This window comes from Mixta hanseatica (genome assembly GCF_023517775.1).
GTDB classification, from domain to species: Bacteria; Pseudomonadota; Gammaproteobacteria; order Enterobacterales; family Enterobacteriaceae; genus Mixta; species Mixta hanseatica.
In genome coordinates, this window is record NZ_CP082904.1 from 4,237,765 (window position 1) to 4,295,435 (window position 57,671).

51 protein-coding genes and 1 pseudogene (2 of these 52 only partly in view) are annotated in these 57,671 nt (G+C 52.9%); 38 read left to right on the plus strand and 14 right to left on the minus strand.

What is annotated here, in order from left to right; translation table 11 throughout:
- The 9 genes from rbsR to budA form a co-directional block, all read right to left on the minus strand.
- Positions 1-594, minus strand: partial view of a ribose operon transcriptional repressor RbsR gene (gene rbsR / locus K6958_RS20055; RefSeq protein WP_434085179.1) — the 5' portion only. It extends 408 nt beyond the left edge of the window; only the first 594 of its 1,002 coding nucleotides appear in the window; its start codon is at positions 592-594; its stop codon lies beyond the left edge, outside the window.
- A 5-nt stretch (positions 595-599) separates the two neighbouring features.
- Positions 600-1,529, minus strand: a complete 930-nt coding sequence (rbsK, locus tag K6958_RS20060) for a ribokinase (protein ID WP_249892715.1) — start codon at positions 1,527-1,529, stop codon at positions 600-602.
- A 61-nt stretch (positions 1,530-1,590) separates the two neighbouring features.
- A complete protein-coding gene (gene rbsB, locus K6958_RS20065; RefSeq protein ID WP_434085180.1) occupies positions 1,591-2,472 on the minus strand; it encodes a ribose ABC transporter substrate-binding protein RbsB in 882 nt (293 codons plus the stop codon).
- A gap of 23 nt (positions 2,473-2,495) precedes the next feature.
- Positions 2,496-3,467, minus strand: coding sequence for a ribose ABC transporter permease (rbsC, locus tag K6958_RS20070; RefSeq protein ID WP_249892716.1), 972 nt, complete (start codon positions 3,465-3,467; stop codon positions 2,496-2,498).
- Complete coding sequence (gene rbsA, locus K6958_RS20075) at positions 3,464-4,975, minus strand: ribose ABC transporter ATP-binding protein RbsA (RefSeq protein WP_249892717.1); 1,512 nt, start codon at positions 4,973-4,975, stop codon at positions 3,464-3,466. Before rbsA ends, rbsC begins: the two co-directional genes overlap by 4 nt.
- A gap of 7 nt (positions 4,976-4,982) precedes the next feature.
- Positions 4,983-5,402, minus strand: coding sequence for a D-ribose pyranase (gene rbsD / locus K6958_RS20080; protein ID WP_249892718.1), 420 nt, complete (start codon positions 5,400-5,402; stop codon positions 4,983-4,985).
- A gap of 168 nt (positions 5,403-5,570) precedes the next feature.
- Positions 5,571-6,344 (minus strand): (S)-acetoin forming diacetyl reductase, encoded by a 774-nt coding sequence (locus K6958_RS20085; protein WP_249892719.1) that lies wholly within the window; start codon positions 6,342-6,344, stop codon positions 5,571-5,573.
- Between the two features lie 31 nt (positions 6,345-6,375).
- Positions 6,376-8,052, minus strand: a complete 1,677-nt coding sequence (alsS, locus tag K6958_RS20090) for an acetolactate synthase AlsS (protein WP_249892720.1) — start codon at positions 8,050-8,052, stop codon at positions 6,376-6,378.
- A gap of 20 nt (positions 8,053-8,072) precedes the next feature.
- Positions 8,073-8,855, minus strand: a complete 783-nt coding sequence (budA, locus tag K6958_RS20095) for an acetolactate decarboxylase (RefSeq protein WP_249892721.1) — start codon at positions 8,853-8,855, stop codon at positions 8,073-8,075.
- 105 nt (positions 8,856-8,960) lie between these two features.
- Between budA and K6958_RS20100 the strand changes: the two genes are divergently transcribed.
- Positions 8,961-9,857: a LysR family transcriptional regulator gene (locus K6958_RS20100; protein ID WP_249892722.1), complete on the plus strand. Its 897-nt coding sequence runs from the start codon at positions 8,961-8,963 to the stop codon at positions 9,855-9,857.
- Here the strand turns inward: K6958_RS20100 and K6958_RS20105 are convergent.
- A complete protein-coding gene (locus K6958_RS20105) occupies positions 9,854-10,255 on the minus strand; it encodes a YgiW/YdeI family stress tolerance OB fold protein (protein ID WP_249892723.1) in 402 nt (133 codons plus the stop codon). The genes K6958_RS20100 and K6958_RS20105 overlap by 4 nt on opposite strands.
- 189 nt (positions 10,256-10,444) lie before the next feature.
- Here K6958_RS20105 and qseB point away from each other — a divergent pair, with 189 nt between their 5' ends.
- Both qseB and qseC read left to right on the plus strand, forming a co-directional pair.
- Positions 10,445-11,107, plus strand: a complete 663-nt coding sequence (gene qseB / locus K6958_RS20110) for a quorum sensing response regulator transcription factor QseB (protein WP_249892724.1) — start codon at positions 10,445-10,447, stop codon at positions 11,105-11,107.
- Positions 11,104-12,453, plus strand: coding sequence for a quorum sensing histidine kinase QseC (qseC, locus tag K6958_RS20115; protein WP_249892725.1), 1,350 nt, complete (start codon positions 11,104-11,106; stop codon positions 12,451-12,453). The genes qseB and qseC overlap by 4 nt, the downstream gene beginning before the upstream one ends.
- A 212-nt stretch (positions 12,454-12,665) precedes the next feature.
- Here the strand turns inward: qseC and kup are convergent, their stop codons facing one another.
- Positions 12,666-14,534: a low affinity potassium transporter Kup gene (gene kup, locus K6958_RS20120; RefSeq protein ID WP_249892726.1), complete on the minus strand. Its 1,869-nt coding sequence runs from the start codon at positions 14,532-14,534 to the stop codon at positions 12,666-12,668.
- A 265-nt stretch (positions 14,535-14,799) separates the two neighbouring features.
- Between kup and ravA the strand changes: the two genes are divergently transcribed.
- The 24 genes from ravA (at position 14,800) to gbpA (ending at position 40,996) form a co-directional block, all read left to right on the plus strand.
- The gene (gene ravA, locus K6958_RS20125; protein WP_249892727.1) at positions 14,800-16,296 is read left to right on the plus strand and encodes an ATPase RavA; all 1,497 of its coding nucleotides are present in this window, start codon (positions 14,800-14,802) and stop codon (positions 16,294-16,296) included.
- Entirely contained in the window at positions 16,293-17,753 is a 1,461-nt protein-coding gene (gene viaA, locus K6958_RS20130) for an ATPase RavA stimulator ViaA (protein ID WP_249892728.1), read from the plus strand. The genes ravA and viaA overlap by 4 nt, the downstream gene beginning before the upstream one ends.
- A gap of 113 nt (positions 17,754-17,866) precedes the next feature.
- Positions 17,867-18,340 (plus strand): transcriptional regulator AsnC, encoded by a 474-nt coding sequence (gene asnC, locus K6958_RS20135; protein WP_434085181.1) that lies wholly within the window; start codon positions 17,867-17,869, stop codon positions 18,338-18,340.
- A 155-nt stretch (positions 18,341-18,495) separates the two neighbouring features.
- Entirely contained in the window at positions 18,496-18,936 is a 441-nt protein-coding gene (gene mioC / locus K6958_RS20140; protein WP_249892729.1) for an FMN-binding protein MioC, read from the plus strand.
- A 443-nt stretch (positions 18,937-19,379) separates the two neighbouring features.
- Positions 19,380-21,269 carry a tRNA uridine-5-carboxymethylaminomethyl(34) synthesis enzyme MnmG gene (gene mnmG / locus K6958_RS20145; protein ID WP_249892730.1) on the plus strand — a complete coding sequence of 630 codons (1,890 nt, stop codon included), beginning with the start codon at positions 19,380-19,382 and terminating at the stop codon, positions 21,267-21,269.
- Between the two features lie 101 nt (positions 21,270-21,370).
- Positions 21,371-21,988, plus strand: a complete 618-nt coding sequence (gene rsmG / locus K6958_RS20150; protein ID WP_249892731.1) for a 16S rRNA (guanine(527)-N(7))-methyltransferase RsmG — start codon at positions 21,371-21,373, stop codon at positions 21,986-21,988.
- A gap of 710 nt (positions 21,989-22,698) precedes the next feature.
- Positions 22,699-23,082 carry a F0F1 ATP synthase subunit I gene (gene atpI, locus K6958_RS20155; protein WP_103060315.1) on the plus strand — a complete coding sequence of 128 codons (384 nt, stop codon included), beginning with the start codon at positions 22,699-22,701 and terminating at the stop codon, positions 23,080-23,082.
- A gap of 8 nt (positions 23,083-23,090) precedes the next feature.
- Positions 23,091-23,909 carry a F0F1 ATP synthase subunit A gene (atpB, locus tag K6958_RS20160; RefSeq protein WP_249892732.1) on the plus strand — a complete coding sequence of 273 codons (819 nt, stop codon included), beginning with the start codon at positions 23,091-23,093 and terminating at the stop codon, positions 23,907-23,909.
- A gap of 49 nt (positions 23,910-23,958) precedes the next feature.
- Complete coding sequence (gene atpE / locus K6958_RS20165; RefSeq protein WP_038629267.1) at positions 23,959-24,201, plus strand: F0F1 ATP synthase subunit C; 243 nt, start codon at positions 23,959-23,961, stop codon at positions 24,199-24,201.
- A gap of 119 nt (positions 24,202-24,320) precedes the next feature.
- A complete protein-coding gene (gene atpF / locus K6958_RS20170; RefSeq protein ID WP_103060313.1) occupies positions 24,321-24,791 on the plus strand; it encodes a F0F1 ATP synthase subunit B in 471 nt (156 codons plus the stop codon).
- 14 nt (positions 24,792-24,805) lie between these two features.
- The gene (gene atpH / locus K6958_RS20175; RefSeq protein WP_249892733.1) at positions 24,806-25,339 is read left to right on the plus strand and encodes a F0F1 ATP synthase subunit delta; all 534 of its coding nucleotides are present in this window, start codon (positions 24,806-24,808) and stop codon (positions 25,337-25,339) included.
- A 14-nt stretch (positions 25,340-25,353) separates the two neighbouring features.
- Positions 25,354-26,895, plus strand: coding sequence for a F0F1 ATP synthase subunit alpha (gene atpA, locus K6958_RS20180; protein WP_085069180.1), 1,542 nt, complete (start codon positions 25,354-25,356; stop codon positions 26,893-26,895).
- Between the two features lie 52 nt (positions 26,896-26,947).
- Positions 26,948-27,814 carry a F0F1 ATP synthase subunit gamma gene (gene atpG, locus K6958_RS20185; protein WP_249892734.1) on the plus strand — a complete coding sequence of 289 codons (867 nt, stop codon included), beginning with the start codon at positions 26,948-26,950 and terminating at the stop codon, positions 27,812-27,814.
- A 122-nt stretch (positions 27,815-27,936) separates the two neighbouring features.
- A complete protein-coding gene (gene atpD, locus K6958_RS20190) occupies positions 27,937-29,334 on the plus strand; it encodes a F0F1 ATP synthase subunit beta (protein ID WP_249892735.1) in 1,398 nt (465 codons plus the stop codon).
- A gap of 124 nt (positions 29,335-29,458) precedes the next feature.
- The gene (locus tag K6958_RS20195) at positions 29,459-29,878 is read left to right on the plus strand and encodes a F0F1 ATP synthase subunit epsilon (RefSeq protein WP_085069175.1); all 420 of its coding nucleotides are present in this window, start codon (positions 29,459-29,461) and stop codon (positions 29,876-29,878) included.
- A gap of 260 nt (positions 29,879-30,138) precedes the next feature.
- Positions 30,139-31,509 carry a bifunctional UDP-N-acetylglucosamine diphosphorylase/glucosamine-1-phosphate N-acetyltransferase GlmU gene (glmU, locus tag K6958_RS20200; protein WP_249892736.1) on the plus strand — a complete coding sequence of 457 codons (1,371 nt, stop codon included), beginning with the start codon at positions 30,139-30,141 and terminating at the stop codon, positions 31,507-31,509.
- A gap of 108 nt (positions 31,510-31,617) precedes the next feature.
- Positions 31,618-33,447, plus strand: a complete 1,830-nt coding sequence (gene glmS / locus K6958_RS20205; RefSeq protein ID WP_249892737.1) for a glutamine--fructose-6-phosphate transaminase (isomerizing) — start codon at positions 31,618-31,620, stop codon at positions 33,445-33,447.
- 441 nt (positions 33,448-33,888) lie between these two features.
- Positions 33,889-34,101 carry a cold shock protein CspG gene (gene cspG / locus K6958_RS20210; RefSeq protein ID WP_249892738.1) on the plus strand — a complete coding sequence of 71 codons (213 nt, stop codon included), beginning with the start codon at positions 33,889-33,891 and terminating at the stop codon, positions 34,099-34,101.
- A 341-nt stretch (positions 34,102-34,442) separates the two neighbouring features.
- A complete protein-coding gene (gene pstS, locus K6958_RS20215) occupies positions 34,443-35,486 on the plus strand; it encodes a phosphate ABC transporter substrate-binding protein PstS (protein WP_249892739.1) in 1,044 nt (347 codons plus the stop codon).
- A 106-nt stretch (positions 35,487-35,592) separates the two neighbouring features.
- Complete coding sequence (pstC, locus tag K6958_RS20220; RefSeq protein WP_249892740.1) at positions 35,593-36,555, plus strand: phosphate ABC transporter permease PstC; 963 nt, start codon at positions 35,593-35,595, stop codon at positions 36,553-36,555.
- Positions 36,552-37,439: a phosphate ABC transporter permease PstA gene (pstA, locus tag K6958_RS20225; protein ID WP_249892741.1), complete on the plus strand. Its 888-nt coding sequence runs from the start codon at positions 36,552-36,554 to the stop codon at positions 37,437-37,439. The genes pstC and pstA overlap by 4 nt, the downstream gene beginning before the upstream one ends.
- A 46-nt stretch (positions 37,440-37,485) precedes the next feature.
- A complete protein-coding gene (pstB, locus tag K6958_RS20230; protein ID WP_249892742.1) occupies positions 37,486-38,253 on the plus strand; it encodes a phosphate ABC transporter ATP-binding protein PstB in 768 nt (255 codons plus the stop codon).
- Between the two features lie 12 nt (positions 38,254-38,265).
- The gene (gene phoU, locus K6958_RS20235) at positions 38,266-39,000 is read left to right on the plus strand and encodes a phosphate signaling complex protein PhoU (RefSeq protein ID WP_249892743.1); all 735 of its coding nucleotides are present in this window, start codon (positions 38,266-38,268) and stop codon (positions 38,998-39,000) included.
- 514 nt (positions 39,001-39,514) lie between these two features.
- A complete protein-coding gene (gene gbpA / locus K6958_RS20240) occupies positions 39,515-40,996 on the plus strand; it encodes an N-acetylglucosamine-binding protein GbpA (RefSeq protein WP_249892744.1) in 1,482 nt (493 codons plus the stop codon).
- A gap of 70 nt (positions 40,997-41,066) precedes the next feature.
- Here gbpA and yieH read toward each other — a convergent pair whose 3' ends face one another.
- On the minus strand, positions 41,067-41,729 hold the full coding sequence (gene yieH, locus K6958_RS20245) for a 6-phosphogluconate phosphatase (protein WP_249892745.1): 663 nt from the start codon (positions 41,727-41,729) through the stop codon (positions 41,067-41,069).
- A gap of 164 nt (positions 41,730-41,893) precedes the next feature.
- Between yieH and K6958_RS20250 the strand changes: the two genes are divergently transcribed.
- Positions 41,894-43,207 (plus strand): NCS2 family permease, encoded by a 1,314-nt coding sequence (locus tag K6958_RS20250; RefSeq protein WP_249892746.1) that lies wholly within the window; start codon positions 41,894-41,896, stop codon positions 43,205-43,207.
- Positions 43,208-43,268: 61 nt separating this feature from the next.
- Here the strand turns inward: K6958_RS20250 and K6958_RS20255 are convergent.
- Positions 43,269-44,000 (minus strand): annotated as a pseudogene (locus tag K6958_RS20255) (4'-phosphopantetheinyl transferase family protein); the annotation flags it as partial.
- Positions 44,001-44,162: 162 nt separating this feature from the next.
- A complete protein-coding gene (locus tag K6958_RS20260; RefSeq protein ID WP_249892747.1) occupies positions 44,163-44,753 on the minus strand; it encodes a malonic semialdehyde reductase in 591 nt (196 codons plus the stop codon).
- A gap of 339 nt (positions 44,754-45,092) precedes the next feature.
- On the opposite strand from K6958_RS20260, the gene K6958_RS20265 reads away from it, so the two are divergent.
- The 10 genes from K6958_RS20265 to K6958_RS20310 form a co-directional block, all read left to right on the plus strand.
- Positions 45,093-45,734 (plus strand): LuxR C-terminal-related transcriptional regulator, encoded by a 642-nt coding sequence (locus tag K6958_RS20265; protein WP_249892748.1) that lies wholly within the window; start codon positions 45,093-45,095, stop codon positions 45,732-45,734.
- 135 nt (positions 45,735-45,869) lie between these two features.
- The gene (locus tag K6958_RS20270) at positions 45,870-47,126 is read left to right on the plus strand and encodes a TolC family outer membrane protein (protein WP_249892749.1); all 1,257 of its coding nucleotides are present in this window, start codon (positions 45,870-45,872) and stop codon (positions 47,124-47,126) included.
- A gap of 17 nt (positions 47,127-47,143) precedes the next feature.
- The gene (locus K6958_RS20275; RefSeq protein WP_249892750.1) at positions 47,144-48,403 is read left to right on the plus strand and encodes an HlyD family secretion protein; all 1,260 of its coding nucleotides are present in this window, start codon (positions 47,144-47,146) and stop codon (positions 48,401-48,403) included.
- 41 nt (positions 48,404-48,444) lie between these two features.
- The gene (locus K6958_RS20280) at positions 48,445-50,595 is read left to right on the plus strand and encodes a peptidase domain-containing ABC transporter (RefSeq protein WP_249892751.1); all 2,151 of its coding nucleotides are present in this window, start codon (positions 48,445-48,447) and stop codon (positions 50,593-50,595) included.
- A 205-nt stretch (positions 50,596-50,800) separates the two neighbouring features.
- Complete coding sequence (locus K6958_RS20285; RefSeq protein WP_249892752.1) at positions 50,801-51,115, plus strand: hypothetical protein; 315 nt, start codon at positions 50,801-50,803, stop codon at positions 51,113-51,115.
- 358 nt (positions 51,116-51,473) lie between these two features.
- Positions 51,474-52,013 carry a fimbrial protein gene (locus K6958_RS20290; RefSeq protein WP_249892753.1) on the plus strand — a complete coding sequence of 180 codons (540 nt, stop codon included), beginning with the start codon at positions 51,474-51,476 and terminating at the stop codon, positions 52,011-52,013.
- An 88-nt stretch (positions 52,014-52,101) separates the two neighbouring features.
- The gene (locus K6958_RS20295; protein ID WP_249892754.1) at positions 52,102-52,824 is read left to right on the plus strand and encodes a fimbrial biogenesis chaperone; all 723 of its coding nucleotides are present in this window, start codon (positions 52,102-52,104) and stop codon (positions 52,822-52,824) included.
- 36 nt (positions 52,825-52,860) lie between these two features.
- Positions 52,861-55,428, plus strand: a complete 2,568-nt coding sequence (locus K6958_RS20300; protein ID WP_249892755.1) for a fimbria/pilus outer membrane usher protein — start codon at positions 52,861-52,863, stop codon at positions 55,426-55,428.
- 27 nt (positions 55,429-55,455) lie between these two features.
- Positions 55,456-56,502: a fimbrial protein gene (locus K6958_RS20305; protein WP_249892756.1), complete on the plus strand. Its 1,047-nt coding sequence runs from the start codon at positions 55,456-55,458 to the stop codon at positions 56,500-56,502.
- A 120-nt stretch (positions 56,503-56,622) separates the two neighbouring features.
- Positions 56,623-57,671, plus strand: partial view of an autotransporter family protein gene (locus K6958_RS20310; RefSeq protein WP_249892757.1) — the beginning only. Its footprint extends 2,062 nt past the window's final position; 1,049 of the gene's 3,111 nt are visible here — the first part of the coding sequence; its start codon is at positions 56,623-56,625; the stop codon falls past the right edge of the window.

Below are 57,671 nucleotides of genomic sequence, written 5' to 3' on the forward strand. Positions count from 1 at the left end.
CCCTTCCAGACGCAGCCGCGCCGGGGTTTTATCCAGCGGCCCGGCAATGCAGGCGATGCGCGTATAACCGCGCGCAATAAGATAGTTAGCCGCCAGCTCACCGCCAAGCAAAGAATTATCCTGAATAATATCGCTGCCGCCGTCAAAGGGCGCCCAGTCCATCATTACCGAAGGTATGCCGGGATAACGCGTCAGGATATCGGCAGAAGGCAGATGGCTTTCGGTACACATAATCAGCAGGCCATCAACGCGCTTTTGCAGCAAGGTTTCCAGGCTGCGATTCATACGTTCTTCATCCCCTTCGGTATTACACAATACCAGGCTATAGCCGCGCTCATAGCAGCTGTTTTCCACGCCACGCACCACTTCGGCATAGAAAGGGTTGCTGCTGGCGGTTAGCAACATGCCGATAGTATGGGTTTGGTTGATCTTCAAGCTGCGTGCCAGCGCGGAGGGCGCATAGTTTAATTCGTGAATTGCCGCTTCGATTTTTTCTTTAATCGGTTCACTCACAAAGCGGCTGTTATTAATGACGTGCGAGACCGTAGAGGTCGAGACGCCCGCTAAGCGGGCGACATCTTTCATGGTAGCCAATCCGCTTACCCCTGCTGCTGTAAAAAGCGGTCAATCTCTTCACGCCAGGGCACAGAAGGCTGCGCACCGGGCCGCGTTACGGCAATCGCCGCTGCCGCATGCGCAAAACGCACCGCCTGCGGCATTGGCTGCTGTTCCAGTAGCGCGGTAATCAATGCGCCGTTAAACGTATCGCCGGCGGCGATGGTATCCACCGCCTGAACGCGGAAGCCGGGAATACGCTGCCCTTTCCCTGCTTCGCTAAGCCAGACGCCACGGCTACCGAGCGTAATTAATACCTGGTCAATCCCTTTCCCATGCAGTACGGCAGCGGCGCGGGCCGCATCTTCATCGCTGTTTATCGCAATGCCGGTCAGCATTTCCGCTTCGGTTTCGTTAGGGGTAATCATATCCACCAGCCCTAACAGCTCGTCCGATAATGGTGCCGCCGGGGCAGGATTAAGAATCACCCGCGTTTGATGCTGCCGGGCAATCTTTGCAGCCGCCAGCACGCTCTCCTGCGGCGATTCCAGCTGCATCAGCAATGCGGAGGCTCCGGCAATCACCTGCTGATGCTGCGCAACCACGTCCGGCGTTAATGCCGCGTTGGCACCGGCATGAATCGCGATGCTGTTTTCGCCTTCGCGGTTAACGAAGATAAGCGCGACGCCGGTGTTGGCGCCATCAATAACAGAGACCGGGGTAGCGTCGATACGGTCAGCGGCTAACTGCTGCAGGATACGTTCGCCAATATCATCAGCGCCCACGCAGGCGATAAACGCGATATCTGCACCGCTGCGACCGGCGGCAACCGCCTGGTTTGCGCCTTTACCGCCAAAAGCGACCTGATACTGTTTCCCGATCACCGTTTCACCGGGCCGCGGAAACTGGGAAAGATTTAAAATATGATCGGCATTAATGCTGCCAAGGACAGCGAGTTTAGCGGTTTGCGTCATTCGGGGTTCATCCAGAAAAGTGCGCCACCTGAACGGTGGCGCGTTGCCCTGCTTTTCTTTGTTATTTGGTGACCAGCTTCAGATCGACCGGATTGATAGCCTGTACTTTCTCGCCTTTTAACGCTTTATCAGCGGTCTGTACGCCTACCTGACCAATTTTTTCCGGCATCTGCGCGACGGTCGCGGCCAGTTTACCGCCTTCCACGGCTTTAACCCCATCAGCGGTGCCGTCGAAGCCCACTACCACCACATCAGATTTGCCGGCAGTTTGCAATGCTCGTAACGCACCCAGCGCCATTTCATCGTTTTGCGCAAACACCGCCTGCACGTCCGGATGGGCCGTCAGCAGGTTCTGCATAACATTCAGACCCTTGGTACGATCGAAGTCGGCTGGCTGACTGGCCAGAATCTGAAACTTATGCGCATCGGCAGCCTGTTTGAAACCCTCGCCACGCTCACGCGCCGCGGAGGTACCGGCAATGCCCTGCAGCTCAATAATTTTTGCGCCTTCGCCCAATTTCTTAGCGATAAAGTCGCCGGCCATTTTTCCGCCGAAGCGGTTATCTGACGCCACGTGGCTGATAACTTTGCCCTGCGCCGCGACGCGGTCCAGTGTGATCACTGGAATATTCGCCTGGTTTGCCATTTTAACCGCATTCCCTACCGCATCCGAATCGGTGGGGTTGATCAGCAGCAATTTAGTGCCGCGTACGGTCAGATCCTGTACGTTCGCCAGCTCTTTCGCCGGGTTATTTTGTGAATCCAACACCACTAAATTGTATCCCAGCTTATCCGCTTCTTTTTGCGCGCCCTCTTTCAGAGAGACAAAGAAGGGGTTATTCAGCGTAGAGACCACCAGCGCGATAGTCTCTTTTGCCATTGCGTTGGCGCTGAGCGTGGCACCCAGTAATACCGCCAGTGCAGTCAGTTTTGTCATTTTCATCTTTATATCCTTAGAGGTAAGCGCTATTTACTGCTTTTGTTATCCACCAGTACCGCCAACAAAATCACCACTGCTTTGACGATCATCTGATAGTAGGAAGAGACGCCCAACAGGTTGAGGCCATTATTCAGGAAGCCGAGGATCAGCGCGCCAATCAGCGTGCCCATAATGCGTCCTTTACCACCCGCCAGGCTGGTTCCGCCCAGTACCACCGCTGCGATGGCGTCCAGCTCATAGCCGGTGCCGGCGGTGGGCTGCGCGGAAGAGAGGCGAGCCACCTCAATGGTGCCTGCCAGCGCCGCCAGCATGCCGCTCAGCGCATAAACGATAACTTTAACGCGGTTGACATTGATGCCGGAGAGACGCGTTGCCGCTTCATTGCCGCCCAGCGCGTAGATGTAACGGCCGAGGCGCGTATGGTGCAGCATGTACCAGGCGGCGAAGAACACCACCGCCATCAGCCATACCGGCGTTGGAATGCCCAGCGGGCGGCCGATGCCAAACCAGCCGAACAGATCGGCATTGTCATCAAAGCCGGTATTCACCGGGCTGCCGTCGGTATAGACCATCGTAACGCCGCGCAGCAACAGCATCATCACCAGCGTGGCGATAAAAGCCTGCACCTTTCCCCTGGCGACGATGGTGCCGGTAAGCGCGCCAATCGCGGCGCCCAATCCCAGCGCGGCGGCTACGGCCAGCAGCGCGTTAACTTCCAGCCCGACGATGGATGCTGCTACCGCGCCGGTTAGCGCCAGCAGCGAGCCCACAGAAAGATCAATGCCGGAGGTTAAAATAACCAGCGTCATGCCCACTGCCATAATGGCGTTTACCGAGGTCTGTTGCAGAATATTGAACAGGTTATTCACGGTGAAAAAGTTCGGGCTCTGGCTGGCCACCACCGCAATCAGCACAATCAGGGCAATCAGCGACTTTTGCTCCAGCAGCCAGGCCTTGCTGAACCAGCGGCGACGAGCGGGTAAGGTTTGGGTACTCATAAATGGGCTAACTCCTCGCTGTGTTGCTTGCCTACGGCGGCAGCCATCAGGACTTCCTGCGTGGCTTGTTCAGTGGAAAATTCGCCGCTCAGGCGGCCTTCATGCATAACCAGAATGCGATCGCTCATTCCCAGCACTTCCGGCATTTCAGAAGAGACCAGAATGATGCTCAGCCCTTCTTCTTTAAACTGATTGATCAGCTGATAAATCTCTTTCTTGGCGCCGACATCTACGCCGCGCGTCGGCTCGTCAAGGATCAGGACATTAGGTCGCGTCATCAGGCCACGGGCAATGGCGACTTTCTGCTGGTTACCGCCAGAAAGCAGGCCGATAATCTGATCCATGCCTGGCGTTTTGATATTAAACAGACGAATAAAGTCACTGACCGCCAACTGTTCGGCGCCGTGTTTGAGCCCGCCGCCGCCGTTGCTGAAATAGCTCAGCGCGGTTAGCGACATGTTCTCTTTCACCGACATCCCCAGCACCAGGCCATCACGTTTACGGTCTTCCGAGATATAAACAATGCCGTTAGCCAGGCCATCCTGCGGGGTGCGGATAGTTATCTCGCGCCCGTTCAGCAACACTTTGCCCGCGCGGCGCGGCAGCGCGCCGTACAATATTTTCATCAGCTCGGTGCGTCCGGCGCCCATCAATCCGGAGACGCCTAAAATCTCGCCTTTACGCAGCGTAAAGCTCACGTTATCAATACCCGGGCCGCTGAGGTTTTCTACCTGCAGGCGGATCTCGCCCGGCGCCTTATCCAGACGCGGATACTGATCTTCCAGCTTGCGTCCCACCATCATTTCAATCAGCGAAGCTTCCGTAAGCGTATCGACGCTGCGTTCGGCAATAAACTGTCCGTCACGGAAAACCGTTACGTCATCGCAAATTTCAAAAATTTCCTTCATGCGATGGGAGATATAAACAATGCCGCAGCCTTGCGCTTTCAGTTCGTTAATCACCCGAAACAGCGATACCGTTTCGGTATCGGTTAGCGCATCGGTAGGCTCATCCATCACAATTACTTTTGATTCAAAGCTCAGTACTTTGGCGATTTCCACCATCTGCTGATCGCCGATAGAGAGATCGCCCACCAGCCGATGGCTGGTAAAACGCAGGTTAAGCCGTTTGAGCAGCGCATCCGCTTCGGCATGCATCTTTTTCCAGTCGATACGGCCAAAACGATTAACGAATTCACGTCCCAGGAAAATATTCTCGGCGATGGAGAGCTGCGGGATCAGGTTCAGTTCCTGATGAATAATGCCGATGCCCGCCTCCTGTGAGGCTTTCGGCCCGCTGAAGTGCGTCTCTTCGCCCAGCCACTGCAACGACCCGGCATCACGTTTATAAATGCCGGTCAGCACTTTCATCATGGTGGACTTGCCCGCGCCGTTTTCCCCCACCAGCGCCATGACCCGACCGGGATAAACGGCAAGCGAAGCGCCATTCAACGCCTTGACGCCGGGAAAGGATTTTTCGATGCCTTTTAGTTGCAGTAGCGGTTGCATAGCAGCCTCAGAAGGTCACGCCGGCGGCCAGGATAATATTCGCGTAGGGCGTACATTCCCCGCTGCGAATCACCGCCTGGCTCCGTTGCGTTAAGGTTTTAAATTGTTCATGGGGAACATAGGTGATAGCGATGTTATTGCCCTGCTGCTGCTGCAGCACATTCAGCAGCGCGATCAGCTCGTCATGCAGCCCGGCATTATGCGTGCGGATCTCTTCCGCAATAATGGCGCTTTCCACCTGCATTTCATGCGTGACGGCCTGCGTCACCTGCAAAAAGCTGGGGATCCCGTGCGTTACCGCCAGATCGATACGCTGCGGACCGGCAGGAATCGGCAGCCCGGCATCGCCAATCGTCAGGCTGTCGGTATGGCCAAGACGCGCCACCAGGGTGGAAATATCCGCGTTAAGTAAGGTGCCTTTTTTCATGATGCGCTCCTGAGCGAAACGTTTCGCCAGACGCGAGTGTCAGAAAAAGCAGTGAAGTTGACAACAGGAAGGTGGCGAAACTGTGATCGCTATCGAAACGTTTCGCTGGCGTGCGGAGAAATTTGATTTAGGTGCAGAAACGGGCCGATGACGGCCCGTTTCCAGGGATTAACTAAAAACCATACCGCCGTCAATCAGCAGCGCCTGACCCGTCATGTAATCCGAATCCGGGCCAGCGAGGAAAGCGACGCAGGCAGCCACATCTTCCGGTTCGGAAAGGCGGCCCAGCGTGATGCGCTTAGCGAACTCAGCGGTGCCATATCCCACCGGCTGTCCGGCAGCGGCAGAAACCTGGCGGTCGATTTCATCCCACATCGGCGTTTTTACAATGCCCGGGCAATAAGCGTTGACGGTAATGCCCAACGGCGCCAGATCGCGGGCGGCGGTTTGCGTCAAACCACGCACGGCAAACTTACTGGAACTGTAAACAGCCAGTTCAGGATTGCCGACATGGCCCGCCTGCGAAGAAGCGTTGATGATTTTGCCACCGTGGCCCTGCGCCTTAAAGGCTTTTACAGCGGCCTGAATGCCCCAGATCACCCCTTTAACGTTGATATTGTACACTTTATCAACGATTTCCGGCGTGATGTCTTCAATCAGCGTGGTGGGCGCAACGCCTGCGTTATTAACGATAACATCAAAACCGCCCAGCTGCTGCTGCGCCTGTTCAACCGCCGCAAGCACCTGATCGCGATCGGAAACATCCGCCTGTAGGGCGATGGCTTTACCGCCTTGCTGCGTAATCTCTTCTGCGGCCTGGCGCGCCGTTTCAGCGTTGTAATCCACCACTGCGACGGCAAAACCATCCTTCGCCAGCCGCAGCGCGATTGCTTTACCGATGCCCTGACCGGAACCGGTCACTAATGCAACTTTGCTTTCCATAACTGCTCCTTGCTGAGTTGATAAACGGTTATTACAGGATCTGACTCAGATGCAGCTGCCCCATCAGTTTGGGGTTGTCGGCATAATCTACCGGCACCGCAACGACCGCAGGTCCCTGTACATCCATCGCCTGGCGCAGTATTGGCTCCAGCTGATCGGCGCTTTCCACCGCGAATCCCGCTGCGCCAAAGGCTTCTGCATAGGCTTTGAAATCGATCGGGCCGAACTCCACGCCGGAAACACGCTGGTATTTCTGCTCTTCCTGAATCGCCACCATGTTATAGCCGTTATCGACCCAGATAATGTGCAGCACGTTAGCACCGAGGCGTACCGCCGTTTCCAGTTCCATACTGGATTGCATAAATCCGCCGTCGCCGGAAACCGACACCACTTTGCGGCCTGGATCCACCAGCCAGGCGCCAATCGCCCACGGCAGCGCGACGCCCATGGTCTGCTGACCATTGGAAATCATGATTTGACGCGCGCGGAAGCTATACAGATAACGGGCGATCCAGATATGGAAGCTGCCCATATCCACGGTCAGCGTCACATCGCTGTTAATGATGTCCTGCATGGCGCGTACAATACGCAGCGGATGCAGAGCAAACTGGTTCAGTTGATGGCCGCGCATCGCCAACAGTTCACGCTGATGCTGGCGGTCTTTCAGAATTTCCGCCGATTCGCTGCTAAGGTGCAGCGGCGCTTCGATACGCGCGGCCAGTTTCTCCAGCGTGGCGGCGATATCGCCAATCAGCTCGGCATCCGGCTGATAACAGTTGTCGGTTTCCGCAGGCAGCACATCAATATGCACCAGCTCGGCATGACCGCTGTTCCATTTCGCCGGCTCATATTCCACCGGACTGTAGCCGATAGTGATAATCAAATCCGCCTGACGCAGCAGGCGATCGCCCGCCTGGTTATTAAACAGCCCGACACGCCCAGCGAAACGTGAGAAATGCGACTGGGAGACGGCGCCCGCTGCCTGATAGGTACTGGTGACCGGAATATGGCTGCGCTCCAGCAGACGATGTAACGCTTTCGCGTTCTGCGGCTGGCTGGCCATCAGGCCGAGCAGGATAATCGGGTTTTTCGCTTTAGCAATTTTATCCGCGACGACGTTGATGGCGCTGTCCGGCGCGGAACCCAGCAGCAGCTCGCTGGCTGGCGACAGCACGTTACCGCGCACCGGCCCATCGACGATATCCTGCGGCAGGCTGACAAACGCGCCGCCGGGACGTCCCAGTTCCGCGTAGCGGAAAGCGTTAGCGATGATTTCGCCCAGTGCATCCGGCGCGCCGACTTCCACCGCATATTTGGTGATCGGGCGGAACATCCCCACGGTATCCATGCTTTGATGGACCAGTTTGGCACTGTCCGCACGTTTCACCGCCCCGCCCAGCGCCACGACCGGATCGCCTTCCGACGTCGCCGTAGCCATGCCGGTGATCAGGTTGGAACAGCCGGGACCGGAGGTGACCAGCGCCACGCCCGCTTTACCGGTCAAACGGCCTACCGCTGCAGCCATAAAGGCTGCGTTAGCTTCGTGGCGAACCGGAATGGTTTGAATGGAAGAGTCCACCAGCGAGTCAAAAACTTTATCCACTTTGGCACCGGGGATACCAAACACCTGTTTAACACCCTGCGCCTCAAGCTGGGCGACAACCAAATCGGCGCCGTGCGCCCATTCTTTCTGCATATCGCTTTTCATTTCTTCTCCTGTGGCGGGAATTAGCTTTCTACGGCGCGAATGGCGCTGTCGAGGTCGTCCGGGCTGAGGTTAGCCTGCAGGAAATCACGATCTTCCGGCAGATCGACCACCAGCTTGCTAATGGCGCCGAAGGTCAGCACGCCGGACTCCAGGCTATAATCGAGTACGTGACCGCCACCCTGGCGATCGTCGGTAATGAAGTGTTCGTGATAGCCCGCTACGTTAATGCCCTGCATATACTGCGGCGTACGAAAGCCGATCAGCACGCCATCGCGCTGGTTAAAATGGAAGGTGGGTTGCTGCTCAATAGCCTCCATCATCGGTTTATAAGGACGATGTTGGCAGGGAACGGTACGTGTCTGCACCTGCTGAAAATGGCCATCAATGCGCAACGCGCAGAACTGGTTGTCGGATGCGATTTGCTGATTAATGATTTCATGCACCGCATCACGGTCGGCAACGCCATCAAAACGATGCTGATACTGTGGGCAGAAAAAAGTCATTACGGCAAACGGCGTACGCTGGTGAGGCTGTGCCGCATTGGCGCTGCCGTCGGCGCGCAGTTGATACACCTGACTGTTAAAGACGATCATTTCACCATCAAGGTGATTAAAGGTTCCCAGGCCGAAATCCCCTTTTTTCAGCAGATCGGCAATGGTTTTTGAACCTTCATAAACCCCGCTCAGCAAGGCGCTCATTAGCGAGGTCTGATAGATTACGCTTTCTGGTTGTTCATCGCGCAGCGCACCGATCGTTTCTGCAAGCTGTTTCTCGCATGAACAATCAGTTACAGAATGTGACATGATTCTCCCCTCTGCACAAAAGGTTAACACTGTTTAACTATATGTTGGCGCAGTTGAATGGGAGAATCCAATACAGAAAGCCCTTCACTTTGAGACGTTTTAGATATGGAACTACGGTATCTTCGTTATTTCGTCGCCGTTGCGCAGACGCGTAACTTCACGCGAGCGGCTGAAATGCTGGGTATTTCTCAGCCGCCGTTAAGCCAGCAAATATTGCGTCTGGAACGTGAAATAGGCACGCCGCTGCTGAAACGGCTGACGCGCGGCGTGGAACTCACCGAGGCCGGAGAGGCGTTCTATCAGGATGCCTGCCAGATCCTTGAGCTAACCGGGCATGCGCTGGAAAAGGCGAAAGGCATTGCGCGCGGCGTGACGGGTAAACTGTCGCTGGGTTTCGCCAGTTCCGTGGCCTTTCATCAGGATATTTTTCGTCTGCTGCAGAGGTTCCAACAGCAATTTCCGTCGGTAACGCTGCTGCCGCGCGAGGCCAGTATGTCTTCATTGATGCAGGATCTGCAGGAGGGGTTACTGGATGCGGCTTTTGTGCGCTTGCCGTGTGAAACCAGCAAAACGTTTAATCTGAAGCTGATCGCCAGTGAAAAGATGCAAATCGTTCTGCATGATGCCCATCCGCTCAGCGGCCAGCAGGAAATTTCACTCACTCAGCTCAGCGATACGCCCATGGTGATGTTTCCCCGCGAGATCGCGCCCAGCCTGTATGAGTCGATTATCAGCGCCTGCGTGCGCGCGGGCTTCCAGCCGCAAACCGGTCCACATGCGCCGCAGCTCTCTTCGGTAATCGGCATGGTTTCGGCAGGCTTTGGGTTTGCGCTGGTGCCGCAATCCCTCAGCTGCGTGGCTATGCCAAATATCAGCTATCATCCCTGTCAGGAAGCGTCGCTGACCACCGATATTGCGCTGGCCTGGCGACGCTGGGATCGCTCTCCTACGTTGCAGCATCTGTTGGATACGCTAACGCAGCAGCTGAATGCTAAAAATTAGCCCTGAATTTTGCGCACCTGTTTTACTTCCAGCTGCGCATCATTAAAGGCTTTATCCAGTTCGCCCTGCAGCTCAACTTTATCGCCTGGGGCGACGCTCTGGCCTTTCCAGTCTTCATCATCGATTTCTACCGAAAGCGTACCGGTTTGATCCTGGAACAGATAATCATCATCGCTGAGACGCTTTACGATATTGCCGCGTACGGTAATCCAGCTGTCATCCTTCATCTCTTTCGCTTCTTTTACCGTAACCACATTTTGCGGCCCCTTAAAGCCGCCTTGCTGGCTCTGGGCCTGATTCTGCGGGGCGTTCGGATCGACAAAACCGCCGGTTTGCGCCGCCAGCGCCGGCATCGTGAACAGGGCAACAATCGCAACCATTGCAGCATGCTTTTTCATCAGAATTCCCTCTTGGGTTAATGGCTCGGATAGATGTTGCTAAGTACAGCACAGGGTTCTTAACAGGATCTTAAGACGCGCCATCTTTTTCTTAGTTTGTTGTCTGTACGCAATATTTGCCGTCTATTCCTGTACAAGCGAATCGTTTCTTCCGTATAACGGCGACAGGAAAAGAGACAGGGAAACCCTATGCGCATTCTGTTAATTGAAGACGATCGTTTAATTGGTGACGGCATCAAGGCCGGGCTGGGCAAGCTGGGTTTTAGCGTTGACTGGATCATGGATGGCGAGCAGGGAATGGTGGCGCTACAGGCGGCAACTTATGATGCCGTGGTGCTGGATCTTAGCCTGCCGCAGCGCGACGGTATGGATATTTTGCGCAGCTGGCGTAGCCGCGGCGAAGATATTCCGGTGCTGATTTTAACCGCGCGCGATGCCGTGGCGCAGCGGGTGGAAGGCTTACAGCAGGGCGCGGATGATTACCTTTGCAAACCCTTTGCGCTCAGTGAGGTGGCCGCGCGACTGCAGGCGCTGATTCGCCGCCGTCACGGTCAGCTGCAGCCCACCTTAACCCACGGCACGCTGACGCTAGATCCCGCGGCGCGTACGGTCATGCTGGATAATGCGCCTGTCGAACTGAAACCGCGCGAACTGGCGCTGCTGGAACTGTTTATGCTCAATGCCGGACGGGTGCTGACGCGGGCGCAGCTGGAGGAGAAGCTCTACAGCTGGGATCAGGATGTCTCCAGCAATGCGGTGGAAGTGCATATCCATCATTTGCGTAAAAAGCTGGGCAACAGTTTTATTCGTACCGTGCACGGCGTGGGTTATACGCTGGGAGCGACGCAATGAAGCAGATGAGCCTGCGCGCGCGGTTGATGATCGGCTTCCTCCTGCTCACGGTAATAAGCTGGGGGGCAGCGAGCGTCAGCGCCTGGTTCCAGGCGCGTCATACCATCAATGAACTGTTTGATACGCAGCAGATGCTGTTCGCTAAGCGGCTAATTACCCTTAACCCGGCGGATCTGAGCCGTTCCACGCTACCTGCGACCAAAAAAGTGTTGTCCGATCATCATGGCGCGCAGGAAGACGATGCGCTGGCTTTCGCTATTTTTAGCCGCACGGGAGAGCGGGTATTTGACGACGGCGATAACGGTAAAAATTTTGTTTTTGAGCCGCATTATCGCGGTTTTCGCGACGGTAAGCTGCACGATGATGATGAGCTCTGGCGAATGATCTGGCTGAATACGCCTGACGGTCGCTATGTGGTGGCGGTGGGCCAGGAGTGGGAATATCGCGATGAGATGACCGGCGCGGTGGTGCACAGCACGCTTTTACCGTGGCTATTCGCCTTACCGCTGATGATTATCCTGCTGCTGTGGCTGTTACAGCGCGAACTGGCGCCGTTAAAACAGATCGCCCACCAGCTGCAGCGCCGCTCACCGGATGATAGCGCCGCCCTTAATGCCGCCAGGCTACCCTCTGAAGTCAGACCGATGGTTGACGCCCTGAACGGCCTCTTTTCGCGCATTCATCAGATGCTGCTACGCGAACGGCGGTTTACCTCCGATGCCGCGCATGAACTGCGCAGCCCGCTGGCGGCATTAAAGGTGCAAAGCGAAGTGGTGCAGCTGGCGCATGACGATGCTGAGATGCGTCAGCATGCGCTGGTCAATCTGGATGCCGGCATCGATCGCGCCACGCGGCTGGTGGATCAGTTGCTAACGCTTTCCCGTCTGGATGCGCAGCGAACACTGGCGGAAAGCGAAACGGTCGATTTAGCGCAGCTGACGCGGCAGGCGATTGTAGATCAGGATAGCGCCGCGCAGCGTGCCGGAATCACCCTTCGGCTGGAAAACCTGGCGGGCGGCTCTCTGCCTTTTCAGGGACATGCGCTGTTGCTCTCTCTGCTGCTGCGTAACCTGCTGGATAATGCCATTCGTTACGGGCATCCCGGCGTCACGGTAACGGTGACGCTGCGGCAACGGCAGCTGGAGATAAGCGATGACGGGCCAGGCGTAAGCGAAGAGGCGCTACAGCGTATCGGCGAACGTTTTTACCGGCCGCCGGGGCAGGAGAAATCAGGCAGCGGGCTGGGATTATCGATCGTGCAGCATATCGCCGCGATACATAGCATGCGGATGCGGTTGGCGAATCGACCGCAGGGCGGCTTCAGCGTAACGTTCGAACTGCCGTAAGGAAAACTTCAAAAAAGTGCCTGCACGCAGGTGTTCAGGCCGATCGTAAAGACGCAAACAGCGTCATCCCTGACAGCTCGGCCCGTGCCGTCCCAGTCCGCGGGACGCTTTACTCTTCATCCTGAACACCCGCGTGCTTTGAGCTGGGCATTTATCTGTTTGAAAACATCTAATTACCCGAAAGCTAGCGTAACCACCTTCAGATTATCGCGCTAGATTTCCACCTGCGTGCCCAGCTCAATAACCCGGTTCGGCGGGATCTCGAACTGATCGGGCGCGCGCAACGCATTACGCTGCAAGGCCAGGAACAGTTTGCCGCGCAGATGCAAATACCACGGGCGCTTGCCGATAATCAGCGATTCATGTGACATAAAGAAAGAAGTTTCTGTCATGCGGCAGTTAAGTCCTTCCAGGCCGCAGCGGTGGAAAATCTCTTCCATATTAGGCGTTTCCCGCCAGCCGTAGCTGCCTACCACGCGCCAGAACGTCGGCGAAAGCTGTTCAATAGTCACGCGACGCACATTATGCACGTAAGGCGCATCTTCGGTGCGCAGCGTCAGCAGCACCACGCGTTCATGCAGCACCTTGTTGTGCTTCAGGTTATGCAGCAGCGCAAAGGGAATGACATTCAGCGCGCGCGACATATAGACCGCAGTGCCCGGCACGCGTACCGGCGGCGATTTCTCCAGCGAGGCAATCATTGCCTCCAGAGAATTGCCATGCTCGTGCATGCGGCGCAGCAGACGGAAACGCTCGCTTTTCCAGGTGGTCATGATGATAAACATCGCCAGCCCCAGGCAGAGCGGCAGCCAGCCACCGGAAAAAATTTTAATCAGGTTGGCCGAGAAAAGCGGAATATCAATGCATAACAGTCCCAGCAGGATTACCCCCACCAGCCAACGATTCCAGTGCCAGTTTTTGACCGCTACCGTACAGACCAGAATAGATGTCAGGATCATGGTGCCGGTCACGGCGATACCGTAAGCCGCCGCCAGATTACTGGAATGTTCAAAGCTGATAATTACAATCAGCACCGCATAGTAGAGCAGCCAGTTAATGACCGGGATATAGATCTGGCCAGACTCTTCCTCCGAGGTATGAATAATGCGCATCGGCGGCAGATAGCCCAGGCGCACCGCCTGACGCGTCAGAGAAAAGACCCCGGAAATCACTGCCTGGGAGGCGATAACCGTGGCTAACGTCGCCAGAATCAACATCGGAATCAGCGCCCAGTCCGGCGCCAGCAGGAAGAAGGGATTTTTGATCGCCTCAGGGTGCTCCAACAGCAACGCGCCCTGACCGAAATAGTTCAGCACCAGCGACGGCACCACGACGCTAAACCAGGCCAGACGAATCGGTATTTTCCCGAAGTGCCCCATATCGGCGTATAACGCTTCCACGCCGGTAATCGACAGCACCACCGCGCCCAGCGCAAAGAAAGAAACCTGCTTATATTCAATAAAGAACTGCACTGCCCATGCCGGGTTCAGCGCCTGCAGCACTTCCGGGTTATGAAAAATGCTACGCGCGCCCAGCACCGCCAATACGCCAAACCACAGCAGCATCACTGGCGCGAACAGTTTGCCCACCATACCGGTGCCATGTTTCTGAATAATAAACAGCAGCGTCAGGACGGTAATCGACAACGGCACAATATAGGCATCCAGCGAGGGCGCCGCGATTTCCAGGCCCTCAATGGCCGACATCACCGAGATAGCGGGCGTGATCACCACTTCGCCATAAAAGAAACTACCGCCAATCAGCCCCATAATGACCAGCACAGCGGTAGCGCGTCCGCCGGTGTTGCGGCCCGCCAGCGACATCAGCGTCAGGATCCCGCCCTCTCCGGCATTGTCGGCGCGCATGACGTAGCTGATATATTTCAGTGACACCACCAGAATCAGCAACCAGAAAATCAGCGATAAAAAGCCAAATACGGCTCCCCGCTCAACGCCGAAACCAAACTGCCCGGACAGACATTCGCGCAGGGTATAAAGCGGACTGGTGCCAATATCCCCGTAAACCACACCTATAGCCGCCAGCGTAACGGCGGCGAGAGGTTGCTTCTTATCAGAGCTCATAATGTCATCTTTTGTTGGAGCGAAGTGACGCATCGCTGCGCACGGCTCTGGCCATCAAAAAGCGCACAGTATGCCTAATTTTTTGTAAAAACCCACCCCTGGGCCTGAGCAGCTTTCGACAAAATTGGGCAATAGCAGCGCCGCTTCACCGTTTCGCGATAAAAAAGCTGACGTCTATCAACGCTTTCAAGCATGATAGCCAGTAATGTTTGCGCTCGCTAATCGGGTATTGCGTGTGCGGTAGTAACAGGATAATTGACTGATTATGGCTCAACCACATTTACTGGCGGAAAGAATTTCTCGCCTCAGCAATGCGTTAGAAAAAGGCTTATATGAACGTCACCATGCTATTCGTCTGTGCCTGTTAGCGGCGCTTAGCGGGGAAAGCGTTTTTCTCCTCGGTCCGCCGGGCATCGCCAAAAGCCTGATCGCCCGTCGGCTGAAGTTTGCTTTCCAGCACGCGCGCGCGTTTGAATATCTGATGACGCGCTTCTCCACGCCGGAAGAGGTGTTCGGCCCGCTGTCTATTCAGGCGCTCAAAGATGAAGGCCGCTATCAGCGCCTGACTAAAGGTTATCTCCCCGACGCGGAAATCGTTTTTCTGGATGAGATCTGGAAAGCGGGTCCGGCTATTCTCAACACGCTACTTACCGCGATTAACGAACGTCGCTTTCGCAACGGCGATAGCGAAGAACCGATCCCGATGCGGCTGTTGGTCACCGCGTCCAATGAGCTGCCCGAAGCGGACAGCGGGCTGGAAGCGCTGTATGACCGCATGCTGATCCGTTTGTGGCTGGATAACGTTCATGAAAAGCATAACTTCCGCAATATGCTGATCCACCAGCAGGATGAAAATGCGAATCCGGTAGAGCACGCGCTGTGCATTAGCGATGAAGAGTATCAGCAGTGGCAGGCCGGTATATGTCAGGTTGCGTTGCCGGAGCCGGTATTTGAACTGATTTATCAACTGCGCCAGCGGCTGGAAGGGTTGCCGGATGCGCCCTATATTTCCGATCGGCGCTGGAAAAAGGCGATACATCTGCTGCAGGCCTGTGCCTTTTTTAGCGGTCGTCAAACCATCGCGCCGGTGGATCTGATCCTGCTAAAAGATTGTCTGTGGCACGATCTGGCTTCAAAGACGCTGCTGGATCGGGAAATCGATAGCTTAATAACCCAGCAGGCGTGGCAGCAGCAACCGATGCTAATCCGGCTACAGCATATTAAAGCGCGACGCCTGACGCTGGCGCAGCAGCACAGCCTCGATCGGGCGATCCAGCTGGAAAAGCATGGCGGTATGTTTAGCCGTAAAGCGCATTATGAACTTCCCGCCTCGCTGACTGGCGATACGCTGACGCTGATGCTGCAACAGCCGTTAATACTGCATGAGATACAAGTCACTCATGTGGCGATTGCCCACCAGGCGCTGCAACAGTGGCTGCAAAAAGGCGGCGAAGTGCGCGGCAAGCTGAATGGTATCGGCTTTGCGCAGACGCTGGATTTGCAGGTGGACAGCAGCGATTGCCTGACGTTGCGCGACGTTAGCCTACAGTCGTCGCGGCTGGCGCAGCCTGGCAACATTGATAACGAAGCGCTGCCGACCGAAATCAGCGAGGCGCTGGACGAGCTGGAAAACCAACTGCGTACCCAACGCTCGCTCTTTATTCAGCATCAACGCTGCTTGTTTATCAGCGACGACTGGCTGGCCCGTATTGAAAATAGCCTGCAGGATGTGGCTGAACAGCTAAAACAAGCCCGACGATGATCTCTCTGGATGCGCTTAGCGCCCTGCTGTCGGTTAGCCAGGGGGATCTGGTCGAAGATCTGGTGATTGCCCTTCTGGCTTCGCCGCAGCTGGTACTGTTTTTTGAAAAATTCCCCGGCATGAAGCAGGCGCTCATGCGCGATATGCCGCGCAGGAAGGCAGAAATCGCTGAGCATCTAAAGGCCACGCCGGTACCCGTGACGCTGAATCAGGAATTTAAGCTGTTTCAGCACTATCAAACCCTTGATGCGCCGCAGTTTACCGCGGCCTTGCCTGCTCTGTTAAACAATCTGGTTAAGCTGGCTTCGCCTTTTGCCGGGCAGGCGCAGAGACTGGCTGACCATAGCGATGGTCAGCAAATAAGCCCGGCGCAGCATATACTTTTTCTTCAGCGCTGGCGGCTCAGCCTGACGTTACAAACCATGACGCTGAATGAGCAGCTGCTGGAGGAACAGCAGGAAGCGCTGCTGGCGGAACTGCAGCAGCGTATGGCGCTTAGCGGGCAGCTGGCGCCGCTACTGGCGGAAAACGAGGACGCCTCCGCTGGTCGCCTGTGGGATATGAGCGCCGCGCCGTTACAGCACCACGATTATCAGAAGCTAGTGGAGTATGGCGAGTTCCTTGCCGGACAGCCGGAACTGATAAAACTGGCTCAGCAGTTGGGCCGCAGCCGCGCGGCAAAAGCGGTTCCTGCCGAAGAGATGCCGCAGGAAGCGCTGCCTCGACAGATGCGCGAGCCCGCCAGCGTGCCGGAAGAAGTAAATGGCCTGCATCAAAGCGAAGATGTGCTGCGACTGTTGCCTGCCGAGCTGGCGACGCTGGGCATCAATGAGCTGGAGCTGGAATTTTACCGGCGGCTGGTAGAGAAACGCCTGCTGACCTATCGTCTGCAGGGTGAAAGCTGGCATGAAAAAATAACGCAGCGCCCGGTCACACATCAGCAACAGGAAGCCTGCCCACGCGGCCCTTTTATTGTCTGCGTAGATACCTCGGGTTCTATGGGCGGTTTTAATGAGCGCTGCGCAAAGGCCTTCTGTCTGGCGCTGCTCAAAGTGGCGCTGGCTGACCAACGCCGCTGCCACATCATGCTGTTCGCGCATCAGGTGGTGAGCTATGAACTGACGGCGGAGGACGGTATCGCTCAGGCAATTCGCTTTCTTAACCAACGCTTTCGCGGCGGCACCGATCTCGCCGCCTGTCTGGAAGCGGTGCTGCAACGCCTGCAGACCAAAGCCTGGCAGGATGCGGATGCGGTGATCGTCTCAGACTTTATTGCTCAGCGGCTGCCGGATGCGCTGGTTAAAACTCTCCGGCAACAGCAACAACAACAGCAACAGCGCTTTCATGCCGTCGCCCTGTCAGCGCACGGGAAACCGGGCATTCTGCGTATTTTCGATCATATCTGGCGCTTCGATACCGGTCTGAAGCAGCGTCTGCTGCGTCGCTGGAAGCGTTAGCCCCGCCGGTAGATTGCCTTTGCTTTCCGTCTCTTCAACGGTAGGATGCCTCAGGCCAGTCGGGCATATTTTCCGGCTCAGCCAACGTCTCTTCTTCTTATACTTAACCCATCATGGAGCGTAACGTGGCAGAAACGCTACAACTTGATAATCTGGATCGCGGTATCCTTAATGCGCTGCTGGATAATGCCCGTACCGCCTATGCCGAACTGGCCAAACAATTTAACGTTAGCCCCGGTACCATTCATGTGCGGGTAGAGAAAATGCGTCAGGCCGGCATTATCAAAGGTACGCGCGTAGAGATCGATCCCAAACGTCTGGGTTATGACGTCTGTTGCTTTATCGGCATTATTCTAAAAAGCGCCCGCGATTATCCAGCGGCGCTGGCCAAACTGGAAGCGCTGGATGAAGTGGTTGAAGCCTGGTATACCACCGGTCACTACAGCATCTTTATTAAGGTCATGTGCCGATCGATCGATGCTCTGCAGTTGGTGCTTATCAACAAGATCCAGACCATTGACGAAATCCAGTCCACCGAAACCCTGATCTCGTTACAGAACCCGATCATGCGCACCATTAAGCCCTGAGCTGTGCATAACCTTATCCCGATCGTGGAGCCGCGCCAGACCGGCGGATCCACGCATTAACCCACATTAATCTTCCTGTTTTCCACAGGTAGATCCCAGCCTGATCACAGCGTACAATGCTCGCTCTTGATAGCAGCGCGTTGCAGGATCGCACTATGGCAGATATCACTCTTATTAGCGGCAGCACTCTTGGCAGTGCGGAATATGTTGCCGAACATCTGGCTGACAAGCTGGAAGAAGCGGGTTTTTCAACCGAGACGCTGCACGGCCCAACGCTGGATGAACTTTCCTTACAGGGTTTATGGCTGATCGTCAGTTCTACGCATGGCGCTGGCGAGCTGCCGGATAATCTGCAGCCTTTATATGAAACGCTGGAACAGCAGCGTCCGGATCTTTCCGACCTGCGCTTTGGCGCAATCGGCATCGGCAACCGTGAATACGATCTTTTTTGCGGCGCCATTAAGCAGTTTGAGCAGCTGATCGTTAGCCTGGGAGCAAAACGCATCGGCGAGCGGCTGGAAATTGATGTCCTTGAGCATGAGATCCCGGAAGATCCGGCAGAGGTCTGGTTAGAAAACTGGCGCTCACTGCTGTAAAAGGCGCGATCGAAGCTGGGATCTCCGCCCTTTTTTCGGTTGATCCCCAGCTTTTTGCACTGTTTTTACCTCAGGATCTTGCGGCAACCTGTGGATAACCATGCTTGAAAGGGTCTGATAACCGGTAGTTATCCAAAGTATAACCCTTGGTTCTTTTTTCAGCTGTGGATAAGATGCCATTTAGATCCCAGCTTATACGGATCAGGATCACCGATCATTCACAGCTAATGATCCTCAACAACTGATTGATCTGCTAAGCAAAGGTAGGCTTATCCACAGAAACTGGCGATCCTAATAAGAGATCTAACAAAGAGATCCTTTAAAGAATAAAGATCTTCTATTAAATACCCTGCGATCCCAGCCCTTTCGTCACGCTATGAATTTGAGTAGAATCCACGCCCCAGGGCAATGATCCCTGATCGAACACTAACGAGGTATTTCCCATGTTTTATCCCGATCCTTTTGACGTCATCGTCATTGGCGGTGGTCATGCAGGCACTGAAGCCGCTATGGCTGCGGCCCGGATGGGTCAACAAACGCTGCTGTTAACCCATAACATCGATACGCTGGGACAAATGTCCTGTAATCCGGCGATCGGCGGCATCGGAAAGGGACATCTGGTGAAAGAAGTGGATGCGATGGGCGGCCTGATGGCCAGCGCGATCGATCGTGCCGGCATCCAGTTTAGGATACTAAACGCAAGCAAAGGACCGGCGGTTCGCGCTACTCGCGCCCAGGCAGACCGGGTGTTGTATCGTCAGGCGGTACGCACTGCGCTGGAGAATCAGCCTAACCTGATGATCTTCCAACAGGCGGTAGAGGATCTGATCGTGGAAAACGATCGGGTAGTCGGCGCCGTGACCCAAATGGGGCTGAAATTTCGCGCTCGTGCGGTGGTGCTGACGGTAGGCACCTTCCTTGACGGCAAAATCCATATCGGCCTCGATAATTACAGCGGTGGCCGCGCAGGCGATCCGCCATCCATTCCGCTGGCGCGCCGTTTGCGTGAACTGCCGCTGCGTGTCAGCCGTCTGAAAACCGGTACGCCGCCACGTATCGACGCCCGCACCATCGATTTTAGCGTGCTGGCTCCGCAGTATGGCGACGACCCAATGCCGGTCTTCTCGTTTATGGGCGATGCTGCGCAGCATCCACAGCAGGTGCCCTGCTACATCACCCATACCAATGAGCAGACGCACGAGGTGATCCGCAATAACCTCGATCGTAGCCCGATGTATGCTGGCGTGATCGAAGGGATCGGCCCGCGTTACTGCCCGTCGATCGAAGATAAGGTGATGCGCTTTGCCGATCGTAACGCGCATCAGATCTTTCTTGAGCCGGAAGGGTTGACCAGCAACGAAATTTATCCGAACGGTATTTCGACCAGCCTGCCGTTTGACGTACAGATGCAAATCGTACGTTCAATGAAAGGGATGGAGAATGCGAAGATTGTGCGTCCGGGTTATGCGATTGAGTACGATTTCTTCGATCCGCGCGATTTAAAACCGACGCTGGAAAGCAAATTTATCCAGGGCCTGTTCTTTGCCGGACAGATTAACGGCACTACCGGTTACGAAGAAGCTGCGGCACAGGGCATGCTGGCGGGCCTGAACGCGGGTCGTCTCTCTGCTGAGAAAGAGACTTGGGCGCCGCGTCGCGATCAGGCTTACCTTGGCGTACTGGTTGACGATCTTTGCACCCTCGGCACCAAAGAGCCGTACCGCATGTTTACCTCACGCGCGGAATATCGCTTGATGCTGCGCGAGGACAACGCCGATCTGCGTCTGACGGAAACCGCACGCGAGCTGGGCCTGGTTGATGATGCCCGCTGGGCGCGATTCAATCAGAAACTGGAAAGCATTGAGCTTGAGCGTCAGCGCCTGCGTGATATCCACGTCCATCCTAAATCTGTGGATGTGGCGCTGGTGAATGCTGCGTTGAATACGCCGCTGACGAAAGAAGCGAGCGGCGAAGATCTGCTGCGCCGCCCTGAGCTGACCTATCAGCGTTTGATGGAGCTGGAAGGCTTTGGTCCGGGCCTGGCCGATGCGCAGGCTGCCGAGCAGGTTGAAATACAGGTTAAATATGAAGGCTATATTGCTCGTCAGCAGGAAGAGATAGATCGTCAACAGCGCAATGAAAATACGCTGTTGCCGGTGGATCTGGATTATCGCAACGTTAACGGCCTGTCGAATGAAGTGATCGCCAAACTCAACGATCACAAACCCAGCTCGATTGGCCAGGCGTCACGTATTTCCGGTATTACGCCAGCGGCAATCTCTATCCTACTGATTTATTTGAAAAAGCAAGGCCTGCTGCGTAAAAGCGCCTGATGATAAGGCGGGAAACCGCCTTATTTTCACTGGCTAACGCGCACGGTCGGCGAGATTTTTCTGTCAAAAGCCTGCCCCGCCTTTAGCGACTGGAATATTTTGTGATTAATAAACTGACTCAACTGCTCAGCGCAGCCAGCATTTCTCTGTCCGATCAGCAAAAACAGCAGCTGGTTGGCTATGTTGAACTGCTGCATAAGTGGAACAAAGCCTACAACCTCACCTCGGTGCGCGATCCGCAAGAGATGCTGGTGCGCCATATTCTCGACAGCATTGTGGTCAACCCCGCGCTGACCGGCAACCGTTTTATTGATGTCGGTACCGGACCGGGTTTACCGGGTGTGCCGTTGGCGATAGTGCGTCCTGATGCCCATTTCACCCTGCTGGATAGCCTTGGCAAGCGCATACGCTTTTTGCGCCAGGTGCAGTTTTCATTGGGCTTGCAGAACATCGAGCCGGTACAAAGCCGGGTAGAAGACTTTAACGGTGAACCTGCTTTTGACGGCGCTATTAGTCGGGCGTTTGCCTCACTGAGCGATATGGTGAACTGGTGTCACCATCTTCCCGGCAGGGAAGGGCGCTTTTATGCGCTGAAAGGGCAGCTTCCCGCAGATGAAATTGCCGCATTGCCGCCGCAATTTAAGGTAACGGATATTGTAGCGTTGAACGTTCCGCAGCTGGAAGGCGAGCGACACCTGGTGATTATTCAGGCACTTTAGCTTTTTGTGCCATTCGGTAATCGCTGGAGGGCACTTCTACCCGCGCGTCAGTGGTTAAAAAATGGCCGTTTGATTCGCTTTGTTTTTACTATTTTCTGGCAGCTTTTGTTGCACAGGCGTTAAATGAGCGCGTAGTCATTATCTGAAACTTCCTGTAATATTTAACCTTAATTTTACAAATGTTTATCATGGTGATCACGTAGTTAACGCGCAATATGCCAATAAATAGTCACTGTTGAAAATATATCGACTTTATCACTCAACCGAAGTAACGATATATTGTTGTCGAAAGTTTTAATCGTGCTGTCAAATTACGCTATTTATTATCGATCAAGGCATAATAATCGTTTATTTTTCTTATGTTGTTAAAATATAACGTTTTTTATCTTTGTCTGGAGAGGTTTTCTAAGATTATTCCTGCGTATTTTGTCAGCATTATATTAATGAAATGTGATCTAACGCACGCTTTATGAGCGCAAATTTGACGGAATTGTTGTAATAAGCAGGTCGTTTCCTTAAGAAGCGACTTTTAAAAAATAGGCCTGTCGAAAGAAATTTAAATAATTGTTCACCTTTTCGCTACTTATCGATTGAAATCGCAGGTGCGGCCCGTATAATTTGCTCGTTTTTTGCTGCTTGACTCAAAAGAGCAAAGGCAGTTTTATACGACACGCGACATACCCCGAACGGGGCAGGAGAGTTTCAGCGTCATGTCAGTGTCTCTTTACAGTGTGAAATTAGCCCGGACCGTGCTGCTATGGCAGTTGGCGACTTTGCTCGTTATCGGCGCGCTGTTTTTTGCCCTTAAAGATTTCACGTGGGGCGCATCTGCCATCGCAGGTGGACTGGCAGCCTGGCTGCCAAACGTGTTGTTTGTGATTTTGGCCTGGCGCCTGGGCGCGCAAGCCCCTGCAAAAGGGCGTATAGCCTGGAGCTTCGCGCTCGGTGAAGCGGTGAAAGTGTTTGTCACCATTTTATTGCTCATTCTGGCGCTGGGCGTGCTTAACGCGGTATTTGTGCCGGTTGGGCTAACCTGGTTATCGGTGCTGGTGGTTCAGATTGTGGCACCGGCTGTAATTAACAACAAAGGGTAAGAGGCATCATGGCTGCAGGAGAAATCTCTACTCCGCAAGAATACATAGGTCACCATCTGAATAACCTTCAGCTGGACCTGCGTACTTTCGAGCTGGTGAATCCGCACGACGCTCCGGCGACGTTTTGGGTATTAAATATTGATTCCATGTTTTTCTCCGTGGTGCTGGGTCTGATTTTCCTGGTGCTGTTCCGTAAAGTGGCCAATAGCGTCACCAGCGGCGTTCCGGGGAAATTACAGGCGGCTATTGAGCTGGTGGTTGGCTTCGTTGACGGCAACGTCCGCGATATGTACCACGGTAAAAGCAAACTTATCGCCCCGCTGGCGCTGACCATTTTCGTCTGGGTTTTCCTGATGAACTTTATGGATCTGCTACCCATCGATTTCCTGCCATATATTGGTGAGCATGTATTTGGTCTGCCTGCGCTGCGCGTGGTGCCGTCCGCTGACGTTAACGTCACGCTCTCAATGGCATTGGGCGTCTTTATTTTGATTCTGTTCTACAGCTTCAAAATGAAAGGTGTTGGTGGTTTCGCTAAAGAGCTGACCCTGCAACCCTTTAATCATCCGCTTTTCATTCCCATCAACCTGATTCTGGAAGGGGTAAGCCTGCTGTCTAAACCGGTCTCTCTCGGTCTGCGACTGTTCGGCAACATGTATGCGGGTGAACTGATCTTTATCCTGATTGCGGGTCTGTTGCCGTGGTGGTCACAGTGGGTTCTGAGTGTGCCTTGGGCCATTTTCCACATCCTGATCATTTCGCTGCAGGCTTTCATTTTCATGGTCTTGACGATTGTCTATCTGTCGATGGCATCCGAAGAACATTGATTTTTTATTAACACAACTGCGTTTTAACTGAAACAAACTGGAGACTGTCATGGAAAACCTGAATATGGATCTGCTGTACATGGCTGCCGCTGTGATGATGGGCCTGGCGGCAATCGGTGCTGCGATCGGTATCGGCATCCTCGGAGGTAAATTCCTGGAAGGCGCTGCGCGTCAACCGGATCTGATCCCTCTGCTGCGTACGCAGTTCTTTGTTGTTATGGGTCTGGTGGATGCAATCCCGATGATCGCTGTTGGTCTGGGTCTGTACGTGATGTTTGCTGTCGCGGGCTAAGCGACAGGGCCAAACGAGAGTTCATCGTTCTGGTGCGCTAAGCCTCAGACGATGAGCAGATTCTGCAGGTTGTCTTCGATAACGGCAGAGTAAGTTAACTTAACAAGAGGCATTGTGCTGTGAACCTTAACGCAACAATCCTCGGCCAGGCCATCGCGTTCGTCCTGTTTGTCCTGTTCTGCATGAAGTACGTATGGCCGCCGATTATGGCTGCCATCGAAAAGCGCCAGAAAGAAGTCGCTGAAGGCCTTGCTTCTGCAGAACGCGCCAAAAAAGATTTGGATCTCGCACAGGCAACTGCGACCGACCAGCTGAAAAAAGCGAAAGAAGAAGCTCAGGTTATCATCGAGCAGGCGAACAAACGTCGCGCTCAGATCCTGGACGAAGTGAAAGCTGAAGCTGAGCAGGAACGTAACAAGATCGTGGCACAGGCGCAGGCGGAAATTGACGCCGAGCGTAAACGTGCTCGTGAAGAGTTGCGTAAGCAAGTCGCGATGCTGGCTGTGGCCGGCGCCGAGAAAATCATCGAACGTTCCGTGGATGAAGCTGCTAACAGCGACATCGTAGATAAACTGGTCGCTGAACTGTAAGGAGGGAGGGGCTGATGTCTGAACTAATTACTGTAGCTCGCCCCTACGCCAAAGCAGCTTTTGACTTTGCCGTTGAGCATCAAAGCATCGATCGTTGGCAGCAAATGCTGACCTTCGCGGCAGTTGTCGCCAGCAACGAACAGATGGCCGAATTGCTTTCCGGTGCTTTGGCACCGGAAACCTTATCTGCCTCGTTCATCGCAGTCTGTGGTGACCAACTCGACGAAGCAGGTCAGAACCTTATCAAGGTTATGGCAGAAAACGGACGTTTGTCCGCGCTGCCGGCAGTACTGGAGCAGTACATCCACCTGCGTGACGCCTGGGAGGCGACCGCGGAAGTGGATGTCATCTCTGCCAGTGCGCTGAGCGACGAGCAGCTGACTAAAATCAGCACCGCAATGGAAAAGCGTCTGTCACGCAAAGTTAAGCTGAATTGCAAAATCGATAAGTCTGTAATGGCAGGCGTTATCATCCAGGCGGGTGATATGGTCATTGACGGTAGCGTACGCGGCCGTCTTGAGCGTCTGGCAGACGTCTTGCAGTCTTAAGGGGACTGGAGCATATGCAACTGAATTCCACCGAAATCAGCGAACTGATCAAGCAGCGCATTGCTCAGTTCAATGTCGTGAGTGAAGCTCACAACGAAGGTACTATTGTTTCCGTCAGCGACGGCATCATCCGCGTACACGGCCTGGCCGATGTCATGCAGGGTGAAATGATCGCGCTGCCGGGCAACCGCTACGCTATCGCCCTGAACCTGGAGCGCGACTCCGTTGGTGCAGTGGTTATGGGTCCGTATGCTGACCTCGCCGAAGGCATGAAAGTTAAATGCACCGGCCGTATCCTGGAAGTTCCGGTAGGCCGTGGCCTGCTGGGCCGCGTGGTTAACACCCTGGGTGAACCTATCGACGGCAAAGGCCCGATTGAAAATGACGGCTTCTCTCCGGTTGAAGTGATCGCGCCTGGCGTTATCGATCGTCAATCCGTTGACCAGCCGGTTCAGACTGGCTACAAATCTGTCGATGCGATGATTCCAATCGGTCGTGGCCAGCGTGAGCTGATCATCGGTGACCGTCAGACCGGTAAAACCGCTCTGGCTATCGACGCCATCATCAACCAGCGCGATTCCGGTATCAAATGCGTGTACGTGGCTATCGGCCAGAAAGCGTCCACCATTGCTAACGTGGTGCGTAAACTGGAACAGCATGGCGCGCTGGCTAATACCATCGTCGTGGTTGCATCCGCGTCTGAATCCGCTGCGCTGCAGTACCTGTCTCCGTATGCAGGCTGCGCCATGGGCGAATACTTCCGCGACCGCGGCGAAGACGCGCTGATCGTATACGATGACCTGTCTAAACAGGCTGTCGCTTACCGTCAGATCTCTCTGCTGCTGCGTCGTCCGCCGGGCCGTGAAGCGTTCCCGGGTGACGTGTTCTATCTCCACTCTCGCCTGCTGGAGCGCGCCTCCCGCGTCAACGCTGAATATGTTGAAGCGTTTACCAAAGGTGAAGTAAAAGGTAAAACCGGTTCACTGACCGCCCTGCCGATTATCGAAACGCAGGCGGGTGACGTTTCCGCGTTCGTTCCGACCAACGTAATCTCAATTACCGATGGTCAGATCTTCCTGGAATCTAACCTGTTCAACTCCGGTATTCGTCCGGCTGTTAACCCGGGTATCTCTGTATCCCGTGTGGGTGGCGCCGCTCAGACTAAGATCGTGAAGAAACTGTCCGGTGGTATCCGTACCGCGCTGGCACAGTATCGTGAACTGGCTGCATTCTCCCAGTTTGCTTCCGATCTGGACGATGCGACTCGTAAACAGCTGAGCCACGGTCAGAAAGTGACCGAGCTGCTGAAGCAGAAACAGTATGCGCCGATGTCCGTTGCCCAACAGGGTCTGGTGCTGTTCGCCGCTGAGCGTGGTTACCTGAACGACGTCGAACTGGCGAAAATCGGTAGCTTTGAAGCTGCGCTGTTGGCGTATGCCGATCGCGAACACGCCGAGCTGATGCAGGAAATCAACCAAACTGGTAACTACAACAACGAAATCGAAGAGAAGCTGAAAGGCCTCCTCGAAACGTTTAAAGCAACCCAGTCCTGGTAATGTCTGGCGGCTTGTCTGAAAAGGCAGGCCGCAAGGCTTTGAGGAGAAGCTAATGGCCGGCGCAAAAGAGATACGTACCAAGATCGGAAGCGTGAAAAACACGCAGAAGATCACCAAAGCGATGGAAATGGTCGCCGCCTCCAAAATGCGTAAAACGCAGGAACGCATGGCGGCCAGCCGTCCGTATGCAGAAACCATGCGCAAAGTGATTGGTCACATTGCGTTAGGTAATCTGGAATACAAGCACCCTTACCTGGAAGAGCGCGACGTTAAGCGCGTCGGCTATTTGGTCGTTTCTACCGACCGCGGGCTTTGTGGTGGTTTGAACATTAACCTGTTCAAAAAATTGCTGGCAGAGATGAAAGCCTGGTCTGATAAAGGCGTTCAGAGCGATCTGGCGATTATCGGTTCCAAGGGGCTGGCTTTCTTCGGTTCTGTAGGTGGCAATGTCGTGGCACAAGTGACCGGTATGGGTGATAACCCTTCCCTGTCCGAACTGATTGGCCCGGTAAAAGTCATGCTGCAGGCCTATGACGAAGGTCGTCTCGACAAGCTGTATGTGGTCAGCAACAAATTTAACAACACCATGTCCCAGACTCCAACGATCACTCAGCTGCTGCCGTTACCGCCAGCGGAAGGGGAAGAAGAGTTAGAGAAAAAAACCTGGGATTACCTGTACGAACCGGATCCGAAATCGCTGCTGGATACCCTGCTGCGTCGTTATGTCGAATCACAGGTTTATCAGGGCGTTGTGGAAAACCTGGCCAGCGAACAGGCCGCACGTATGGTGGCGATGAAAGCGGCGACCGACAACGGCGGCAACCTGATCAAAGAGCTGCAGTTGGTATACAACAAAGCTCGTCAGGCCAGCATCACCCAGGAACTTACCGAGATCGTCTCGGGGGCCTCCGCGGTTTAACCAGGTATACCCCGTCACTGGCGCGGCTGCCGACAGGCTGACCGGGCAGCTGAGCGTAACGCGCGATCAACGCTGCGACGATCATGACGATGGGTAGAAACGAATTAGGTAGAGGATTCAAGATGGCAACTGGAAAGATTGTCCAGATCATCGGCGCCGTAGTTGACGTCGAGTTCCCTCAGGACGCTGTACCGCAGGTGTACAACGCCCTTGAGGTTAAAAATGGTGATGCGCGTCTGGTGCTGGAAGTACAACAGCAGCTGGGCGGCGGCGTGGTTCGTACCATCGCTATGGGTACTTCCGACGGCCTGAAACGCGGCCTGGAAGTGACTGACCTTAAAAAGCCGATTCAGGTACCGGTGGGTAAAGCTACCCTGGGCCGTATCATGAACGTGCTGGGCGAGCCGATCGATATGAAAGGCGAGCTGAAAGATGAAGACGGCAGCGAAGTAGAGATCGCCTCTATTCACCGTGCTGCGCCTTCTTATGAAGATCAGTCCAACTCGCAGGAACTGCTGGAAACCGGCATCAAGGTTATCGACCTGATGTGTCCGTTTGCCAAGGGCGGTAAAGTCGGTCTGTTCGGTGGTGCGGGCGTAGGTAAAACCGTAAACATGATGGAGCTGATCCGTAACATCGCGGCTGAGCACTCAGGTTACTCGGTATTTGCCGGCGTGGGCGAGCGTACTCGTGAGGGTAACGACTTCTACCACGAAATGACCGATTCCAACGTAATCGACAAAGTTGCGCTGGTTTATGGCCAGATGAACGAGCCGCCGGGTAACCGTCTGCGCGTAGCACTGACCGGCCTGACCATGGCGGAAAAATTCCGTGATGAAGGCCGCGACGTTCTGCTGTTCATCGATAACATCTACCGCTACACCCTGGCCGGTACTGAAGTATCCGCGCTGCTGGGTCGTATGCCGTCTGCCGTAGGTTATCAGCCGACGCTGGCGGAAGAGATGGGCGTGTTGCAGGAGCGTATTACCTCCACCAAGACCGGTTCAATCACCTCTGTTCAGGCCGTTTACGTTCCTGCGGATGACTTGACTGACCCGTCTCCGGCGACCACCTTCGCCCACCTTGACTCTACCGTTACCCTGAGCCGTCAGATCGCTTCTCTGGGTATCTACCCGGCCGTTGACCCGCTGGACTCCACCAGCCGTCAGCTGGATCCGCTGGTGGTAGGTCAGGAACACTACGATACCGCGCGTGGCGTGCAGTCTATTCTGCAGCGTTACCAGGAACTGAAAGACATTATCGCCATCCTCGGTATGGACGAACTGTCTGAAGAAGACAAACTGCTGGTGGCTCGCGCACGTAAAATTCAGCGCTTCCTGTCTCAGCCGTTCTTCGTAGCAGAAGTATTTACCGGTTCTCCGGGCAAATACGTTTCGCTGAAAGACACCATCCGTGGCTTTAAAGGCATTATGGACGGTGAGTTCGATCACCTGCCAGAGCAGGCCTTCTACATGGTTGGTGCCATCGAAGAAGCCGTGGAAAAAGCGAAGAAACTGTAATGACTTTCCCCTGACTAGACAGGGGCGGCGCAGATTATCCCGGATCGCTGGCTTAAGACGGTGATTCGGGACTATCCACGGCGTCCCTTCAATAGAACGGGGGAGGTTTTCCGGGAGGTTGAAAATGGCTATGACTTATCACCTGGATGTTGTCAGCGCAGAACAGCAGATGTTCAGCGGTCTGGTACAGAAAATTCAGGTGTCAGGTAGCGAAGGTGAGCTGGGTATTTTCCCTGGCCACACGCCGCTGCTGACCGCCATTAAGCCTGGTATGGTGCGTATCGTTAAACAGCACGGCGAAGAAGAGTATATCTATCTCTCTGGCGGCGTGTTGGAAGTACAGGCAGGGACGGTTACCGTTCTGGCCGATACGGCGATTCGCGGCACAGATCTTGATGAAGCGCGTGCGTTAGAAGCGAAACGCAAAGCGGAAGAGCATATTCACAAAGCCCATGGCGACGTGGATTATGCCCAGGCTTCGGCAGAACTGGCGAAAGCCATTGCCAAGCTGCGCGTCATCGAACTGACCAAGAAAGCGATGTAATCAGGCTTAACAGCAGCTAATCATGCCAGCCCCAAACGGGCTGGCATTTTTTTTATAGATCCCGCCCCGCTCCCTCTTGCTACACAGCTAAAATTAAGCAGCTACAAAACGCCTTTTTTCGTTGTATTTATCCTCTACGGCGGTGCATTCTTGGGCGTGGTTATAATTGGAAAGCCGGTTAATTTCGCCAGGAGAAAAATGTAGTAATCTCAGGGCGAAACCGTTTAACTTTCCTCTGTAAAAATTCTATCAGGATGGCTATGTCTAACAGCGCAATGAGTGTGGTGATCCTTGCTGCCGGCAAGGGAACACGCATGTATTCCGATCTTCCTAAAGTCCTGCATACCCTGGCAGGAAAACCCATGGTTCAACACGTTATCGATGCCGCTAAAGGTGTCGGCGCGCGCGCAATCAATCTGGTTTACGGTCACGGCGGCGATCGGCTGAAGGCCACGCTGAGCGACGATGCGCTGAATTGGGTGCTGCAGGCTGAGCAGTTAGGAACCGGACACGCGATGCAGCAGGCTGCTCCTTTCTTTGCCGATGACGAAGATATCTTGATGCTGTACGGCGACGTGCCGTTAATCACCGTTGATACGCTGGCGCGGCTGTGCGCAGCGAAGCCGACAGGCGGAATTGGCCTGTTAACCGTGACGCTTGATAACCCCACCGGCTATGGACGTATCGTACGTGAAAACGGTGCGGTGACCGGCATCGTTGAGCAAAAAGATGCCTCGCCGGAGCAACTGACGATTCGTGAGATTAATACCGGCATTCTGGTGGCGAACGGCGGCGACCTGAAACGTTGGTTAAGCCAGCTCACCAACAACAATGCGCAGGGCGAATACTACATTACCGATATTATCGCGCTGGCCTCGGCGGAAGGACGACATATCGCTACCGTTCAGCCGTCACGCATTAGCGAAACGGAAGGCGTCAATAACCGCCTGCAGCTGGCGACGCTGGAACGTATTTATCAGACCGAGCAGGCAGAAAAGCTGCTGCTGGCCGGCGTAATGCTGCGCGATCCGGCGCGCTTCGATCTGCGCGGCGAGCTGCAGCACGGCCGTGATGTGGAGATCGATAGTAACGTGATCCTGGAAGGCCAGGTAAAGCTGGGCAATAACGTTAAGATCGGCACGGGCTGCGTGATCAAAAACAGCGTTATCGGCGACGGGTGTGAAATCAGCCCATACAGCGTAATTGAAGATGCTGAGCTGGAGGTCGCCTGTACCGTTGGCCCGTTTGCGCGCCTGCGTCCCGGCAGTCAGCTGGGTGAAGCCGCACACGTCGGCAACTTTGTAGAAATGAAAAAAGCCAGACTGGGCAAAGGCTCGAAGGCAGGTCACCTTAGCTATCTGGGCGATGCCGAGATCGGCTCTGGCGTAAATATCGGCGCCGGCACCATTACCTGCAACTACGACGGCGCCAATAAATCAAAAACCATTATCGGCGACGATGTATTTATCGGTTCCGATACGCAGCTGGTGGCGCCGGTAATGGTCGCGAGCGGCGCGACGATTGCCGCTGGCACCACCATTATGCAGGACGTGACCGCTGGCGAGCTGGTTTATAACCGTAAAGAACAGATTCAAAAATCGGGCTGGCAACGCCCGGTGAAGAAAAAATAAAACAATAACTCCCCACTCTCTACAAGGCTCGGGGAAACCAGCAACGCTGGTATATCAGGTCAGATGACAACGCTGGGCGCATCAGCGCCATGAGTCAGGAATAGAACTATGTGTGGAATTGTTGGCGCAGTCGCGCAACGTGATATCGCAGAGATACTGCTGGAAGGCTTGCGTCGTCTGGAGTATCGCGGCTATGACTCCGCGGGTTTAGCGGTAGTGGATCGACAAGGGCACGTCACGCGCCTGCGTCGCGTAGGTAAAGTACAGAAGCTGGCGGAGGCTGCCGAGCAGCATCCATTAATTGGCGGCACCGGTATTGCACATACCCGTTGGGCGACGCACGGCGAGCCGTCCGAAGTGAATGCGCACCCGCACATTTCTGAACATATCGTTATTGTGCATAACGGCATCATTGAAAACCATGAGCCGCTGCGTGAACTGATGATCGAACGCGGTTATCACTTCGTTTCGGAAACCGATACGGAAGTTGTGGCGCATTTGGTGCACTGGGAACAGAAACAGGGCGGCAGCCTGCGCGAAGTGGTACTACGCGTGATTCCTCAGCTGCGCGGCGCGTACGGTATGGTAATTATGGATAGCCGCGATCCGTCTCTGCTGGTGGCCGCCCGTTCAGGTAGCCCGCTGGTTATCGGCTGTGGCGTCGGTGAAAACTTTATCGCTTCCGATCAGCTGGCTTTGCTGCCGGTAACTCGCCGCTTTATCTATCTGGAAGAAGGCGATATCGCCGAGGTTACGCGTCGGGAAATCACTATCGTTGACCGCGCCGGTAATTCCGTCAAGCGCAGCGAAATCGAATCTACCGTGCAGTATGATGCCGGCGACAAAGGCGGCTACCGTCATTACATGCAGAAAGAGATCTACGAGCAGCCTAACGCGATTAAAAACACCCTGAGCGGGCGTTTTAGCCATGGCGAAGTCGATCTTTCTGAACTGGGGGCGAACGCTAATGACCTGCTGAGCCAGGTTGAACATATTCAGATCATCGCCTGCGGCACCTCCTACAACTCTGGCATGGTGGCGCGTTACTGGTTCGAATCGTTGGCTAACCTGCCCTGCGATGTGGAAATCGCCTCTGAGTTTCGTTATCGCAAATCGGCGGTCCGTAAAAACAGCCTGTTGATTACCCTGTCTCAGTCGGGTGAAACGGCGGATACGCTGGCCGCGCTGCGTTTGTCAAAAGAGCTGGGTTACCTCGGCTCGTTGGCTATTTGTAACGTCGCGGGTTCTTCTCTGGTGCGTGAATCCGATCTGGCGCTGATGACTAAAGCCGGAACGGAGATCGGTGTGGCCTCCACCAAGGCATTTACCACTCAGCTGACGGTATTGCTGATGCTGGTGGCGAAGATTGGCCGTCTGAAAGGCGTGGATGCGCAGGTTGAGCATGATATCGTCCATGCGCTGCAGGCGTTGCCGAGCCGCATTGAGCAGATGCTGGCGCAGGACAAGCTGATTGAAGCATTGGCGGAGGATTTCTCCGATAAGCATCACGCTCTGTTCCTCGGGCGTGGCGATCAGTATCCCATTGCAATGGAAGGCGCGCTGAAGCTGAAAGAGATCTCTTATATTCATGCGGAAGCCTACGCTGCTGGCGAGCTAAAACACGGTCCGCTGGCGCTGATCGATGCCGATATGCCGGTTATCGTCGTCGCGCCGAACAACGAACTGCTGGAAAAACTGAAATCCAACATCGAAGAAGTGCGCGCACGTGGCGGCCTGCTGTATGTGTTTGCCGATCGGGATGCGGGCTTTAACGACAGCGAAGGGATGAAGATCATTTCTTTGCCGCATGTAGAGGAAGTTATCGCCCCGATCTTCTATACCGTGCCGTTGCAGTTGCTCTCTTATCACGTGGCGCTAATCAAAGGCACCGACGTGGACCAGCCGCGTAACCTGGCAAAATCGGTTACTGTGGAATAAGGCGCGTGTTGCCTAAAGCGGCCGCAGGTGCGGCTGCTTTAGCGTAACGGGACAAACCCTAACGTGAAAAATCCGGTAATGCTGTTAAAAGCATGCCGGATTTTTTTATACGCAAAGCTGGCGGCGGCTAAACGCCGTTACCTTTGTTTAATCGCTCTGTTATATTTCCACTGTGGGATGCGGTTGGCGGCGCTATCGATCGACATTTTAATATTAATGAAGTTAAAGCTTGCAATGGGGATCGGACCCAGGATAGTATAGCGACATCGGTTTGAAACACAGACCTTATGTAAGCAGTTTTAGTAAAGCAGTCCTCAGTTCAAGCGTTATCTATTGATACCCTTCCTCGTGAGCTCCTCCTAAGTGCCCCATAAGTAAAAATCTGCAAAGCAGACCTATTCGTCACCAAGAGTGGCTCAAAAAACAATCAAGGAATTATCAATGTCTAACAAAATGACTGGTTTAGTAAAATGGTTCAACGCTGAGAAAGGTTTCGGCTTTATCACTCCTCAAGACGGCAGCAAAGATGTATTCGTACATTTCTCTGCAATCCAGAGCAACGATTTCAAAACCTTAGACGAAGGTCAGAAAGTTGAGTTCTCTATCGAGAACGGTGCTAAAGGCCCTGCAGCGGCCAATGTTGTCGCGCTGTAAGCGTTGATAACAGCTCGCTAGCCCTTACGATAGCGATGAAGGCAACAGCCTGAGCAGTTAAGTGTTAGTGATAAAAAACCCGCCTTGAGCGGGTTTTTTGTTTTTCATGATTGATAAGGAAATCACGATAATTTCTTCTGATGCCTTTTCCGCAATGGTTAAGTATGGCAAATCTGTTTTGCCAGGGTAAAGGGTGTCGCGCCGTTCATTTTTCCTGCGTCACAAAACTGTCATATTACGTACATCTCGCTGTCACCAAACTGTCCTATTTTCCCTCCTGCAGCAATACTAATCCTTACTACAACGGCATACACCCTGACCTTTACTCCCCTGGAGGGAATATGACACTGATGCGTAGCACCGTAGCCAAACTTGTTGCCGCCACCCTTTCGCTGAGCGCGGTTTCTGCTTTCGCAGCTACCGATCTGACTGGCGCAGGCGGCACCTTCCCGGCTCCGGTTTATGCCAAGTGGGCAGCGGATTATCAGCAAGCGACCGGCAGCAAAATTAACTACCAGGGCATTGGCTCCTCTGGCGGCGTTAAACAGATAATCGCGAAAACAGTTGATTTTGGTGCGTCCGATGCGCCAATGAAAGATGAAGATCTGCAAAAAAATGGCCTGTTCCAGTTTCCTACCGTGATTGGCGGCGTGGTGCTGGCGGTAAACCTGCCGGGCATTCAGTCTGGCCAGCTGACGCTGGACGGGCAGACCGTAGGTGATATTTACCTCGGCAAAATCAAAAAGTGGAACGACCCGGCCATCGCTAAACTGAATCCGGGCCTTAAGCTGCCAGAAACCAATATCGCTGTGGTACGCCGCGCGGATGGTTCCGGTACTTCCTTTGTCTTCACCAGCTATTTGGCCAAAGTGAACCAGGAGTGGAGCGAAAAAGTCGGCAAAGGCAACACGGTTAACTGGCCTACCGGCCTTGGCGGTAAAGGCAACGACGGCATTGCCGCTTTCGTACAACGTCTGCCAGGCTCCATCGGCTATGTGGAGTACGCGTACGCTAAACAGAACAAGCTGAGCTACACCAAGCTGATCGATGCCGATGGACAGCCGGTTTCTCCAACTGAAGAAACCTTCAGCAACGCAGCGAAAGGGGCGGACTGGAGCAAAAGCTACGCTCAGGATCTGACCAATCAGAAAGGCAAAGATGCCTGGCCGATCACCACCACCACGTTCATTCTGATGTACAAAGATCAGGCTAACGCGGAAAAAGGCGCTGAAGTGCTGAAGTTCTTTGACTGGGCGTATAAAGACGGCGACAAAACTGCCACCAGCCTGGACTACGCAACGCTGCCTGATTCAGTCGTCGAGCAGATTCGCTCAGACTGGAAAGCGCAGATCAAAGACAGTTCTGGCAAAGCGCTTTACCAGTAACCGGCTTTAACGGTGCCTGCACCGTCGCAGGGGTCGGCTGAAGGCCGACCCGCAGTATCCGGGCGGCTGAATGCCGCCCCTGTGAATTTCTTCTATCGAGACTTTTATGGCTGAATCCAGGCCGACCTTTAAGGCCCCAGGAAAACAAGGTGACATTATTTTCGGTGCGCTGGTTAAGCTGGCTGCGCTGATTGTGCTTTTGTTGCTTGGCGGCATCATTATCTCTCTGCTTATCTCCTCCTGGCCCAGTATTGAGAAATTCGGTTTCTCTTTCCTGTGGAATAAAGAGTGGGATGCGCCGAATGAGAACTTTGGCGCGCTGGTACCGATTTACGGTACGGTCGTTACCTCTATTATCGCCCTGTTGATTGCCGTGCCGGTCAGCTTTGGTATCGCGCTGTTTTTAACCGAACTGGCGCCAGGCTGGCTGCGTCGTCCATTGGGCGTGGCGATTGAGCTGTTGGCGGCCATCCCCAGTATCGTTTACGGCATGTGGGGGCTTTTCGTTTTTGCGCCGCTGTTTGCGGAATACTTCCAGACGCCGGTCGGTAACGTACTTTCCACTATTCCGTTTGTCGGCGCCCTGTTTGAAGGTCCGGCGTTCGGCATCGGCATCCTGGCTGCTGGCGTAATCCTTGCGATTATGATTATTCCTTACATCGCGTCGGTAATGCGCGATGTTTTCGAACAGACGCCGGTGATGATGAAAGAGTCCGCCTATGGCATCGGCTGTACCACCTGGGAAGTGATCTGGCGCATCGTCCTGCCGTTTACCAAAAACGGCGTGATCGGCGGCATTATGCTGGGTCTGGGACGCGCACTGGGTGAAACCATGGCGGTAACCTTTATTATCGGTAACACCTACCAGCTCGACAGCGTGTCGCTCTATATGCCGGGCAACAGTATTACTTCCGCGCTGGCTAATGAATTTGCCGAAGCGGAATCAGGCGTGCATGTTGCCGCGCTGATGGAGTTGGGGCTGATTCTGTTTGTCATCACCTTTATCGTACTGGCGATTTCCAAGCTGATGATTTTACGGCTGACGAAAAATGAAGGGGCGCGCTCATGACCACGCTGGATTTACATGCTCGTACCGAGCTACAGGCGTCGCGCCGTAAGATGCAGGCGCGACGCAGCATGCGCAACAAAATTGCGCTGACGTTATCGCTGCTTACCATGGCGTTCGGCCTGTTCTGGCTGGTATGGATCCTGTTTACCACCATTACCCGCGGCATCGATGGCTTCTCGCTGGCGCTGTTTACCGAAATGACGCCGCCGCCGAATACCGCTGGCGGCGGGCTGGCGAACGCCATCGCAGGCAGCGGCCTGTTAATCCTGTGGGCCACGCTGTTTGGTACGCCGCTGGGTATTATGGCGGGGATTTATTTGGCGGAATATGGCCGTAAATCCTGGCTGGCGGAGGTGATTCGCTTTATTAACGATATTCTGTTGTCGGCGCCGTCGATTGTGGTCGGGCTGTTCGTTTACACCATCGTGGTAGCGCAGATGCAGCACTTCTCCGGCTGGGCTGGGGTTATCGCGCTGGCGCTGCTGCAAATACCGATCGTGATCCGCACCACGGAAAACATGATGAAACTGGTGCCGGATAGTCTGCGCGAAGCGGCTTACGCGCTGGGTACGCCCAAGTGGAAGATGATCTCCGCCATTACGCTGAAGGCTTCGATTTCCGGCATTATCACCGGGGTGTTGCTGGCCGTCGCGCGTATTGCCGGGGAAACCGCCCCGCTGCTGTTTACTTCATTGTCGAACCAGTTCTGGAGTACCGACATGATGCAGCCGCTGGCTAACCTGCCGGTCACCATCTTTAAGTTCGCCATGAGTCCCTTTGCGGAATGGCAGAGCCTGGCCTGGGCAGGCGTATTGTTGATTACGCTGTGCGTTCTGCTGCTGAATATTCTGGCGCGTGTGATTTTCGCCAAATCGAAAAACTAATTACCGCGTGGTTGCGACGGCGCGGCGTTAAGAGAAAGAGAAGACTATGGTTAATCAGACTTCCGGCAAACTTCAGGTTCGCGATCTGAATTTCTATTACGGAAAATTCCATGCGCTGAAAAACATCAATCTGGAGATTGCCCGTAATCAGGTCACCGCCTTTATCGGCCCTTCCGGCTGCGGCAAATCGACCCTGCTGCGCACCTTTAATAAAATGTACTCGCTGTATCCGGAGCAGCGAGCCGAAGGCGAAATTTTATTGGATGGCGAGAATATTCTGGCCGACGCGCAGGATATCGCCCTGCTACGCGCGCGCGTCGGCATGGTCTTCCAGAAGCCGACGCCGTTCCCAATGTCAATTTATGACAATATTGCTTTTGGCGTTCGTCTGTTTGAGAAGCTGCCGCGTGCCGAGATGGATGAACGCGTGCAGTGGGCGCTGAGTAAAGCGGCGCTGTGGAATGAAACCAAAGACAAGCTACATCAGAGCGGCTATAGCCTTTCTGGCGGTCAGCAGCAGCGCCTGTGTATTGCGCGCGGTATCGCTATTCGACCGGAAGTGCTGTTGCTGGACGAGCCTTGCTCGGCGTTGGATCCTATTTCAACGGGCCGTATCGAAGAGCTGATTACCGAGCTGAAACAGGATTACACCGTGGTGATCGTTACGCATAATATGCAGCAGGCTGCACGCTGTTCCGATCACACCGCATTTATGTATCTGGGCGAACTGATTGAATTCAGCGATACCGACACGCTGTTTACCAAACCGCATCAGAAACAAACTGAAGACTACATCACTGGCCGCTATGGTTAACTGGAGATCGGTATGGACAATTTAAACCTGAACAAGCATATCTCCGGCCAGTTTAACGCTGAGCTTGAGCATATCCGCACCCAGGTGATGATTATGGGCGGCATGGTAGAGCAGCAGCTCACCGATGCAATTACCGCGATGCATAATCAGGATGCTGAGCTGGCGAAGCAGGTTATCGATGGTGACCAGAAGGTCAACATGATGGAAGTGGATATTGATGAGGCCTGCGTGCGTATTATCGCCAAGCGCCAGCCGACCGCCAGCGATTTGCGGCTGGTAATGGCGATCATCAAAACCATTTCTGAGCTGGAGCGCATTGGCGACGTCGCGGAAAAAATCAGCCGTACGGCGCTGGAGAAGTTCAGCCAGCAGCATCAGCCGCTGTTGGTCAGCCTGGAGTCGTTGGGGCGACATACAATCCAGATGCTGCATGACGTTCTGGACGCCTTCGCGCGGATGGATCTGAGCGCGGCGGTAGAAATTTATCGTGAAGATAAAAAAGTCGACCAGGAATATGAAGGCATTGTGCGTCAGCTGATGACCTACATGATGGAAGATCCGCGTACGATTCCCAGCGTACTGACCGCCCTGTTCTGTGCCCGCGCCATCGAACGTATTGGTGACCGCTGCCAGAATATTTGCGAAATCATCTTCTATTTCGTAAAGGGGCAGGATTTCCGACACGTGGGCGGCGACCGTCTCGACAAATTGCTGGCGGGTGAAGAAAACGGCAGCAGTCCCGCCTGATTTAAGCGACCCGCAGGCCATAGCGGTCTGCGGGTTGGCCTCTTAGCTTGCTTAAGAGGATAATCTTTATCTGCGATGCTCACGGCGTGAACGAGTGAGAAATAATTTTCTTAATAAACTTTTTCTTGCGCAGAGGCTATCACGCCTTCTACTTTGCTTCATTTTTCCCCTCATCCGCTAATAATGACATGGCGATAAGCCTTAAAGAGTGATTGCTACAGCTAATATATCTTTTCGCCAGGTTATAAATAATATTTATTCATGGCAGCCATGCATTAGCGCATTGTTTATTATTAGTCTTAAAGATTTTATTTTGTGCGGGTAAGCGCCTTGCAGTATGTATTTTCCACTGCTTAGTTAATACGAAGTGCTAAATGAACGCAGCTGCTTATATCCCAAGAAATAAGATTAAATTCATCAAGTGCTTTCGTCTTAACTAAAGCGAAAAGCATTCCCATAGTTTGTCTTATCACTATATAACTGCCCCCTGATTTATTTACAGGGAAGTAGAGATATGAAGGTAAAATTAATCGCTTTAGCCGTATCAGCAATGACCATAAGCGGTGCATGGGGGCATGGTTATTTAATGGATCCGCCGAGCAGGGCTTATCAATGTAAGCTGGGCAATAATCAGGAGTGCGGTAACGTCACCTGGGAGCCGCAGAGCGTAGAACAAAAATCAGGGTTTCCAGACGCTGCGTTACCGTACGATGGTGAACTGGCCAGCGCTGGTATTCCATCCTTTTCGCAGCTCAATCGCCAATCCGCCGACGCCTGGGCTAAAACCTCTATAAAGGCGGGCCGGCAGACTTTTGTCTGGCATCATACCGCGCCTCATAAAACAACCAACTGGCGTTACTACATCACTAAACAGGGATGGGATCCTAACGCGGCTTTGACCCGTGATGCATTTGAGTTAACGCCCTTCTGTGTGATTGAGGGTAATGGCCAGGCACCCGCGGTAGAAACGGCGCATGAATGTGATGTGCCTGAGCGTACCGGCTATCAGGCTATTTATAGCGTGTGGGAAATCGCGGATACCGCGAACAGTTTCTATCAGATAGCCGATATTGTCTTTGCCGGGGATAATCCTACGCAGGCCGATCCGTCCGATAGCTGGGGCAGAATGCTGGAGGGGCAGATGTATGGTAAAAATCTACGGGCAGGCGACAAGGTTAAGGTTCGTTTTTTCCGGGCCGATGCAGAGCTGATCTCTTTTACCACCACGCTAACCATCACCGATGAGCTTACCGATAAAAATCGCTGGTCTAAAGCTTTGGCGGCGGCGGTGAATGAAAAAGCCGACGCTGAGAAATGGGGCATTCGCGCTGGGGTAAAAGATGCGCAGGGGAAAATTGAACCGGTTTTTGGCGCCAATAAGATCTATATCTCTTCAGCGCCGGAAACTCTGGATCCGGTACGCAGGCTACAATCGATTGCGATCTCTTATGAAGAGAGCGCCACAAATACTAACGAACAGTTAGAAATTAGCGAGTTACTCACCAGCAAGGTACAAAATGGGAAATCGACCCTGACATTTAACCTCTGGACTGCCGGTAAATGGGCGGTGGAAGCGAAGGTATACGACAGCATTGGCACGGTAAAGGGCTATACCAAAACCGCGTTGGAAAATGTCGATGGACCTATTTCCTTTGATTTGGACCAAGTTACAGCAGATGAAACTTACACACTCAGCCTTATCGCCACCAACGAGCAGGGCGAGCTAATCCAGGCGAAGCCGCAGCAGTTTACGCTGCAGTCCGCTACCCCGGAAGCGGAGAAGCCCGCGGCGGATACCGTGAAGTACGACGAAACGTTCCCCCATAACAAATCAAGCTACAAATCCGGTACGCGGGTATTACAGCCTAAAAACGGTAAGGTTTATCAATGTAAACCTTTCCCGTATTCAGGCTATTGCTCACAGTGGTCGAGCAGCGCGACGCAATTTGAGCCTGGCATCGGCTCACACTGGCAGCAGGCGTGGATTGAAAAATAAACGTTTGTGACGAAACAGTCGCCTCAACGCTGGCAGCAGGGTTGAGGCGTTTCTATGAACGGACCGGGCTTTAGCGGGTAAGATGCCAGCCGCGTGTGCGCCACATCGCAGGCAGCTGCGCCAAATCGTTAAACGTCGTTACCAGTGGGTGGTCGAGCGGGGGATTATGCGCATCGGCGCAATAGTAAAAAACCGGAATGCCCGCCGCGATGCCAGCCCGCGCGCCCGCTTCCGAATCATCAACCAGCAGGCAATGTTCAATCGGCACCTGCATTTGCTCAGCCGCATGAAACATCAACTGCGGGTCCGGCTTCCAGTGACCAATATCGTAGCCGCTGTACAGGCGATCGCCAAAGAAAGGCAGCAGGCCGGTCAGCCCCAACGAGTGCTGCATCTTTTTAACCGTGCCGTTGGAGACCACGCACGCCGGTACTGAAATCTGCGCTAACAGATCGCCGGCACCGGGGATCGGCTGAAGCTGCGCCTCAAACAGGCGGGCCACCTCCGCGCGATACGCTTGCTCAAAGGTTTCTACTGCTACATCCAGCGGATGCTGCTGTTGAACATCGGCAATAATATCGTAGAGTTTGACACCCTTATATTTTTCAAACATCTCCTGTAATGGCAGATGCACGCCGTAGCGGGAAAAAGTAGAAACATACGCCTGGGTACAGAGTAATTCGCTGTCCACCAGCGTCCCATCACAGTCGAAAAACAGACACTCAATCGTCATCCTGCCTCATCCTTACCAGGGGAAAAGTTCACTTTACCCGACTGAGCATAAAATGCGACCCTGCCGCACGCAGGAAACCGCAACCGTTTGCGAAAAATCAGTGTACTGTTGCGCCAAAATCGCTAGCATACGCGGCGACCTCTTTTCCCGTTCGGATGTAACAAATGACTAAACAAGGCTTACTACAGCGCCTGTTCCGGCTGCAGGAACATGGCACTACGGTGCGTACCGAAGTGATTGCCGGTTTTACCACTTTTTTAACGATGGTTTATATCGTTTTTGTAAACCCGCAAATCCTCGGCGCGGCGGGCATGGATACCCAGGCGGTATTTGTGACGACCTGTTTGATCGCTGCGTTGGGCAGCATACTGATGGGAGTCTTTGCTAACCTGCCTGTCGCGCTGGCGCCTGCGATGGGCCTGAATGCCTTTTTCGCCTTTGTGGTGGTTGGCGCGATGGGCTATTCGTGGCAGGTCGGCATGGGGGCCATTTTCTGGGGCGCAACGGGCCTGTTATTGCTCACGCTTTTCCGCATACGTTACTGGATGATCGCCAATATTCCTCTGGCGCTGCGTACCGGCATTACCGCCGGGATCGGGCTGTTTATCGCGATGATGGGGCTGAAAAACGCCGGTATTATCGTAGCGAATGAGGCCACGCTGGTCACGGTTGGCGACCTATCCTCGCATAGCGTTCTGCTGGGGGCGCTGGGCTTTTTTATTATCGCTGTACTGGCGTCACGCAACATTCATGCCGCGGTGCTGATCTCGATAGTGATTACCACGCTGGCCGGTCTGCTGCTGGGCGATGTGAAATACAACGGCATCTTCTCTGCACCGCCGGCGATTAACTCGGTGATTGGTCAGGTTGATCTGGGCGGTGCGTTTACGCTCAATATGGCCGGCGTGATTTTCTCTTTTATGCTGGTTAACCTGTTTGACTCTTCCGGAACCCTGATTGGCGTGACGGATAAAGCCGGGCTGGCGGATAAAGAGGGTAAATTCCCGCGTATGAAGCAGGCGCTGTTGGTAGATAGCGTAAGCTCGGTGGCCGGTGCGGCTATCGGCACCTCTTCCGTAACGGCCTATATTGAAAGCTCTTCAGGCGTCTCTATTGGTGGACGTACCGGGCTGATGGCGGTGGTTACCGGAATACTGTTCTTGCTGGTGATGTTCCTGTCGCCGCTGGCGTCGATGGTGCCGGGCTACGCGGCCGCTGGCGCGTTGATTTATGTCGGCGTACTGATGACATCAAGCCTGGCGCGCGTAAAGTGGGACGATTTGACCGAGGCGGTTCCCGCTTTTGTGACCGCAGCCATGATGCCGTTCAGCTTTTCCATCACTGAAGGCATCGCGCTGGGCTTTATTTCCTGGTGTGTAATGAAAGCAGGAACCGGTCGCTGGCGCGAAATCAATCCCTGCGTAGTGGTGGTAGCGCTGCTGTTTGTGCTAAAAATCGCTTTTGTTGATTCACATTAATTAGAGGGCGCTGCGGCCTGCGGCCTGCGGCCTGCGGCCTGCGGCCTGCGGCCTGCGGCTGCAGCTGCCTTTCTGCTGGCATACTGGTAAGCCTTAACGTCTGCGGTCCCATATTCGCTTTATTCAGTTCAATATCCCTCAACGTATTCCAGTTGTGCTGCTCATCAATTTCCCATAAACGTAAACGGCTGGTGGCTGGCGACAGCGCACAAGACCAGATAAGCAGGGGTTCAACATCGCATACCGCCTGCACATCAGGGAAAGTATGCGAGCGCAAACGGCCAGAAGCAGGGTGTAGACGCAGAGAACCGCCGCAGTCATTATTTTCCCCGGTTAGCTTGAGTACGCTTTGCCGCAACGTCCAGATTTGCGTTATCGCTTCCAACGGGTCCTGCTGCGCGTTAATCCACGCTTTTTCGCCAGAAGAGAGATATTGCAGATGATGCTCCAGCGTTTGGCGACTATGCGCCCGTACTATCTCCATATCCAGTCCGGCCCGGCTCTGTTCTTCAGCCAGCAGCACGCCAACCATATTGCCGGCGTAGGCGATGCTGAAATCGGGAAGGTCGGGATCGATAAAACAGGGACGGCCGTTGGGGGTGGTGGTTAAGGCGGGAAGCTGGGACATGCCGTAAATACGCAGCATAAGCTCAGCCAGTAGCATTCGCGCGGCCAGATAACGGCTACGGCGCTTCTCGCTCAGCAATCGGGCTTTTTCCACTATATCAGCCGGGATACGCTGTACGTCTGCCCGGTTTTGAGCAAGCGTCCAGCGTACAAAATGACTTGCCATCTGTCGCTCCGTGAAAATGGTCGGATAATCATCAATTGCATTGTAAGAATTTTCCGAGCCTTTTGCACCCGGCTTTACTTGCTGCGCGGCGCTTTTCGGAATAGGTTTAAAATAGCGCAAGGAAAAAGTCCGCAGGGCAGCCCGCAGACCTCGGAAAAGGCTTCAGGCAAAACGGCAGGCTTCATTAAACGTCAGACGAGGCAGACGCGGGTGTAGTTTACTGGCTTCACCGTAGCCCAGATTGATCAGCATATTAGCTTTCCAGTTACTCTCGGCAAAAAATAGCGCGTTGACCTTTTCTGCATCAAATCCCGACATCGGTCCCGCATCCAGGCCCAGCGCACGTGCCGCCAAAATTAAATAGCCCGCCTGTAAGCTGCTGTTACGAAAAGCGGTCTCTTCGGCCAGCGCCGGGCTGCTGGTAAACCAGCTACGGGCGTCAGCCCAGGGAAAAAGCTGCGGCAATCGCTCATAAAACTCTCCATCAGAGGCCACGATCACCGTCACCGGCGCTGACAGGGTTTTTTCTACATTACCGCTGGAGAGGGTCGGTTTCAGTTTTTCTTTGCCCGCCGCGCTGGTAATAAAAACAAAGCGCCCCGGTGAAGCGTTAGCCGAAGTTGGAGCCAGGCTAACCAGCTGATAAAGCTGCTGCAATAATACTGAATCGATCGCTTTGTCCTGCCAATGGCTGTGGGTTCTGGCCGTGGTAAATAAGATATCCAGCGCCTGATGATCCAGAGGAACTGCCATGCCGATCTCCTGACTGTCCGTTTACAAGTAGAAAAAATGTTAGCGGCTGGCACGCTTATTGACCAAGAGGATTTATTTATGGCTTGTCAGGTTTGGCGCTGTGCTTTGCCGGTAATATTAATAATTAATATTAGATTTTTTATCTTTCATTTACTCATTTTCATTTTAACCTTTACCATAAACGCATCTTGTGAATAATCAGGGGGCCATTGGAACTGATTGAAAATAAATGAGCAAGAAGACATTAATAAATTCATATAGTGTCCCTGTTTATACTCTGTATTAGAGTAAACAACAGGAGCCCGCTGTAGCTGGGTAAAAATATGAGGGATATATCACATGTTGCAAATTAACCTGGCCATCTCCGATAAGTACCCTGCCGTTCACTGTTTCCTTTGTCATTATCTTAAGCAAGAGTTAGGTTGTCATATCATAGCCGACATCGTATTAAATGAAGAGCAGTTGCTTCGACAGGCAGATCGGATGCAGCCTGATGCGATAATCACCGATCTTTCCAGCTATAGCGATAGCGGCCAGCTGTATGGCGTGGCAAAAATCAGAGCGATAAAACAGCGTTTCCCACGCGCAAAAATCATTCTGTATACCGAGTTTAATAATGTCCCTATTCTAAAGAAAGCGGTTAACTACGGAGTTGATGCTATTGTCAGTAAATATGATGCCGTAAGTGAAATAAAAAAAGCATTATGCGAGGTCTTTGTTAAAAAGCACAGCGCGACCTGGCTTTCTAAGCAGGTAAAATCCATTATTGAAAGCGATATTGAAAAATCTAGGCGGCTAACGGCAAAAGAGTGGGAAATTATTCAGCTTTATTCGATGGGGTTTTCTCTGTCCAGCATTGCTAAAAAGCAAAACCGTGCGGTAAGTACCGTCGCCACGCAAAAATATAATGCGATGAAAAAGCTAAACGTTAATTCCAACAGTGAGCTGATACAGTACGCCTGTATAAATAATATTATCTGATTTTTTCTCGTTGCTTATTAAAAAAGGATTTTAGTAATGCGCTCCAGAAAAGTTAATGCCGTTATAGCGGCGTTTTTTTCCGTGTTAACTATTGCCCCAGGGAGCGGGTATAGCCTGACGTTACAGGAAGCCGTATTGGCAGCCAGCGTATATGACAGTGAAATCGCTGCTGCACGCAATGCGCAGCGGGCGGATAGCCAAAAAAGTCTGCAGGGTTTCGCCAGCCTGTTACCGGTTGTGAGCATAGAAGGATCCTATAGTAAGCAGGATCAGCCTAAAGCGCCCTATGCGGTGGGCGTCACGCGTCATAATTACAGCCTTAACCTTACGCAGCCCCTATTCGATATCGCGAAATATGCGGCATGGAAGCGCGGCGACGCTATCGCTAACTATGCTGACGTTACGCTGATGCTGGCGGAGCAAACCCTTATCACCCGCGTTGCGGAAGCTTATTTCCATGTCATCTATCAACGAGATGTACTGGCCAGCGCGCGCAATGCGAAATCCGCCTATGGTAAACAACTGAGTCAAACGCAGGTTGCCCTCCAGGTGGGTGAAGGTACGCGGCTTGAACGGGACGAGGCGCAGGCCAACTACGATCGGGCCATTGCGGAGGAAATTGCCGCCAAAAACGATCTGGAGGAGGCCGGGATGATTTTCTCTCGCCTGACCGGACGCAATCCTGATGAAATCCAGCCGGTTATGATGGGATGCGTAATGGGCTTGCCCGTTTCCGATAATTTTAAAGCCTTACAGCAGCAGGCCGTGAAAAATAATCTCCAGGTGCGCGCCGCGCTTTTTCAACTGGAGCAAAGTAAAGCTGACCTGATTGCCGCGCATGGCGCGCATTTGCCGGTTGTAACGCTACAGGCGGGTTACGGCACCAACTGGAGTAAGGCGGAGAAAACCAATCTGCGCGATATTGCACTTGGCACCACCTCAAAAACGCGTTCCAGCAGCATTGGCATTAACGTTTCCCTGCCTTTATTTGCCGGCGGCTCATATATCTCTCAGTCAATAGAAGCCGTTCGACGACGTGAACAGGGAAAAGATTTGCTGGAGGATGCGCGCCGTAAGGCGCGCCAGGAAACGCAATCCGCCTGGCTTAAATTAAAAAATGGCCGGAGCCAGTACCTGGCGGAAAAGAAAGCGTTAGCCTCGGCCAGGAATAAAGCGAGCTCAACCGCCTATGGGAGAAAAGTAGGGTTAAGGACCATTATTGATGAGTTAAATGCGGAGCAAGAATATTACAAAACTCTGCAAACCCTGGCGAAAGTGCAATATGACTATCTAAACGCCAGACTGAAATTATCCCTGGAATTAGGCGAGCTGGATTATTCGAAGCTGGATGATTACCGCTGTGCTGCAAATAATAAAACCATCATTAATTAAACAAGGACGTTAATTGAATGAGTGAATCATTATTTCGTCAGGAAGCGCTGGAGGCGAATAAAACCACCATGATTGGCACCGTGGCTTTATATTGCCCGCCCTGGCGCTGGTTAATCGTTTCTTTCGTGGGGGTAATGACTCTGGCAATAGCCGCTTTCTTTATTTTTGGTAGTTATACCAAGCGCGAAACCGCATCGGGGCAGCTGTTGCCGGCGAAAGGAATCATGAATATCGCGGCCATCACCACGGGCACCGTGGTGGATATTACCGTAGAAGAAGGTCAGAGCGTGAAAAAGGGTGAGGCGATCGCCACCATCTCTTCGGAGGTTTATACCGCGCTGGGGCTCACGCGTGAAAAAGTGGCGCAGCAGTTGGATATTCAACGTGCTCGCCTGAAAGCTGATTTAGACAATCAGGAAAAATTGTTTGCCGAGGAGATGAAAGGGCTTAAAGAGCGCGAACGGCTGTTAAGCGCCCAGCTGACGCAGCTGGGTCTTCAGCAGCAACAGCGGTCCCGCCAGGCCCGGCTGGCGCGCGGGCAACAGGAAAAAATCACCTTGATGCGCCAGCAGGGCTACGCCTCAAATAGCCAGGTCGAGCAGCAGGAAGCGGCGGTTATCGATGCTGAAACACGTCTACAGGATATTGCCCGCCTGCAGTTGGATATGCAGCAGCAGCTGGCCCAAATGCGCCAGCAGCTGCGCGAACTGCCGATGAATGCACGAAATAAACAAAACGAGATTGAGCGCCGACTGTCTGAAATCGATCAATCCGTGGCTGAAAACGAATCACGGCGATCGGTGGTGCTGCGTGCGCCAGCGAATGGCATGGTGGGCTCGGTGATGACTAAAACGGGTCAAATGGTGAATGCCGGTCAATCACTGTTTTCACTGTTGCCGGATGATGGGCAGCTGCAGGCGCGCATTATGGTCAGTAGCCGGGCGATCGGTTTCATTCAGCCCGGGCAGAAAGTAGTGCTGCGCTATCAGGCGTTTCCCTTCCAAAAATTTGGTCAACAGTATGGCAAGGTCATTGACGTTTCCCGCGTGGCGCTGTCGCCACAGGAGGTTGCCACGCTTACCGGCACTAATAATATCCAGGAACAGCATTATCGCGTGGTGGTTAAGCTGGATAAGCAAGAGATCAACGTTTATGGCCGCAAGGAAAAGCTTCGTCCCGGCAGTGCGCTTGAGGCGGATTTCCTGATCGATAACCGACGCCTCTATGAATGGGTTCTGGAGCCGCTTTATGCGCTTGGCCGTCGTTCAGGGAATTAATTTAAATCGCCATCGGCACACCATAGGGAGTGGTATTGTTCATGAAGTTTTTAGACGCACTGAATTTTAGCTGGCGCCGTAAATTACCGGTTATGCAGCAAACGCAGGCAACGGAGTGCGGCATGACCTGTGTCGGCATGATTGCCAACTATTTTGGGCACGGCATCGATATGGTCACGCTGCGTAAGCGGTTTCCCACTTCGCTAAAGGGCGCCACGCTGGCGGATGTGATGCTGATCGCACATCAATTGGGTATGGCGGGACGAGCGCTGCGCCTTGAGTTGGATGAACTGGAGAAGCTGCGCTGCCCTTGCATATTACATTGGGAAATGAACCATTTCGTAGTGCTGAAAAGTGTCTCGAAAGAGAAGATAACCATTCACGATCCAGCCAGAGGAAAACGTGACATTCCGTTGGATGAGGTATCGCGCTGCTTCACCGGCATTGCGCTGGAGCTGTTGCCCGGCGCTACCTTCACCCAGGTGCAGGAAAAACAATCCATCTCCATGCTAAAGTTGATCGGGAACGTTATCGGCATCCGCTCGGCTCTTGCGCAGGTTTTAATTCTGTCGGTGGCGCTGGAACTCTTTGGCATCCTGTCCCCTTTTTATATGCAGTGGGTAATGGACCAGGTATTAGTCTCGGCAGATTATGACCTGCTTACGCTGCTGGGCAGCGGTTTTATTATCGTTACCTTACTAAGCGTAGCGATATCGGCGTTGCGATCCTGGGTGACAACCTGGTTTTCCAGCCTGCTTAGCGTGCAATGGACAGCGAATGTTTGTTCACATCTGCTCGGCTTGCCGGTCTCCTATTTTGAGACGCGGCACGTGGGCGATGTACTTTCACGCTTTGGTTCCATCGGCACCATACAAAGTACCCTTACCGGCCGCTTTATCAGCTCTATCCTTGATGGCATTATGGCGGTTGTCACGCTGGGCATGCTGTTTATCTACAACGTTAAGCTGGCCTGGCTGGTGTTGGCTCTGCTGGTCGCCTATACCCTGATCCGCTGGGTTTCATTCCGTCCCTTTCGTCAGGCCAATGAAGATCAGATTACCGCTGCGGCGCGGGCGCAATCCCAACTGCTTGAGTCCATTCGCGGCGTTAAGGCGGTGAAGCTGAATAACAAACAGGAAATCCGCGTCGCGGCCTATGCCAATGCGCTGGTGGAAAGCACTAATAAAGGCGTGGCGATTCGGCGTTTATCGATCGGTTTTAGTTCGATACAAAGTCTGATCTCTGGCATCGGGCGTATTGTTTTGATCTGGATGGCGGCCCTGCAGGTGCTTGAAGGCAATTTTACCAGCGGGATGCTGGTGGCTTTTATCAGCTTTTCCGATCAGTTTATCGCTCGCGCTTCAGGGCTGGTTGATGCCGTTATCGATTTCACCATGTTGCGTCTGCACGGCGAGCGTCTGGCTGATATTGTATTAACCGAACCGGAGGCGGATATGGAAACGCTGCTGCCTGCGGTTGCCAGAGCAGGCGATACGCCGCCTTCGCTGACTATTAACAATCTCTGTTTTCGTTATGCGGAAACGGAGCCGTATGTGATTCACCATTGCTCTCTCTCCGTGGCAGCCGGCGAGTCGGTGGCGATTATCGGCCCTTCCGGACAGGGTAAAACCACGTTGGCCAAGCTGATAATGGGGCTGTTGAAGCCGGAGTCGGGCGAGATAGAAATAGACGGTATCGACATTAAAAAACTGGGCATGCGCAACTACCGCGATCGTCTGGGTTGCGTTATGCAGGACGATATTTTGTTTGCCGGCTCCATTTCCGACAACATCAGCTTTTTCGATGCCTCTCCGGTCCAGGAAAACATCGAGGCCGCGGCAAAACTGGCGCAGATCCATGAGGATATCGCCGCGATGCCGATGGGTTATCATAGTCTGGTGGGCGATATGGGATCTTCCTTATCCGGCGGTCAGATTCAGCGCGTATTATTAGCCAGAGCGCTTTATCGTCGGCCGTCGCTGCTTATTCTTGATGAGGCATCCAGTCATCTTGATGTCGACCGCGAACGCTGTATCAATGAGGCGATAAAAAATATGCCGGTAACCCGCATTATCATCGCCCATCGGCCTGAAACCATCTGTAGCGCCGACAGGATTATTTTGTTAAACCAGGGAAGCGTAACGGAAATCGATAAAGGTCGCTATATGCTTTCTCATAATAAAGAAAACTAATTAACAGGTATTTAAGTGTGCTTTTAAATATCTCCTCTCTATAAGAACGGCTTTAGTAAATTTAAAAAAATCTACTGAGCAAAAGGAAATAATAGAGTCTTTACTATTGTTGTCGCTCTGGTCTGTAAATAGCATATGAACGTCAGGATACCTGACCGAAACTGTGGTAATCAATTAATTAACTCATTTTAAAGAGGATATTTATATGCGCAATTTAACGTTGAATGAAATAAGTCAGGTTTCAGGCGGCGAATTTTTCGAAACCATAGGCGCTATGGCAATTGGCTGCATTGCCGGCACTGCTTCTGGCATATTAAAAGCCGCTACGGTAGGCGGTAAGAGTGGAGGGGTTCTGGGCGCTGGCATTATCGGTAGTCTTGGCGGCGTAGTGGTTGGCGGCGTTACCGGCAGTATTGTGGGGACCATGTATGGCATGGTAAACAGCTGGGAGAAAACATTCGAATGGTTCAATAAAACTATTGAGCAATGGTTTGATATAATTTTGCCGCTGCCGAGATAAGCGACATTCCCACGCCTGTTTAAACTATTCAGTAAGATAAGTAGCGGATGCGTTATTTATCCTTTTTACTGGAGCGTGTTATCTATTTCACAGGAAAAAGAGTTAGTGATTTAAAATTTAGTGTGGGGTCGCCTGTTTTTAATTAAGATTATCATCGATGCGGCAACAGAATATCTTCAATGCGTCGGTTAACCGGCCAATATGGCCTCCTGCGGCGAAGATGTGAATGTTTATGATTAACTCATTAAATGAAAATTGCTGGAGCTTTCTTTTTTCTGGCGTTAATACATGACGCCAGAAAGTTGAAAATGTCATTTAACCGCAACATCTTTTTTATGCAAAATAAATGGAGATTACAATGCAAAAAAAATTATTAGGAACAGCGATGGCGCTAACAGTGACTGTTATGGCATTTCCGGCCAGCGCGGCAGATGGGACCATTACTATCAATGGCAAACTGACACAGCAGACCTGTACGGTAAAAGTTAATAACGGCGCCGCAGATGCCGTGATTACCCTGCCTTCCTTGTCTACCTCTGCGCTGGATACCGCAGGCAAGCTGGCGGGCAGAACCGCCTTCACCTTGAACCTGACGGACTGTACGCCCACTACCGGTAGCGTACGCGCCTATTTTGAGCATGGCCCAACGGTTGATGCGGCTACCGGCCGCCTGACTAACATGGTTAGCAACGGTGCGAAGCAGGTACAGGTTCAACTGAGAGACGACAGAGAAACTGATGTGTATGTCGGTAACACCATTCAGCGTGATAGCCCAGCTACGGCGTTGTCGTCCAGCGGCTCAGCCGAGCTGATTTACAGCGCGTACTATTATGCGACAGGCAAGGCAACCGCTGGTGAGTTGGCGACATCAGTGACCTATTCTATTGATTATCAATAATCCGCGTCCTGTTATTTGATAAAAATGCAGGAGTTATGCTCTTGCATTTATTCATTTTTATTCGTTAACTTCAGGGGCTGCTTCAGGGATGAATATAAAATTTTCTTCACTGCTCTTTTCCGCTTTATTGTTAACCGCAATGTCTGCTTCGGCCGGCATTGTCATCAACAGTACGCGCGTTATTTATCCTGAAGAAAAAAACGAGGTTACCGTACGTCTGGAAAGTCAAAACGATTATTCCTCTCTGATTCAGTCATGGATTGATAGCGGTAATAAATCTCAGGAAATTAAAAATATTAACGTTCCCTTTGTTCTGCTTCCTCCCATTACGCGCATTGAACCGCATCAGGGACAAACCTTGCGCATTAGCTATCTGGAGGAAGGATTTAATTTACCCGCAGACAGGGAGTCTGTCTTCTGGCTAAACGTGTTAGATATTCCGCCTAAGGCGTCAGGCAAGGGCGAGAATCTATTGCAAATGGCGATACGTACCCGGATTAAGCTTTTTTTCAGGCCAAAAGCGCTGCAGGATGCTTCACCGGCAGAGGCTGCGGAAAAAATCATCTGGCGTTTAGTAAAAGATAATAAAAAAACCGTTCTTGAAGCAGATAATCGTTCCCCTTTTCATATTTCTATCACATCAGTAGAAGCGAAGTCGGCGAGCGGAACGTTGAATGCGCCAGGGGAAATGATCGCCCCTTTTTCAAAAGCCGTTTACGCTTTTCCGGGAAATAAATTTACCCTGAGTAAATTCAAATATATTTATATCAACGATTATGGCGCCAGCGTTCCAATAGAAAGAGAGATTTAATCACATTAAATAACCCACCTCATGAAGGGCACCTTTATGTCATCTTTCTTCTCCTTTCACGATTCTCTTTATCCTGCAAGAAAAGAGGCGCTGCCGTGGCGAATTTGCGCCATTGTTTTCTGTATGTCGCATAGCGTAGCGGCTACTGACGTGACGTTTGATCCCATATTTATTGACCAGACAGCAGGTGACCGCATTGATATTACCCGTTTTAACGGCAAGTTTAAAATCCCGCCAGGCCTGTATGTTAGCGATATTTATTTAAATGACCAGCTGCTGGGGCGAGAAAATGTCATTGTGCGGGCAGATAAAGAGGAATCTGTTATCTGTTTTAATCAGGCGCTGATTAAACTGACCGGTTTTCGTATCAGCCTGCTTTCACCCACGCAGCAAGATGCCCTGCGTCAGGAGAACAGCTGCACTGCTCTGGAATCGCTGCAACCCTCCTCCCAGGCGCGCATGGTATTGGGTGATATGCGGCTTAACCTACAGATACCGCAGGCGTGGCTTAACCGAGCCGCGCGCGGTTATGTTGACCCGGAGCTATGGGAAGAAGGCAGCAACGCGCTGTATGCCAGTTACGATAACAGCTACTTTAAACAGGAATCGGGTAAGTTTGATACAGAATCTTTTTATAGCAAGCTGGGCGGCAGCATTAACTTTCATGGCTGGATGTTTCGTCATGCCGGGGCATGGCGATGGAACAAAGATAACGGCAACCACTATGCGGTATTAAGCAATAATCTGCAGCGGGATATTACGCCACTACGCGCCAGGCTACTGATCGGCGATGCAAACAGCTCGGGGACGATGTTTAACGCTTTTATGTTCCGGGGCATAAGGCTTGCGACGGCTGAACAGATGTTGCCTGATTCTCAACGCGGCTATGCCCCCGTCGTGCGCGGCATTGCCCAGACAAATGCGCGTGTACAGATCCGACAAAATAACGCCCTGATTTATGAAACCACGGTTCCGCCGGGCGAATTTGCCATCAATGATATCTATCCCTCCGGTTATGGCGGCGATCTGCGCGTAACGGTAACCGAATCTGATGGACGGGAAACAGCATTTATTGTGCCTTACGCCTCGGTGTCAGAAATGATCCGCCCCGGCAGCTATCGCTACAGCTTGTTGATGGGGACATTGCGCAATCAAAACGTCAGCTATACGCCAAAGGTATTTCAGGCAACCGTTCAGTACGGCATCAATAACTGGCTGACTGGCTATAGCGGCCTGCTGGGCACCGGTGATTATCTTGCCGGCCTAATCGGCGGCGCCATCGGCACATCGATAGGCGCTTTTGCTTTGGATACCACCGGCGCCCGTTTTGATGACGGCATTAGTGCACAGAGCGGCATCAGCATTCGGGGCAGCTACAGCAAATTCATTTCGGCCACCAACAGTACGATATCCGTTGCCGCCTACCGTTTCTCTTCCTCAGGCTATCTGGATTTGGCCAACGCCACGCAGTTAGTGGATTTGCATCAGAAAAAAAATCAGCGGCCGGGAACATCGCTAAACCGTCCGCATAATCGCTTATCCCTTACCTTAAACCAGCAGTTAGGCGAGAGCGGCGGCAACATTTATACCAGCGGTTATATCGAAAATTATTGGGGTCGGCAGGGCAGTGATGTGCAATATCAGCTGGGCTATAACAACCGTTTTCAGCGGGTCAATTATGGTGTAAGCATCAACCGCGCCAAAACAGCTAACTACAGCGAAACGCAGTATCTTTTCTCTTTTTCTCTGCCGCTGGGCCGGGGATCCTCTACGCCGTATGTGAACAGCTATACCACGCGCAGTGATGATGGCATTTCAACCCAGCTGGCCTTAAGCGGGGTGCTGGGTGAAAAAAATCAGTTCGATTACAACGCGGGCGTGGCGCGTGAAAATAATGGCGACAGCTCAGGAAATGTGTCGGGTTCTTATCGTTTCAACAATACGCAACTGAAAGCCAGCTACGCACAAGGTAAAAACTACCGTTCTTATACCGCCGGAATGAATGGCAGCCTGGTTGTGCTGCCGGATGCGCTGGTCGCCAGTCCCTATTCCGGCGATACACAGGCTGTGGTTCAGGCTAAAGGCGCAGCGGGCGCGACAATTGAAGGCTACCCGGGTGTGGTCTTCAACGAGGCTGGTTACGCGCTGGTGCCTTATCTCACGCCTTATCGCATCAATAAAATCGCGATTAACCCCAGCGGGATGGCGCTGGATGTTGAGCTGGAATCTACCGTTAAACAGGTGGTGCCGCGTGCCGGTGCGATAGTGAAAGTGAATTATCCCACTAAACAGGGCAACGCAGTATTAATCCATGCGCAGCTGCCGGATGGGGAAGCCTTGCCTTTTGGCGCCAGCGTAAAAACCGAAGATGGACGTGATGTTGGGATCGTTGCTCAGGGCGGCCAAATGTATCTCCGCCTGCAAGATCGTACCAATCGTTTACAGGTCAGCTGGGGACCGCAGAGTCGCTATACCTGTTTATTTGAAGTTAACCTGCCGGAAAATACGCCTAAACGGCAGCGTAAATTTCAGCGTTTCAATACCACATGTCGTTATCCGACACCGGCGATCAGACAAGAAGCGCTGGCTAAAGCCATACAATAAAGCTGGCGCTGAATTTCGGAGAAAATCATGGAGCTAATAAAAAAAGATCTGTGCAGCACGGGGGCATTTCTTTTGCTGGGAATGTTATGCCTGGTCTGCAATAAAAGTTATGCCACAATCATTGTCTGCGATTCTGATTCACATATTACCAACAGTATTACCGCATTTGATTTTAATAAGTTGCCTAATCAAATTCCGGATATGCTGCCTGTGGGAACAACTATTTATGATGTCACCATGAACCTTGATCTCTGGTGCGCCAAAGAATTCAATACCGAAACGATAATGTCGCCAGGCCCAAAAAAAATATATATTAATCGGCACAACACCGATAATGCCCTGGGAGATAAGAGCGGACTGGCATTTTATGTCACGATTAATGGAGACAGGGATAAGATTAGTAAGGTTTATGATAGCGGCTATACTACCGATAAGATGTTTATTAACGGGATGCCGACATCAAACTATACGAAACTTAGTATTCCTGTACGTATTGAACTGGTAAAAACCGGAGCGAACGTGGCTCTCTCGCCTTTTCGCAACGACGTAATTTTATTCTCAATTGGCGATGCGGGCACGGGGAATATGCGCTATCGAGCCACAAATGTCCGGGATCTCTCTTTTTCCTCCTATACCTGTAATATCACCACGCCCACTATTCATCAAACGCTGCCTGAGTTAAACGTTGCCGATCTGCCGGGTAGCGGTCGGGCTGATAATTACGTAACGGATTTTTCAGTCTTACTGCGCTGTAACGGAAAATTATGGAGTACGCTTTCTATTAATATGGCGTTCAGCGGTACGCCAGTAGCAGGGTTAGCGCAAAATGGCGTTTATCCATTTTTTGATCGTTTCGGGAAAATGGCTGAAGGTATAGGGTTTCAAATATTACATCAGGATGGTAATGGCTCCTTTATTGAAAGCGGAAATAACTCAAAGTTTAAGATTGGTGATTTTTCCAAAGGTAATCAATATTTAAACGTTCCTTTAAGGGCAGCCTATTATCGCACACAAGAAAAAGTCACTCTGGGCGAATTAACCGGAACCGTAACTTACATCGTTGATTATATGTGACTGGGTAAAACAAGCGTCTTGACTTTTATTATTTTCAGGCGCCATGATAACTATCGATTGAATGGGCCACATTTTAACGGCTTTTTAATCTATGGAATAATAAAAAATAAAGGAATGACTATGAGCGGAAAATATTGGCACTGCTTTCCTTTTAATAATGACGCGGGTTGCGCTTATCTGTTTCTTACCCTGCTGCCTTTTTCGGCCAGTAGCGCCTCACCGTGGCATGAAACCAGCGGGCATCGCACCGAGGTCACCTCCAGCTATATTACTTATGAACCGGGTGGCTGGCCGCTATATGTCTCTGGCGATGGAAGCGAATTGGTAGTCTACCCCTCACTGAACTTTTATAGCGAAACCTCCTCAGTGGCGCGGGTGGAAAATAAGGGCAGGCTGACCATTCAGGGGGCCAGCCTGGCGAATAACGCCGCAGCGCGTCCCACTCTTGATGTCTTATCAGGTTATCTTTCCGTCGTTAATAGCACCATCCACACCGCACAAAGAGGTTCTCATGGCGTGGCCGCCAGCGGTAGTTCAGTGGTGGAGATAAAGGATAGCGATATTACGCTGTCAGGGACCAACGGTTACGGCATCCGGTTGCAGGATAATTCGTCTCTACTTGCCGATGGGTTAAATGTGGATATACATGGCAAAAGCGTTTCTGCGGGCGTGATCCTGAACGGTGAAAACACAACGGCCAGAATCACTAATAGCCGATTTACTCTCAACGGCAGTTCAGTCAGCTATGGCATTCAACAAAATTTGGGTGAATTGATCGCCAATAATATTACGGTTATTGCCAAAGGGCTGAGCGGAGGCGTGCGTATCGGCGACTGGGGGTCTTTAACCCACACAACATTATCAAACAGTCATATTCAGGTGGAAAATGCGTACGCTCTGCTGATTCGTAATTCACGTTCAGAGCTGAATAACGTTGAGGTTATCGCCACCGGCGATGATGTCAGGGCGATGGATATCAACCAGAACGCCAGCGTAGTGGCTGACGGCGGCAGTTATACCACTTACGGTAACAATGCCGATGCGGTTTGGCTGCCGAACCTGGACACGCATTTAACGATTAACAATGCTGCGCTCACCACTTTCGGCAATAACGCTCATGCGTTAAATACGCTGGACGGGACGGCGAAGGCGGAAAACGTTACGTTGAC

Coding starts and splice junctions, on each gene's coding strand:
- pstS (WP_249892739.1), top strand. CDS start 34,443: ATGACACTGATGCGTAGCACCGTAGCCAAACTTGTTGCCGCCACCCTT.
- atpH (WP_249892733.1), top strand. CDS start 24,806: ATGTCTGAACTAATTACTGTAGCTCGCCCCTACGCCAAAGCAGCTTTT.
- K6958_RS20250 (WP_249892746.1), top strand. CDS start 41,894: ATGACTAAACAAGGCTTACTACAGCGCCTGTTCCGGCTGCAGGAACAT.
- K6958_RS20295 (WP_249892754.1), top strand. CDS start 52,102: ATGAATATAAAATTTTCTTCACTGCTCTTTTCCGCTTTATTGTTAACC.
- ravA (WP_249892727.1), top strand. CDS start 14,800: ATGGCTCAACCACATTTACTGGCGGAAAGAATTTCTCGCCTCAGCAAT.
- budA (WP_249892721.1), bottom strand. CDS start 8,855: ATGTCACATTCTGTAACTGATTGTTCATGCGAGAAACAGCTTGCAGAA.
- K6958_RS20290 (WP_249892753.1), top strand. CDS start 51,474: ATGCAAAAAAAATTATTAGGAACAGCGATGGCGCTAACAGTGACTGTT.
- glmU (WP_249892736.1), top strand. CDS start 30,139: ATGTCTAACAGCGCAATGAGTGTGGTGATCCTTGCTGCCGGCAAGGGA.
- atpE (WP_038629267.1), top strand. CDS start 23,959: ATGGAAAACCTGAATATGGATCTGCTGTACATGGCTGCCGCTGTGATG.
- glmS (WP_249892737.1), top strand. CDS start 31,618: ATGTGTGGAATTGTTGGCGCAGTCGCGCAACGTGATATCGCAGAGATA.
- mnmG (WP_249892730.1), top strand. CDS start 19,380: ATGTTTTATCCCGATCCTTTTGACGTCATCGTCATTGGCGGTGGTCAT.
- yieH (WP_249892745.1), bottom strand. CDS start 41,729: ATGACGATTGAGTGTCTGTTTTTCGACTGTGATGGGACGCTGGTGGAC.
- K6958_RS20100 (WP_249892722.1), top strand. CDS start 8,961: ATGGAACTACGGTATCTTCGTTATTTCGTCGCCGTTGCGCAGACGCGT.
- K6958_RS20285 (WP_249892752.1), top strand. CDS start 50,801: ATGCGCAATTTAACGTTGAATGAAATAAGTCAGGTTTCAGGCGGCGAA.
- K6958_RS20275 (WP_249892750.1), top strand. CDS start 47,144: ATGAGTGAATCATTATTTCGTCAGGAAGCGCTGGAGGCGAATAAAACC.
- kup (WP_249892726.1), bottom strand. CDS start 14,534: ATGAGCTCTGATAAGAAGCAACCTCTCGCCGCCGTTACGCTGGCGGCT.
- rbsC (WP_249892716.1), bottom strand. CDS start 3,467: ATGAGTACCCAAACCTTACCCGCTCGTCGCCGCTGGTTCAGCAAGGCC.
- atpI (WP_103060315.1), top strand. CDS start 22,699: ATGTCAGTGTCTCTTTACAGTGTGAAATTAGCCCGGACCGTGCTGCTA.
- K6958_RS20305 (WP_249892756.1), top strand. CDS start 55,456: ATGGAGCTAATAAAAAAAGATCTGTGCAGCACGGGGGCATTTCTTTTG.
- alsS (WP_249892720.1), bottom strand. CDS start 8,052: ATGAAAAGCGATATGCAGAAAGAATGGGCGCACGGCGCCGATTTGGTT.
- mioC (WP_249892729.1), top strand. CDS start 18,496: ATGGCAGATATCACTCTTATTAGCGGCAGCACTCTTGGCAGTGCGGAA.
- phoU (WP_249892743.1), top strand. CDS start 38,266: ATGGACAATTTAAACCTGAACAAGCATATCTCCGGCCAGTTTAACGCT.
- K6958_RS20300 (WP_249892755.1), top strand. CDS start 52,861: ATGTCATCTTTCTTCTCCTTTCACGATTCTCTTTATCCTGCAAGAAAA.
- cspG (WP_249892738.1), top strand. CDS start 33,889: ATGTCTAACAAAATGACTGGTTTAGTAAAATGGTTCAACGCTGAGAAA.
- qseB (WP_249892724.1), top strand. CDS start 10,445: ATGCGCATTCTGTTAATTGAAGACGATCGTTTAATTGGTGACGGCATC.
- K6958_RS20085 (WP_249892719.1), bottom strand. CDS start 6,344: ATGGAAAGCAAAGTTGCATTAGTGACCGGTTCCGGTCAGGGCATCGGT.
- K6958_RS20195 (WP_085069175.1), top strand. CDS start 29,459: ATGGCTATGACTTATCACCTGGATGTTGTCAGCGCAGAACAGCAGATG.
- rbsK (WP_249892715.1), bottom strand. CDS start 1,529: ATGACGCAAACCGCTAAACTCGCTGTCCTTGGCAGCATTAATGCCGAT.
- rbsB (WP_434085180.1), bottom strand. CDS start 2,472: ATGAAAATGACAAAACTGACTGCACTGGCGGTATTACTGGGTGCCACG.
- atpB (WP_249892732.1), top strand. CDS start 23,091: ATGGCTGCAGGAGAAATCTCTACTCCGCAAGAATACATAGGTCACCAT.
- qseC (WP_249892725.1), top strand. CDS start 11,104: ATGAAGCAGATGAGCCTGCGCGCGCGGTTGATGATCGGCTTCCTCCTG.
- atpG (WP_249892734.1), top strand. CDS start 26,948: ATGGCCGGCGCAAAAGAGATACGTACCAAGATCGGAAGCGTGAAAAAC.
- pstC (WP_249892740.1), top strand. CDS start 35,593: ATGGCTGAATCCAGGCCGACCTTTAAGGCCCCAGGAAAACAAGGTGAC.
- K6958_RS20265 (WP_249892748.1), top strand. CDS start 45,093: ATGTTGCAAATTAACCTGGCCATCTCCGATAAGTACCCTGCCGTTCAC.
- atpD (WP_249892735.1), top strand. CDS start 27,937: ATGGCAACTGGAAAGATTGTCCAGATCATCGGCGCCGTAGTTGACGTC.
- rbsA (WP_249892717.1), bottom strand. CDS start 4,975: ATGCAACCGCTACTGCAACTAAAAGGCATCGAAAAATCCTTTCCCGGC.
- asnC (WP_434085181.1), top strand. CDS start 17,867: ATGGAGCGTAACGTGGCAGAAACGCTACAACTTGATAATCTGGATCGC.
- K6958_RS20105 (WP_249892723.1), bottom strand. CDS start 10,255: ATGAAAAAGCATGCTGCAATGGTTGCGATTGTTGCCCTGTTCACGATG.
- K6958_RS20260 (WP_249892747.1), bottom strand. CDS start 44,753: ATGGCAGTTCCTCTGGATCATCAGGCGCTGGATATCTTATTTACCACG.
- pstA (WP_249892741.1), top strand. CDS start 36,552: ATGACCACGCTGGATTTACATGCTCGTACCGAGCTACAGGCGTCGCGC.
- rbsD (WP_249892718.1), bottom strand. CDS start 5,402: ATGAAAAAAGGCACCTTACTTAACGCGGATATTTCCACCCTGGTGGCG.
- K6958_RS20280 (WP_249892751.1), top strand. CDS start 48,445: ATGAAGTTTTTAGACGCACTGAATTTTAGCTGGCGCCGTAAATTACCG.
- gbpA (WP_249892744.1), top strand. CDS start 39,515: ATGAAGGTAAAATTAATCGCTTTAGCCGTATCAGCAATGACCATAAGC.
- atpA (WP_085069180.1), top strand. CDS start 25,354: ATGCAACTGAATTCCACCGAAATCAGCGAACTGATCAAGCAGCGCATT.
- pstB (WP_249892742.1), top strand. CDS start 37,486: ATGGTTAATCAGACTTCCGGCAAACTTCAGGTTCGCGATCTGAATTTC.
- viaA (WP_249892728.1), top strand. CDS start 16,293: ATGATCTCTCTGGATGCGCTTAGCGCCCTGCTGTCGGTTAGCCAGGGG.